This is a genomic window from Burkholderia sp. ABCPW 11 (assembly GCF_001523445.1).
Classification (GTDB): Bacteria; Pseudomonadota; Gammaproteobacteria; order Burkholderiales; family Burkholderiaceae; genus Burkholderia.
In genome coordinates this window covers 172,618-228,534 of sequence record NZ_LOVM01000093.1, presented here as the reverse complement: position 1 = coordinate 228,534, position 55,917 = coordinate 172,618, and the positions used below count along the sequence as shown (strand labels likewise).

Annotated in this window: 57 protein-coding genes and 1 pseudogene (2 of these 58 cut by a window edge); 18 read left to right on the top strand and 40 right to left on the bottom strand. The window is 66.9% G+C overall.

Going from position 1 to position 55,917, the window contains the following annotated elements:
- Positions 1-416 carry the end of a LysR substrate-binding domain-containing protein gene (locus WS61_RS30050; protein WP_006762467.1) on the top strand. It extends 514 nt beyond the left edge of the window, so 416 of the gene's 930 nt are visible here — the last part of the coding sequence; the start codon falls outside the window, past its left edge; its stop codon occupies positions 414-416.
- 129 nt (positions 417-545) lie between these two features.
- Here WS61_RS30050 and WS61_RS30045 read toward each other — a convergent pair whose 3' ends face one another.
- Entirely contained in the window at positions 546-1,958 is a 1,413-nt protein-coding gene (locus WS61_RS30045) for an 8-oxoguanine deaminase (protein ID WP_059505966.1), read from the bottom strand.
- Positions 1,959-2,487: 529 nt separating this feature from the next.
- On the opposite strand from WS61_RS30045, the gene uraH reads away from it, so the two are divergent.
- Both uraH and WS61_RS30035 read left to right on the top strand, forming a co-directional pair.
- Complete coding sequence (gene uraH, locus WS61_RS30040) at positions 2,488-2,841, top strand: hydroxyisourate hydrolase (protein WP_059505964.1); 354 nt, start codon at positions 2,488-2,490, stop codon at positions 2,839-2,841.
- Between the two features lie 53 nt (positions 2,842-2,894).
- Positions 2,895-4,088: a urate hydroxylase PuuD gene (locus WS61_RS30035; protein ID WP_059505962.1), complete on the top strand. Its 1,194-nt coding sequence runs from the start codon at positions 2,895-2,897 to the stop codon at positions 4,086-4,088.
- Between the two features lie 99 nt (positions 4,089-4,187).
- Here the strand turns inward: WS61_RS30035 and WS61_RS30030 are convergent, their stop codons facing one another.
- The 12 genes from WS61_RS30030 to WS61_RS29975 all read right to left on the bottom strand — a co-directional run bounded on the left by WS61_RS30030 (position 4,188) and on the right by WS61_RS29975 (position 15,978).
- Complete coding sequence (locus WS61_RS30030) at positions 4,188-5,552, bottom strand: hypothetical protein (RefSeq protein WP_059505960.1); 1,365 nt, start codon at positions 5,550-5,552, stop codon at positions 4,188-4,190.
- A gap of 201 nt (positions 5,553-5,753) precedes the next feature.
- Positions 5,754-6,266: an ureidoglycolate lyase gene (locus tag WS61_RS30025; RefSeq protein ID WP_059505958.1), complete on the bottom strand. Its 513-nt coding sequence runs from the start codon at positions 6,264-6,266 to the stop codon at positions 5,754-5,756.
- Positions 6,263-7,276, bottom strand: coding sequence for an allantoicase (gene alc, locus WS61_RS30020; protein ID WP_059505956.1), 1,014 nt, complete (start codon positions 7,274-7,276; stop codon positions 6,263-6,265). Before alc ends, WS61_RS30025 begins: the two co-directional genes overlap by 4 nt.
- Positions 7,277-7,351: 75 nt before the next feature.
- Positions 7,352-7,873 (bottom strand): 2-oxo-4-hydroxy-4-carboxy-5-ureidoimidazoline decarboxylase, encoded by a 522-nt coding sequence (gene uraD / locus WS61_RS30015; protein WP_059505954.1) that lies wholly within the window; start codon positions 7,871-7,873, stop codon positions 7,352-7,354.
- Positions 7,870-8,823 carry an allantoinase PuuE gene (gene puuE / locus WS61_RS30010; RefSeq protein ID WP_034207577.1) on the bottom strand — a complete coding sequence of 318 codons (954 nt, stop codon included), beginning with the start codon at positions 8,821-8,823 and terminating at the stop codon, positions 7,870-7,872. Before puuE ends, uraD begins: the two co-directional genes overlap by 4 nt.
- A gap of 161 nt (positions 8,824-8,984) precedes the next feature.
- On the bottom strand, positions 8,985-9,776 hold the full coding sequence (locus WS61_RS30005; protein ID WP_059505953.1) for an aspartate/glutamate racemase family protein: 792 nt from the start codon (positions 9,774-9,776) through the stop codon (positions 8,985-8,987).
- Between the two features lie 10 nt (positions 9,777-9,786).
- Entirely contained in the window at positions 9,787-11,271 is a 1,485-nt protein-coding gene (locus WS61_RS30000; RefSeq protein ID WP_059505951.1) for an NCS1 family nucleobase:cation symporter-1, read from the bottom strand.
- Positions 11,272-11,418: 147 nt separating this feature from the next.
- On the bottom strand, positions 11,419-12,123 hold the full coding sequence (locus WS61_RS29995; RefSeq protein WP_059505948.1) for a GntR family transcriptional regulator: 705 nt from the start codon (positions 12,121-12,123) through the stop codon (positions 11,419-11,421).
- Between the two features lie 308 nt (positions 12,124-12,431).
- Entirely contained in the window at positions 12,432-13,370 is a 939-nt protein-coding gene (ldcA, locus tag WS61_RS29990; protein ID WP_059505946.1) for a muramoyltetrapeptide carboxypeptidase, read from the bottom strand.
- A 101-nt stretch (positions 13,371-13,471) separates the two neighbouring features.
- Positions 13,472-14,065 carry a tRNA adenosine(34) deaminase TadA gene (tadA, locus tag WS61_RS29985; RefSeq protein ID WP_059505944.1) on the bottom strand — a complete coding sequence of 198 codons (594 nt, stop codon included), beginning with the start codon at positions 14,063-14,065 and terminating at the stop codon, positions 13,472-13,474.
- Positions 14,062-14,463 (bottom strand): DnaJ family domain-containing protein, encoded by a 402-nt coding sequence (locus WS61_RS29980; RefSeq protein ID WP_027784729.1) that lies wholly within the window; start codon positions 14,461-14,463, stop codon positions 14,062-14,064. The genes tadA and WS61_RS29980 overlap by 4 nt, the downstream gene beginning before the upstream one ends.
- A gap of 291 nt (positions 14,464-14,754) precedes the next feature.
- The gene (locus tag WS61_RS29975) at positions 14,755-15,978 is read right to left on the bottom strand and encodes an MFS transporter (RefSeq protein ID WP_059505943.1); all 1,224 of its coding nucleotides are present in this window, start codon (positions 15,976-15,978) and stop codon (positions 14,755-14,757) included.
- Positions 15,979-16,292: 314 nt separating this feature from the next.
- Here WS61_RS29975 and WS61_RS29970 point away from each other — a divergent pair, with 314 nt between their 5' ends.
- From WS61_RS29970 to WS61_RS29935, 8 genes and pseudogenes are all read left to right on the top strand, one after another.
- Entirely contained in the window at positions 16,293-17,063 is a 771-nt protein-coding gene (locus WS61_RS29970) for a GntR family transcriptional regulator (RefSeq protein WP_059505940.1), read from the top strand.
- Positions 17,060-18,800 (top strand): annotated as a pseudogene (locus WS61_RS29965) (fumarate reductase/succinate dehydrogenase flavoprotein subunit). Before WS61_RS29970 ends, WS61_RS29965 begins: the two are co-directional and overlap by 4 nt.
- Before the next feature lie 11 nt (positions 18,801-18,811).
- Entirely contained in the window at positions 18,812-19,057 is a 246-nt protein-coding gene (locus WS61_RS29960) for a ferredoxin family protein (RefSeq protein WP_059505938.1), read from the top strand.
- A 132-nt stretch (positions 19,058-19,189) separates the two neighbouring features.
- On the top strand, positions 19,190-20,185 hold the full coding sequence (locus WS61_RS29955) for a HEAT repeat domain-containing protein (protein ID WP_059505936.1): 996 nt from the start codon (positions 19,190-19,192) through the stop codon (positions 20,183-20,185).
- On the top strand, positions 20,182-20,460 hold the full coding sequence (locus WS61_RS29950) for a gamma-butyrobetaine hydroxylase-like domain-containing protein (RefSeq protein ID WP_059505934.1): 279 nt from the start codon (positions 20,182-20,184) through the stop codon (positions 20,458-20,460). The genes WS61_RS29955 and WS61_RS29950 overlap by 4 nt, the downstream gene beginning before the upstream one ends.
- Positions 20,461-20,566: 106 nt before the next feature.
- Positions 20,567-21,451 carry an NAD(P)-dependent oxidoreductase gene (locus WS61_RS29945; RefSeq protein ID WP_059505932.1) on the top strand — a complete coding sequence of 295 codons (885 nt, stop codon included), beginning with the start codon at positions 20,567-20,569 and terminating at the stop codon, positions 21,449-21,451.
- A 43-nt stretch (positions 21,452-21,494) separates the two neighbouring features.
- Positions 21,495-21,974: an NUDIX hydrolase gene (locus WS61_RS29940; protein WP_095211861.1), complete on the top strand. Its 480-nt coding sequence runs from the start codon at positions 21,495-21,497 to the stop codon at positions 21,972-21,974.
- A gap of 94 nt (positions 21,975-22,068) precedes the next feature.
- Entirely contained in the window at positions 22,069-22,518 is a 450-nt protein-coding gene (locus WS61_RS29935; RefSeq protein WP_059505930.1) for an acetyltransferase, read from the top strand.
- 84 nt (positions 22,519-22,602) lie between these two features.
- Here WS61_RS29935 and WS61_RS29930 read toward each other — a convergent pair whose 3' ends face one another.
- A complete protein-coding gene (locus WS61_RS29930; protein WP_059505928.1) occupies positions 22,603-23,223 on the bottom strand; it encodes a 2'-5' RNA ligase family protein in 621 nt (206 codons plus the stop codon).
- 117 nt (positions 23,224-23,340) lie between these two features.
- On the opposite strand from WS61_RS29930, the gene WS61_RS29925 reads away from it, so the two are divergent.
- Positions 23,341-23,958, top strand: a complete 618-nt coding sequence (locus WS61_RS29925; RefSeq protein ID WP_059505926.1) for a PolC-type DNA polymerase III — start codon at positions 23,341-23,343, stop codon at positions 23,956-23,958.
- 204 nt (positions 23,959-24,162) lie between these two features.
- Here the strand turns inward: WS61_RS29925 and guaA are convergent, their stop codons facing one another.
- The 5 genes from guaA to WS61_RS29900 form a co-directional block, all read right to left on the bottom strand.
- The gene (guaA, locus tag WS61_RS29920; protein ID WP_059505925.1) at positions 24,163-25,782 is read right to left on the bottom strand and encodes a glutamine-hydrolyzing GMP synthase; all 1,620 of its coding nucleotides are present in this window, start codon (positions 25,780-25,782) and stop codon (positions 24,163-24,165) included.
- 107 nt (positions 25,783-25,889) lie between these two features.
- A complete protein-coding gene (locus WS61_RS29915; protein WP_059505924.1) occupies positions 25,890-26,489 on the bottom strand; it encodes a hypothetical protein in 600 nt (199 codons plus the stop codon).
- Positions 26,490-26,495: 6 nt separating this feature from the next.
- Positions 26,496-27,956, bottom strand: coding sequence for an IMP dehydrogenase (guaB, locus tag WS61_RS29910; protein WP_034207642.1), 1,461 nt, complete (start codon positions 27,954-27,956; stop codon positions 26,496-26,498).
- A gap of 279 nt (positions 27,957-28,235) precedes the next feature.
- Positions 28,236-29,036 (bottom strand): DUF2182 domain-containing protein, encoded by an 801-nt coding sequence (locus WS61_RS29905; protein WP_059505923.1) that lies wholly within the window; start codon positions 29,034-29,036, stop codon positions 28,236-28,238.
- Between the two features lie 27 nt (positions 29,037-29,063).
- Positions 29,064-29,828 carry a DUF899 domain-containing protein gene (locus tag WS61_RS29900; RefSeq protein WP_059505922.1) on the bottom strand — a complete coding sequence of 255 codons (765 nt, stop codon included), beginning with the start codon at positions 29,826-29,828 and terminating at the stop codon, positions 29,064-29,066.
- Positions 29,829-29,942: 114 nt separating this feature from the next.
- Between WS61_RS29900 and WS61_RS29895 the strand changes: the two genes are divergently transcribed.
- The 3 genes from WS61_RS29895 to WS61_RS29885 all read left to right on the top strand — a co-directional run bounded on the left by WS61_RS29895 (position 29,943) and on the right by WS61_RS29885 (position 32,964).
- Positions 29,943-31,163 (top strand): hypothetical protein, encoded by a 1,221-nt coding sequence (locus WS61_RS29895; RefSeq protein WP_059505921.1) that lies wholly within the window; start codon positions 29,943-29,945, stop codon positions 31,161-31,163.
- A 31-nt stretch (positions 31,164-31,194) separates the two neighbouring features.
- Complete coding sequence (locus tag WS61_RS29890; RefSeq protein ID WP_059506101.1) at positions 31,195-31,881, top strand: PQQ-binding-like beta-propeller repeat protein; 687 nt, start codon at positions 31,195-31,197, stop codon at positions 31,879-31,881.
- A gap of 117 nt (positions 31,882-31,998) precedes the next feature.
- Positions 31,999-32,964, top strand: coding sequence for a DMT family transporter (locus tag WS61_RS29885; protein ID WP_059505920.1), 966 nt, complete (start codon positions 31,999-32,001; stop codon positions 32,962-32,964).
- Positions 32,965-33,006: 42 nt separating this feature from the next.
- On the opposite strand, the gene WS61_RS29880 is transcribed toward WS61_RS29885, so the two are convergent.
- Together WS61_RS29880 and WS61_RS29875 are read right to left on the bottom strand one after the other, a co-directional pair.
- On the bottom strand, positions 33,007-33,330 hold the full coding sequence (locus tag WS61_RS29880; RefSeq protein WP_050012887.1) for an RnfH family protein: 324 nt from the start codon (positions 33,328-33,330) through the stop codon (positions 33,007-33,009).
- Positions 33,331-33,334: 4 nt separating this feature from the next.
- Positions 33,335-33,772, bottom strand: a complete 438-nt coding sequence (locus WS61_RS29875) for a type II toxin-antitoxin system RatA family toxin (protein WP_034188832.1) — start codon at positions 33,770-33,772, stop codon at positions 33,335-33,337.
- Positions 33,773-33,871: 99 nt separating this feature from the next.
- Here WS61_RS29875 and smpB point away from each other — a divergent pair, with 99 nt between their 5' ends.
- A complete protein-coding gene (gene smpB, locus WS61_RS29870; protein ID WP_034181129.1) occupies positions 33,872-34,318 on the top strand; it encodes an SsrA-binding protein SmpB in 447 nt (148 codons plus the stop codon).
- 153 nt (positions 34,319-34,471) lie between these two features.
- On the opposite strand, the gene WS61_RS29865 is transcribed toward smpB, so the two are convergent.
- The 3 genes from WS61_RS29865 to ppsA form a co-directional block, all read right to left on the bottom strand.
- Entirely contained in the window at positions 34,472-35,407 is a 936-nt protein-coding gene (locus tag WS61_RS29865) for an SPFH domain-containing protein (protein WP_059505918.1), read from the bottom strand.
- Between the two features lie 32 nt (positions 35,408-35,439).
- Positions 35,440-35,874, bottom strand: a complete 435-nt coding sequence (locus tag WS61_RS29860; RefSeq protein WP_059505916.1) for an NfeD family protein — start codon at positions 35,872-35,874, stop codon at positions 35,440-35,442.
- 201 nt (positions 35,875-36,075) lie between these two features.
- Positions 36,076-38,475, bottom strand: coding sequence for a phosphoenolpyruvate synthase (gene ppsA, locus WS61_RS29855; protein WP_034207651.1), 2,400 nt, complete (start codon positions 38,473-38,475; stop codon positions 36,076-36,078).
- A gap of 376 nt (positions 38,476-38,851) precedes the next feature.
- On the opposite strand from ppsA, the gene WS61_RS29850 reads away from it, so the two are divergent.
- Positions 38,852-39,667 (top strand): pyruvate, water dikinase regulatory protein, encoded by an 816-nt coding sequence (locus WS61_RS29850; protein ID WP_034207652.1) that lies wholly within the window; start codon positions 38,852-38,854, stop codon positions 39,665-39,667.
- A 99-nt stretch (positions 39,668-39,766) separates the two neighbouring features.
- Here the strand turns inward: WS61_RS29850 and WS61_RS29845 are convergent, their stop codons facing one another.
- From WS61_RS29845 to rpsB, 16 genes are all read right to left on the bottom strand, one after another.
- Positions 39,767-40,549 (bottom strand): RNA methyltransferase, encoded by a 783-nt coding sequence (locus WS61_RS29845; RefSeq protein ID WP_059505914.1) that lies wholly within the window; start codon positions 40,547-40,549, stop codon positions 39,767-39,769.
- Complete coding sequence (gene rnhB / locus WS61_RS29840) at positions 40,546-41,190, bottom strand: ribonuclease HII (RefSeq protein WP_059505913.1); 645 nt, start codon at positions 41,188-41,190, stop codon at positions 40,546-40,548. The genes WS61_RS29845 and rnhB overlap by 4 nt, the downstream gene beginning before the upstream one ends.
- Entirely contained in the window at positions 41,187-42,356 is a 1,170-nt protein-coding gene (lpxB, locus tag WS61_RS29835) for a lipid-A-disaccharide synthase (protein WP_059505911.1), read from the bottom strand. Before lpxB ends, rnhB begins: the two co-directional genes overlap by 4 nt.
- A gap of 3 nt (positions 42,357-42,359) precedes the next feature.
- Positions 42,360-43,148 carry an acyl-ACP--UDP-N-acetylglucosamine O-acyltransferase gene (lpxA, locus tag WS61_RS29830; RefSeq protein WP_034207656.1) on the bottom strand — a complete coding sequence of 263 codons (789 nt, stop codon included), beginning with the start codon at positions 43,146-43,148 and terminating at the stop codon, positions 42,360-42,362.
- 67 nt (positions 43,149-43,215) lie between these two features.
- Positions 43,216-43,683: a 3-hydroxyacyl-ACP dehydratase FabZ gene (gene fabZ / locus WS61_RS29825; RefSeq protein WP_006495559.1), complete on the bottom strand. Its 468-nt coding sequence runs from the start codon at positions 43,681-43,683 to the stop codon at positions 43,216-43,218.
- Between the two features lie 129 nt (positions 43,684-43,812).
- Complete coding sequence (lpxD, locus tag WS61_RS29820; protein WP_059505908.1) at positions 43,813-44,895, bottom strand: UDP-3-O-(3-hydroxymyristoyl)glucosamine N-acyltransferase; 1,083 nt, start codon at positions 44,893-44,895, stop codon at positions 43,813-43,815.
- A gap of 16 nt (positions 44,896-44,911) precedes the next feature.
- Positions 44,912-45,409: an OmpH family outer membrane protein gene (locus WS61_RS29815; RefSeq protein ID WP_034207658.1), complete on the bottom strand. Its 498-nt coding sequence runs from the start codon at positions 45,407-45,409 to the stop codon at positions 44,912-44,914.
- Positions 45,410-45,473: 64 nt separating this feature from the next.
- A complete protein-coding gene (gene bamA / locus WS61_RS29810) occupies positions 45,474-47,783 on the bottom strand; it encodes an outer membrane protein assembly factor BamA (protein ID WP_006478499.1) in 2,310 nt (769 codons plus the stop codon).
- Between the two features lie 61 nt (positions 47,784-47,844).
- Positions 47,845-49,215, bottom strand: a complete 1,371-nt coding sequence (rseP, locus tag WS61_RS29805; RefSeq protein ID WP_059505906.1) for an RIP metalloprotease RseP — start codon at positions 49,213-49,215, stop codon at positions 47,845-47,847.
- A gap of 11 nt (positions 49,216-49,226) precedes the next feature.
- Positions 49,227-50,423, bottom strand: coding sequence for a 1-deoxy-D-xylulose-5-phosphate reductoisomerase (locus WS61_RS29800; RefSeq protein WP_059505904.1), 1,197 nt, complete (start codon positions 50,421-50,423; stop codon positions 49,227-49,229).
- A 15-nt stretch (positions 50,424-50,438) separates the two neighbouring features.
- Entirely contained in the window at positions 50,439-51,260 is an 822-nt protein-coding gene (locus tag WS61_RS29795; RefSeq protein ID WP_059505902.1) for a phosphatidate cytidylyltransferase, read from the bottom strand.
- Positions 51,254-52,036 carry a polyprenyl diphosphate synthase gene (gene uppS, locus WS61_RS29790; RefSeq protein ID WP_034207662.1) on the bottom strand — a complete coding sequence of 261 codons (783 nt, stop codon included), beginning with the start codon at positions 52,034-52,036 and terminating at the stop codon, positions 51,254-51,256. The genes WS61_RS29795 and uppS overlap by 7 nt, the downstream gene beginning before the upstream one ends.
- A gap of 49 nt (positions 52,037-52,085) precedes the next feature.
- Positions 52,086-52,646 (bottom strand): ribosome recycling factor, encoded by a 561-nt coding sequence (gene frr / locus WS61_RS29785; protein ID WP_006483822.1) that lies wholly within the window; start codon positions 52,644-52,646, stop codon positions 52,086-52,088.
- A gap of 103 nt (positions 52,647-52,749) precedes the next feature.
- Complete coding sequence (gene pyrH, locus WS61_RS29780) at positions 52,750-53,463, bottom strand: UMP kinase (RefSeq protein ID WP_006402648.1); 714 nt, start codon at positions 53,461-53,463, stop codon at positions 52,750-52,752.
- A gap of 156 nt (positions 53,464-53,619) precedes the next feature.
- A complete protein-coding gene (tsf, locus tag WS61_RS29775) occupies positions 53,620-54,501 on the bottom strand; it encodes a translation elongation factor Ts (protein ID WP_034207664.1) in 882 nt (293 codons plus the stop codon).
- A 162-nt stretch (positions 54,502-54,663) separates the two neighbouring features.
- Positions 54,664-55,404, bottom strand: a complete 741-nt coding sequence (gene rpsB / locus WS61_RS29770) for a 30S ribosomal protein S2 (protein WP_034207665.1) — start codon at positions 55,402-55,404, stop codon at positions 54,664-54,666.
- A 377-nt stretch (positions 55,405-55,781) separates the two neighbouring features.
- Between rpsB and map the strand changes: the two genes are divergently transcribed.
- Positions 55,782-55,917: the start of a type I methionyl aminopeptidase gene (map, locus tag WS61_RS29765; RefSeq protein ID WP_059505900.1), read on the top strand. The gene runs 680 nt beyond the window's last position; 136 of the gene's 816 nt are visible here — the first part of the coding sequence; the start codon lies at positions 55,782-55,784; its stop codon lies off the right edge, out of view.

Genomic DNA, 55,917 nt, shown 5'->3' with positions numbered 1-55,917 from the left:
ACGAAATCGTCTGCCTGATGAGCAACACGCACCCGTTCGCGAAGCGCGGCGGGCTCACGCTCGACCAATACCTGAACGCGCCGCATCTCGCGCCGACGCCGTACTCGGTCGGCCAGCGCGGTGCGATCGACGTGCATCTCGCGCGCGAACGGCTCAAGCGTCATGTGGTCGTCACGCTGCCGTACTTCAATCTCGCGCCTTACGTCCTCGTGAAGTCGGACCTGATCTTCACGACCACGCGGCTGTTCGCCGATCACTACGCGAAGTTCCTGCCGCTGTCGGTCGTGCCCGCGCCGCTCGACTTCCCGCCGATGCAGTACTACCAGCTGTGGCACGAGCGCTGCCATTACTCCGACGAAGTGCGCTGGCTGCGCAGCCTCGTCGCAGAAGCCACCCGCACGCTGATCGAGGCGTAATCGCATACGGCGCGCAGTGCGCGCCCGTCGCACCGTTACGCGGCGGCCCGGTGCGCGGCGCGGCGGGTCACGGCCGCAACGGCCGCGCGGCCGCTGCGTAGCGTGCGGCGCCACCGCCCCGCCGACGCGTCAACGCGACGCTTCCACCAGCGCCTGCGCAAGCACGTTGTGACGCTCGATCACGGGCGGCAGATCGAGCGTCGCGAGCCGCCCTTCCCGCACCACCACCTTGCCGTTCACCACCGTGTACGCCGTCTGCGACGGCGCACAGAACACGAGCGCCGCGACCGGATCGTGCAGCGCGCCCGCGAACAGCGGCTGACGCAGGTCGAACGCGGCGAAGTCCGCGGCCATGCCGGGTTTCAGTGCGCCGATGTCGTCGCGGTTCAACACCTTCGCGCCGCCGAGCGTCGCGATCTCGAGCGCTTCGCGCGCGGTCATCGCATCGGGCCCGAAGCCGACCCGCTGCAGCAGCAGCGCCTGGCGCACTTCCGCCACCATCTGCGCGCCGTCGTTCGATGCGGAACCGTCGACGCCGAGGCCGACCGGCACGCCCGCGAGCCGCATCTTCTTCACCGGCGCGATGCCGGACGCCAGCCGCATGTTCGAACATGGGCAGTGCGCGACGCCCGTGCCGGTACGCGCGAACAGGCCGATGCCCGCCTCGTCGAGCTGCACGCAGTGCGCATGCCACACGTCATGGCCGACCCAGCCGAGATCTTCCGCATATTCGGCGGGCGTCATCCCGAACTTCTCGCGGCTGTACGCGATGTCGTTGACGTTTTCCGCGAGGTGCGTATGCAGCGACACACCGTACTCGCGCGCGAGCACGGCCGCATCGCGCATCAGGTCGCGGCTCACCGAGAACGGCGAGCACGGCGCGACCACCACGCGCAGCATCGCGTAGCGGCCTTCGTCGTGATAGGTCTCGATCAGGCGCTGCGCGTCGCGCAGGATGTCGGGTTCGCGCTCGACGACCGAATCGGGCGGCAATCCGCCGTCGCGCTGGCCGACGCTCATCGCGCCGCGGCTCGCATGAAAACGCATGCCGATCCGCTGCGCGGCGCCGATGCTGTCGTCGAGGCGGCTACCGTTCGGGTAGATGTACAGATGGTCGCTCGACGTCGTGCAGCCCGACTGCAGCAGCTCGGCCATCGCGGTGAGCGTCGACACCTCGATCATCTCGGGCGTCAGGTGCGCCCAGATCCGGTACAGGTTCGTGAGCCAGCCGAACAGTTCGGCGTTCTGCGCGGCCGGCACCGCGCGCGTGAGGCTCTGGTACATGTGGTGGTGCGTATTCACGAGCCCCGGGATCACGAGGTGGCCGCGCAGGTCGAGCACTTCGTCGGCCGTGTCGGGCAGCTCGGCGGTCGGGCCGACCGCGACGATCCGGTTGTCTTCGATGTAGAGCCCCGCGTCGCGCAGCTCGCGGCGCGTATCGTCCATGGTCACGAGCACGTCGGCGTGCTTGACCAGCAGGGTCGTCGGGCGGGATGAAAAGGAGTTCGGCGCGCGTGCGCCGGCGTGCTGCTCGAAATTCATGCGTTCTCCGCGTCGGTCTGCCTCCAGGGGCTGCCCTGGAGGCGGTCACACAGCCGTTCGAACGCTGAATCGCGGCACGCCCGGTGCCTGCGTCCGTTCGAACGCCCTGGCCCGGTTACCCGGCGTGCTCGCCGTCTTCGGGGTACGCGCCGGCCACGGGCCGACGCGCACGGCGGGAGGATCGCCCAAGCGCGCGCCGCGCACAATACGCGATCCGGAATACCGCCCTTCAGGGATTCGGTATGGTACGCCGCCCGACGCCCCGCCGAGCGCCCGAGGGGTGCCCCGACGGGTGCCCGAAATCCGCGCTCGAAGCCGCTCCGGCGTGCCGTCGACAGCCGCTCATGCGCGGCGCATTATCTTCGATATCGCGCCCGTATTTGCGCGGGGAACCTTTTTACAATGCCTGCACGGCGCTCGCTTCAATCTCGCCGACGGGTATGTAGCCACGTGACGTGGAGCCTCGATCCGCCGCACGGTCAATGGATCGAGTCGCCGCCGAACCTCGCATTCACACAAGGAACAACGAATGGGAAAGCTCACTACCCACGTACTCGATACGGCGCACGGTCGCCCCGGCGCCGCCATCAAGGTGGACCTCTACGCGCTGGACGGCGATTCGCGCCGCGCGATCAAGACCGTGCTGACCAATAGCGACGGCCGCTGCGACGAACCGCTGCTCGAAGGCGCCGCGCTCGCCGCCGGCGAATACGAACTTGTGTTCCATGCCGGCGACTACTTCGCGGCGCTCGGCGTGAAGGTGCCCGTACCCCGCTTCGTCGACCGCGTCGTCCTGCGCTTCGGCATCGCCGACACCGGCTCGCACTACCACGTGCCGCTGCTCGTGTCGCCGTGGTCGTACAGCACCTATCGCGGCAGCTGACAGACGAATCGGCGCCTGCATCAAGACAAACGATCTGAGTCTGGAGGAGTTTCATGGAAGGCTTCATCACCGACTGGCTGAACCTCGCGCTGCGATGGCTGCACGTCATCGTCGCCATTGCGTGGATCGGCGAGTCGTTCTATTTCGTCGCGCTCGACAACAGCCTGAAACCGCCGACCGACCCGAACCAGCGCAAGCGCGGCGTGTTCGGCGAGCTGTGGCACGTGCACGGCGGCGGTTTCTACAACATGCAGAAGTACACGGTCGCCCCGCCGGAAATGCCCGACGACCTGCACTGGTCGAAGTGGCCGTCGTACACGACGTGGCTGTCGGGCTTCACGCTGTTCTTCGTGCTGTACCTGCTCGCACCGAACACGTACCTGATCGACAAGAACGTGCTCGACATGGGCCCGGTGGTCGCCGTGGCTTCCGCACTCGGCTTCCTCGCCGCCGGCTGGATCGTCTACGACTCGCTGTGCCGCATCCTCGGCACCAACGATCGCGTGCTCGGCATCTGCGTCGGCGTGTACGTCGTGATCGCCGCGTACCTCGCATGCCACATCTTCTCGGGCCGTGCCGCCTACCTGATCGTCGGCGCGATGCTCGCGACGATCATGTCGGCGAACGTGTTCTTCGTGATCATCCCCGGCCAGCGCAAGATGGTCGACAAGATGCTCAAGGGCGAGGAACCGAACCCGATCTACGGCAAGCGCGGCAAGCAGCGTTCGGTGCACAACACGTACTTCACGCTGCCGGTCGTGTTCGCGATGCTGTCGAACCACTATGCGATGACGTACACGAACAAGTTCAACTGGGTCGTGCTCGTGCTGATCATGCTGGCCGGCGCGCTGATTCGTCAGTTCTTCGTGATGCGCCACCGCGGCAAGCAGCTGTGGTATCTGCCGATCGGCGGTGTCGCGCTGCTGTCGGGCGCGCTGGTGTGGACGATGCCGAAGCCGGTCGCCCCGGAAGCGCAAGCGGCCAACGCACCGAAGGTCGCGATCCACGACATCATGCCGATCCTGCAGCAGCGCTGTGTCGAGTGCCACTCGTCGAAGCCGACGCTGATGGGCAGCGCGCCCGCGGGCGTGATGTTCGACACGCCGGAAGAAGTGTCGAAGAACGCGCAGCGCATCTACGACCAGGCCGTACGCCTGAAGGCGATGCCGATCGGCAACGTCACGCACATGACCGACGACGAGCGGATGAAGCTCGCCGCGTGGTTCGAGGGCGGCGCCGCGAAGTAAGCCCCCGGTTCGACCGCGCCTGAACGACTGGCCCGCTTCGGCGGGCCTGTTTTTTTGTATGCTGCGGGACCGCTCGACGGCGACGTCGAGCCGCACCGGTCAGCCGGCCGAATAGCGCGGCGCGTAGCTCGCCTTGCGCGCGACAAGCTGCGTCGCCCGCTCCGCCGGCGTGACGTAGCGAGTCGTCGCCGGCAGTACCGAGCGCAGGTCGGCCAGCTTCACGAGCATCGCATGCGCGGCAGGCGCCGCGCCGGCAGACGTCGCGGGTAGCCCTTGCCAGCGCAGATTCAGAAAGCCTTCGTGGATGCCGACCGTATCCACCCAGTTGTAGACGCCCGGATCGCTCGGCGATACGACGAACGTGAGCGTACCGTCCGGATTCGCGATCGCCTGGCTGTTGTTCAGCGACTGCGTGTGATTCACGTAGTCGGTCGTGATCAGCCAGCGGCCATAGGCGGGCGCAATGAAGTATTTCGCGCCGCCAAGGCTGACCGTCACCACCAACGCTTCGTCGTCGGCGATCCGGAACGCGCTGTAGGTGGCCGCCTGCGTCGACAGCCGCCCGGCCGAGCCACCCAGCGATACGGCCGGAATCGTATTGACCGGCTGCGCGTTCGCGAGCGCGTTGTAGCTGGCGAACGTGCTGCCGCCGTTGCCGACCTGCGCGGCCAGCGCGGCGATCATCTCGGCCTTGGTCGGCGCCGCCGCCGACGAAGCACCGGACACGCGCTCGACCGACAGATCGTCGAATTGCTGCACGCCCCATTCGGCGACGGTATCGCGAATGAAGAACGATGCGGCGACCGCCGGCAACACGACGTGATTGCCGGTACCGTCTCCCGCGCCGGAATCCGCGGTAATCGTGAAGCTGCCGTCCGCACCGACCCGCAGCTGATCGCCGGTCAGGTTCGACAGCGTCGCGTGACGGCTGTCCCACAAGCTGACGTTGCTGTCGACCGGGCCGTCGCGATGCACGTTACCGCGAATCACGTAACGCGCCGTCGGGTCGACCGGAAAGCTGCGATAAATCGTGTCCGGATTGTCGAACGTCGTGCGCGAGCCCGGCACGTCGATGCCGAACCACGTATGCGGCGCGGCGAGTCCGGAGATGACTTTCGGCGCGTTCGGATCACGGTTCGTGATCGCGAGCGCGCTCGACATCGCCGATTCGTCGACGGCCGTCTGCAGATAGGCGAGCGACTCGTCCGGCACGCCGCCCACCGCCTGGGCCGCAGCCAGCCATTGCGCCTTCAGCGCAGCCTTCGCCTGCACGACCGCGGGCGCGGCCACCAGTTCGAGCGCGAGTTTCTCCGCCGCGATCTGATCGGGCGTGGCCAGCGGGTTCGCGCTACGGGCCGCGCTCGTGCCGGTACTGGCGACGATGTCGCCGTCGCTGCCGTCGCATGCGGCGAGCGCCAGCACGGCCGCCGCCACTGCCGCGGCGATCGGGAGTCTTCCATTCATATCGGGATGTTCGTGGGAGGAGGTTCGAGGATTCGGAACGTACCGGCCCGCCGGGCCGACAAATCGGTCAAGATACCGGGCTCCCGTGCCGCGACGAACCAACGATATGGAATATGCAAAGTCCTCGCGCGACAACCGTGCGGCGAAATGAAAAAAGCCCGCGCATCGTGCGCGGGCTTCCCGGGTAACGCCGCCGTCGGCTCAGGCCGTCACCGCATCCAGTGCATCCTCGGTGAGCCACAGCGACTCCTGCAGATCCTGCTCGTTCAGGTTCAGCCCGTCGCCGCCGCGATCGACGACGATGAAGTCGCTCACGCCGCCCAACGCGATCAGCGGGTGATGCCATACGCCCTTCGCGTAGTTGACGCCCTGCCAGCCGCTCGTCACGAATGCGCGGATCTTCGCGGGATCGAGTTCGCCCGCGGGCGCGACGACGACGAGATACGGCTGGTCGTTCAGCGGCACGAACGCCTGACTGCCGAGCGGATGCCGCTCGAGCATCTTCACCTCGAACGGCAGCGTGCGCGGCTGGCCGCGGAACAGGTTGACGAGCGTGCGGCCGCCTTCATCGGTCACGTCGACTTTCGCGAGATCGTGAAAGCGGATCGTCGTGCCGAGGTTGATCGGGATCTGCTTGGCCCCTTCCGTTTCGATCACGTCGCCGAACGGCGCAAACGCTTCCTTGGTCAGCGGTTCGATGGCAAGCGTCTTCATTTGTCGAGCGTCCCCCACAGACGCAGGCGCGACACGCCGCCGTCCGGAATGATATTCAGCCGCACGTGCGTGACGGGGCCGAGCGATGCGACGTCGTGTTCGAAGTAGTGCTGCTTGTCCATCTGCAGCTTCTGTTCGCCGAGCAGCACCGGCCAGAACATCGACTGCGTGATCAACGAGCTGTCCGTGCCGCCCGACACATAGGCAGCCTGGATCGAGCAGCGATCCGGGTAATTGCCCTTGAAGAACGCGGTATCGACTTCGATCTTGCGAATCACGCCCGGGTGCGCGAGCGCGATGATCGCCCAATCGTTGCCCGGTTCGCGGCGGCGGCGGGTTTCCCAGCCGTCGCCCATGTTCACGCCGCGGCCCGGCAGCAGCAGGTTCGACGCGACGCCGAAGTGCTGGTTGTTCGCCGCCACCACGTAACCGCCGTTTTCCATCGCCGCGAGGTCGAACTGCTCGGTCGCGCTCGCGCCGGCCCAGTCGAGCTGCGGCTGGCCGTACACGCGCAGGCGCGCGATGCCGCCGTCCGGGTAGATGTTTATGCGCAGGTGCGTGAACGCGCGCGCGTCGCTCGCTTCGACGTAGTGATGGCTGTTGCCTTGCAGCGTGGTCGACGCGACGATCTCGACCCACTCGGTGGCCTGCGTCGGCGCGCCGTCGGCCACGAACGCGGCCTCGATCGACGCCGCCGGCGGGAAGTTGCCGGTGAAGTGGCTCGTGTCGATGTCGAAGCCCTTGATCACGCCGGGGCGCGCGAGCTTGACGATGCACCAGTCGTAGCCGGTCGTGCGCTTGCGGCGCGTCTCCCAGCCGTCCATCCACTTGCCGTGGTCGTCGTACTTGCCGGGGATGAAGACGGCGGGCTCGGGGTTCAGCATCCGGTCCTTCGGCGCGAAGAAATCGTCGCTGGCCTCGAGCGCCTGCGCACCGAGACGCGGGTCGGCAAGATTCACGTAGCGCCGCGTGAAATCGGGTGCGTTCGGATCGAGAAGCGGAACAGCCATGATGTTTCCTTGTTTCAGTGAGGCGATCGGGCCGCTGCGACGCAGCAGGCCGTATTGCGGTGTCAGGCGGCGGTGTCAGACGTCGATCAGGTCGTCGAGGCGAAAGCGCGCGATCCGGTAAATCTGGTCGAGGCTCGCGCGCAGCTCCTCGGCCCGCGAATGATTCACGCGCGACTCGAAGTTCGCGATGATGCCGTGGCGGTCATAGCCGCGCACCGCGAGGATGAACGGGAAGCCGAACTTCTCGCGATACGTGCGGTTCAGCGTCAGCAGCTTGTCGAATTCTTCTTGCGTGCACTGGTCGAGGCCCGCGCCGCTTTGCTCGCGGGTCGACTCGGCCGTCAATTCGCCGCGCACGGCGGCCTTGCCGGCCAGCTCCGGGTGGGCGTTGATCAGCGCGAGCTGGCGCGCTTCGCCGCTGGTTTCCACCGCATCCGACATCGTCTTGTGCAGCGCGTCGATACTCGCGAACGGCCGCTCGCCCGCGGCGACCTCGGCCACCCACGGCGAATGCTCGAAAATCCCCGACAACGCCGCGACGAATGCGCTCGGCGCCATCGTGTTCAGTTGTTCCAACGTGTAGCGCATCGCCTTCATGCTTTCCCTTCGTTTCGATGATTGGGCTGATACGGATGATGTTCACGCCAGTGACGCGCGATATCGACACGGCGCGTCACCCATACGCGATCGTGCTTCTCGATGTGATCGAGGAAACGCTGCAGCCCGCGGAACCGGCCCGGCCGGCCGAGCAGCCGGCAGTGCATGCCGATCGACAGCATCTTCGGCGCCTCGTCGCCCTCCGCGTACAGCACGTCGAATGCGTCGCGCAGGTAGTGGAAGAAGTGATCGCCGGTGTTGAAGCCCTGCGGCGTCGCGAAACGCATGTCGTTCGTGTCCAGCGTGTACGGCACGATCAGTTGCGGCGACGTGCGGCCGCCCGACACCTCGACGTCCATCCAGAACGGCAGGTCGTCGCCGTAGTTGTCGGAGTCGTACAGGAAGCCGCCGTATTCGGCGACCAGGCGATGCGTGTTCGGGCTGTCGCGGCCGGTATACCAGCCGAGCGGGCGCTCGCCCGTCACGCGCTCGATCGCTTCCATCCCGAGGCGCATGTGTTCGGCTTCGAGTTCCGGCGTCATGCTCTGGTAGTGAATCCAGCGCCAGCCGTGGCACGCGATTTCATGGCCGAGCTCGACGAATGCGCGCGCAAGCTCCGGATGACGCTCGATCGCCATGCCGACGCCGAATACCGTCAGCGGCAGCCCGCGCTTCTCGAATTCGCGCAGGATGCGCCACACGCCGGCCCGCGACCCGTATTCGTAGATCGACTCCATGCTCATGTGGCGGTCCGGATACGCGGCGGCGCCGACGATTTCGGACAGGAACTGCTCGGAGCCCGGATCGCCGTGCAGCACGCAGTTCTCGCCGCCCTCCTCGTAATTCAGCACGAATTGCACGGCGACGCGGGCGCGCCCCGGCCAGTTCGCCTGAACGGGATGGCGGCCGTAGCCGATCAGGTCGCGAGGATAGTTGGGATCGAGTGACATGGTTCGAAATGCAACGAATGCGGGCTGAGTGAGCGGGCTGAAATAATGGGTTCGCATCGACGGCGCGGCGCCCGGAAGCGGGCCGCACCAGCCGATGCGACGACGGCCCAGTGTAGCGAAAACGTTCATACGCGCCCATACAGCGGCGCAGATAGTGCGTGTCAGACGGTGTGTATGTGCGGGTGCGGCAAATCCGGGACCGGTTCCGCCGTATCCCCGTCCGGCGGACTGAAGCGGGCGAACGCACCGTCGTAGCGCTTCGGCAGCGGCCGCGCGTAGTCGCCGCGCTTCGCGGTCGCGAGGCGCAACGCGACGAGCGCCTCGGCCCACTTGACGGCCGCCGTGACGCCCTCGACCACCGGCGCACCGATCTGCTGCTCGATCTCGTGCGCGAATTCGGCCATCCCCGCGCAGCCGAGCACGATCGCGTCGGCACCGTCCTCGTCGAGCGCGCGCCGGCATTCGTCGACGATGATCCGGCGCGCGGCCGAGCCGGGCCGGTCGAGTTCGAGCACCGCGACGTCGGTTGCGCGCACGTTGCGGCAGAACCGCTTCATCCCGTAGCGCTCCGCGAGGTGCCACGCCATCCCGCAGGTACGCGCGAGCGTCGTGACGACCGAGAAGCCCGGCGCGAGCACGCTTGCTGCATGCATCGCGGCCTCGGCGATGCCGATCACCGGCCCGCGCGCGAGTTCCCGCGCCGCATACAGGCCCGGATCGCCGAAACACGCGATCACGTATGCGTCGCAGCCGTCGCGCTCGCCCTGCGCGATCTCGGCGAGCAGCCCCGGCGTCGCGAGCGCCTCGTCGTAATACCCTTCGATCGACGGCGGCCCCATCGGCGGGCTCACGGCCACGATCTCCGTGCCGGCGGCCGCGACCTCGCACGCGCAGCGGCCCATCGCGTCGGTCATCCGCTGCGTCGTATTCGGATTGATCAGTCGGATCTTCATCGCAGGCTCCTTACGCCTTCGCGCCTGCCAGCAGCCGGTAGAACCCGAAGCCGAGCCCCGCGCCGATGAACCACGAGAAATTCGCGACGCCCTGCCAGCCCGGCACCATCACGCACACGACCGCGATCACCGCAGCCGGCAGCAGCGCGGCGAGCGCGCGGCGGTTCACGCCGCCCGTGTACCAGTAGGCGCCGCTTTCCGACATCGTGTACAGGTCGTCGCGCACGAGGCGGCCGCGCTTGACGAGGTAGAAGTCGGCGATCAGCACGCCGTACAGCGGGCCGATGAACGCGCCGAGCACGTCGAGCGTGTAATGGATCACCGCCGGGTTGTTGAACAGGTTCCACGGCGTGATGAAGATCGACGCGACGGCGGCGAGCATCCCGCCCGCGCGCCAGCTGATCAGGCGCGGCGCGACGTTCGAGAAATCGAACGCGGGAGACACGAAGTTCGCGACGATGTTGATGCCGATCGTCGCGATCGTGAACGTCAGCGCGCCGAGGATCACCGCGGTCGGATGGTCGATGCGGCCGACCGTCTCGACCGGGTCGGTGATCAGTTCGCCGAACACCGGCAGCGTCGCGGCGGTGGTGATCACCGTGACGAGCGAGAACGCGAGGAAGTTGACGGGCAGCCCCCAGAAATTGCCGCGCTTCACGTCGCCGAACGAGCGGCAGTAGCGCGAGAAGTCGCCGAAGTTGAGCATCGGCCCGGAGAAGTACGACACGACGAGCGACACGGCGGTGATCATCACCGGAATCACTTCGGCGCCGTGATACTTGACGCCGCCGAGGTTGATGCCGATGTTGCGCCAGCCCGCGCGCCACACCATGTAGCCGGCCAGGATGAACATCACGACATAGACGGCCGGGCCCGCGAAGTCGATGAACTTCTTGATCGTCTCCATCCCGTTCCAGAACACGAACGCCTGGAGCACCCACAGCAGCATGAAGCCGGCCCAGCCGACCGCCGACAGCCCGAGGAAGCCGTAGCGATGGACGTCCGCATACGGCAGCCATTGCGGGAAGAATTTCAGCACGACGATCACGAGCGCGCTCGACGCGAGATAAGTCTGGATTCCATACCATGCGATCGCGATCAGCCCGCGGATCACGGCCGGCACGTTCGCGCCCAGCACGCCGAAGGTCGCGCGGCACGCGACCGGATACGGCACGCCGATCTGCTGGCTCGGCCGCGCGATCAGGTTGCACAGCCCGTTCACGAGGCCGATGCCGACGATCAGCGCAATCAGCACCTGCCAGCTCGTCAGCCCGAGCGCGAACAGGCTGCCCGCGAACACGTAGCCGCCGACGCTGTGCACGTCCGACATCCAGAACGCGAAGATGTTGTACGCGCCCCACGTCTGATTTTTTAGGGGTGCCAAATCTTCGTTATACAGACGTTCGCTGTAACCGTCCGGCAATGCCGGACCGCCGCCCTCGCCGCCTTCTTCCGCCGGATAGGCGCTGTCGTGCGCCACACTGAATTGAGCCATGACTTCTCCTTGACGCGGCCGGAAGGCCGCTCCACCGTCATCGATATCGCTCCGGATCGTCGCCCGGAGTCGGACCCGCGGCCCTCGGCAAACACCGCAGGCCTGCATTGCTCTCGTCGTGTGGCGCGGCCGGGTTCGCGTCGCCGCTCAGGCGCCGCCGAACACTTCGCGCAAATCGACCTGCCCTTGCGCGGGCCGGTCCAGCATCTTCAGTTCGACATGCTGCAGGTGGCGCGCCATCAGCGTCACCGCCTGCTTCGGATCGCCCGCCTCCAGTGCGGCGAGGATCTCGTCGTGGTCGTCGCACGAACACGGGCTGCGCCCGTGCGATTCGTACAGCGCCGACATCAGCGTCGAGCGTGCGACGAGCCCTTCGAGGCACTCGCTGAGCGTCGCATTGCCCATCAGCGTCGCGAGCGCCGTATGGAATTCGCCCGACAGCCGGATCCACGCCGCGAAGTCGTGCCGCTCGAACGCCTTGCGTTCCTTGTCGATCAGCGCCGCGACGCCCTTCAACCGCCTGGCGCCGGGGCCGGTCGCGAGCCGCTCGACCACGGCCAGCTCGATGATCCGGCGCATCTCGAACACTTCGTGCACGTCCTGCAGCGACGGGCTCGCGACGAACGCGCCGCGGTTCGGCTCGAGGTCGACCAGTTTGTCGGTCGCGAGCTGCGCGAGCGCCTGGCGGATCGTCCCGCGCTTCACGCCGAACACTTCGCAGAGCTGCGCCTCCGTCAGCTTCGCGCCGGGCGCGAGCCGATGCTCGAGGATCGCGGTGCGGATGCGCTCGGCGATCGCTTCGGGACCGACTGCGCCGGACGGATGGGAATCGGGCTCGTTCATGATCTGCATCGTGTGATGGTCCTCATCCTAGGATGGACATAAAGATTGTCAACAATTCTTTTGCGAGATTTCGCACGATCGGCGTGCGTCGGCGTGTCCCCATTCGGTGCAACGTGCACGAGATCCATGCACCACAAGCTTGGAAAGCAAGACGGAGGCCTTTCTCGTCGTATACCCTCCCGGCTATTTTGTTGACAAAAATGGTGCAAAACCGAGCGAAGACCGTGTGGGCGTCGACGAAAAATATTGACCGTTAGTTGCGTACTTACATAAAGAAAAAGGCGGGGAAACCCGCCTTTCGATCGATCGCGCCGGCGTCAGCCGAGATGCGGATAGTCCGACACCGTCAGCCGGAACCCGTGCGCATTCGCGACCAGTTGCGCCTGGGCGCCGAACGGCAGCGTCAACAGATCGGGCACATGGCCGAACTGGAGCCCCGTGACGACCGGAATCCCGACCACCGCGCGCACCTGGTCGATCATCGCCTGCATGTCGTAGCCGTTGTCGTACTCGAACGGCCGCGCGCCGGTGAACTGGCCGAGCACGAGCGCCTGCTGGCGCGCGAGCAGCCCGGACAGGTGCAGTTGATAGATCATCCGCTCGATCCGGAACGGCTGCTCGTTGACGTCTTCGATGAACAGGATGCCGCCCTCGATGTCGGGCATGTACGGCGTGCCGACCAGCGACGTGAGGATCGCGAGGTTGCCGCCCCACAGCGTGCCCGTCACGTTCACCGTCTGCACCTGCGGTGCGTCGGCGACGATCGTCGTGCTCGGCTGCGTCAGCGTCTGCCAGAAATGCTGCATCGTGAAGTCGCTCGGCGTTTCCGCGCCGAAATCGGCCGACAGCATCGGGCCGCCGAACGTCTTGATGCGCGCCTTCGCGTACAGCGCCAGCTGGATCGCCGTGAAATCGCTGTGACCGACGAGTGCGATCGGCTGGTCGCGCAGCCGGCGCTCGAGCCCGCGATAGTCGAGCCCGTGCAGGATGCGCGCGGCGCCGTAGCCGCCGCGCACCGCGAGCGCGATGTCCGGCAGCGGCCGCTCGGGATCGGCGAGGCGGTTCAGATCGCCCGCCCGCTCGCCGTCGGTGCCGCCGAAACGCTGGAAGCGACGCTGCGTCGCCTCGACGTTCTCGATGCGCTGCTGCGCGGTGCTGAGGCGCTCGAGCGCGCGGTTGATCGCGTCGGGGTCGTGCGGATAGCCGGACGGCGCCAGCAGGCGGATGGTGTAGGACGCGGCGGGCTGGAAGGACATGGCGAAAGGTGTCGGGATCGTCAAACCTGCTTAGAGGGTCCGAACCGTGTCCGGTTCACGAAAACCGTGCACGCCCGTAACGACGGGCGCGACAGCGGCGCCTATGACGCGCCTGATTCGGCGTCGCGGGCGAGCCGCGCTTCGCGCAGCGCGCGACGGCGCTCGGCGAAGAACGACTTCAGCGCGGCGCCGCACTCGTCGGCGAGCACGCCGCCGATCACTTCGGTGTGGTGGTTGAGCTGCGGATTCGCGAATGCGTCGATCACGCTGCCGCACGCGCCCGTCTTCGGATCGGCCGCGCCATAGACGACCCGCGCGATGCGCGCATGCATGATCGCGCCTGCGCACATCAGGCACGGCTCGAGCGTCACGTACAGCTCGCAGCCGGGCATCCGGTAATTGCGCAGTTGCTGCGCGGCCATGCGCAGCGCGGCCATTTCGGCATGCGCGGACGGATCGTGCCCGCCGATCGGATGGTTGAAGCCGCGTGCGATCACTTCGTCGCCGCGCACGAGCACCGCGCCGACCGGCACTTCGCCGGCCGCGCGCGCCTCTTCGGCGGCGGCCTGCGCCAGACGCATGAAATGCAGGTCGCGCGCCGATACGGGCACGGCTTCGTGAACGGGAGAATCGGCGGCGGGGTCAGCGGCCGCGGGTGCCGCGTGGGCTGCGTCGTGCAGCGCGTCGGACGTCACATCGTCCCCGCTTCGGCGGGCGCGTCGTCGAGCCCGCGCTCGCACAGGCGTTCCGCGATGCGCCGGCAGTAGTCGCGCGGCATCACCATCGGGCCGCCGCGCAGCGATTCGAGCGCCATGTCGAGCGCGAGGATCTTCGCCTGCAGCCGGCAGCGCGCGGCGCGGTCGCTGACCGCCTGCACTTCGTCGTGCAGGTTGCGCAGCGCGCGCAGTTGCTCGACAGCCGGCGGCACGAAGCCCGCGTTCTTCAGGATACGGTTGGCCACCCGCACCTCCTCGGGCACGAGGAGGTCGTCATCCAGCGCCTGCGGCGCGCCGGTACCCGGCAAATCGTCGAACTCGCCCCGCGCGGCGGCGGCGGCAATACGTTGTTCGACCAGGGCGTCAAGCAATCTCATCAGTCAATCGGAACAATGCGGCAGGCCGAATTCTAGCAGGGTGACGCCGGTATGACAGGCCCTTCGAATATATGCTCGATATCGCGTTTTTAGGGGCCGAATCGCAGCGCATGCGCGCCGATCGCCGTCACTTGCCGCTGTGCTGCGCCGCAGCAGGCCGAGCGCCGTCCCGACGCTTCCGGACGGGGGCGATGGCCTACCCCATTTTTTTATCCACGACGATCCCGCAGGCCCCCGCCGACCCGACGAAAATGCCAGCCTCCTGCCTGCCTCCCCGCCTTCGCCGCCCGATTACGCAGCTACCGTTTCCGGCCGCGCTTTCGCGAACGGGCGGAACATCGTCGCGATCAGGAACGCGCCGACCCCGATCGCGAACGATCCGAGGTACAGCCAGCCGTAGCTGCCGAGCGCGTCGACGATCAGCCCGCCCGCGACCGGGCCCGCGGCCATCCCGAGGCTGCCGGCCATCGCGCAGCCGCCGATCACGGTGCCCATCATCCGCAGCGGGAAATTCTCGCGCGCGAGCACCGAATAGAGCGGCATCACGCCCGCATAGACGAAACCGAACAGCGTCGCGACCGCGTAGAAGCCGTCGAGCGAGCGCACGAAGTAATAGCCGAGCGCGCCGAACGCCTGCGCGAGCAATCCCGCCACCAGCATGCGCTTCGCGCCGAGGCGATCGCCGAGTATCCCGAACGCGATCCGGCCGCCCATGCCCGCGAGCCCTTCCACGCTGTAGATCGACACCGCGACGATCAGCGGAATCCCGCAGGTCACCGCGTAGCTGACCGTGTGGAAGATCGGGCCCGAATGCGTCGCGCAGCAGAAGAAATTGGTCAGCAGCAATACCGCGAACTGCGGCGAGCGCAGCGCATCCGCGACCGACATCGCGGCGGGCGCGCCGGCGGACGCTGGCGCGGGCGCCGCGTGCGCGGCTGCAGCGGCGAGCGCCGGCGCCCGGCGCACCAGCAGCGACACCGGAATCATCACGACGGCCGCCAGCGCGGCAATCAGCAGCATCGACGTGCGCCAGTCGCGCACCGACACGAGCCATGCGGCCAGCGGCGCCATCGTCATCGGCGCCATGCCCATGCCGGCCGACACGAGCGATACCGCGAGGCTGCGGTGCGTGTCGAACCAGCCGGTCACGCACGCCATCATCGGCGCGAATATCGCGGCCGTCGCGCTGCCGACGGCCAGGCCGAAGGTCAGCTGGAACACGAGCAGCGACGGCGCGCGGCTCGCCAGCGCCAGGCTCGCCGACAGCAGCACGGCGCCCGCGACGACGACCGGCCGCGTGCCGACCCGGTCCGACAGGCTGCCCCACGCCATGCTCGCAAACGCCATCGCGATGAAGCCGAGCGTCATCGCGGCGGAAATGCCGGTCATCGACCAACCCGTATCGCGCGCGATGGACCGCAGGAATACCGGTAACGAAAACATCGCGCCGATCGCGACGCAGCCCATCAGGCCGCCCGCGGCGACGATCACCCAGCGGTATCGGGAATCCGGCATGTGACGTGTCATGTTGCATCTCCTCGTTCGTTGCGCCATTCGCGGCAACCCGGTGCCGGCCGCAGGGCGCGGCGCACTGCCCGGTCGATATCGATACGACGGGCGACGCATCGGGAAATCGACATGCGGCGCATGGGCCGCGGAATTTTTATTGTCGGCAATTCCGCGCGGCTCGCAAGGGTCGGATCATCCGGTCGCCCCGCCGCCTGCCGCCCCGCTTTTCCGCAACGGGAAATTCGAAAGCAGAAATGGTTGGTTGGGGCGCGCACGTGCGCTGGCTACACTCGTCCCATCTTGTCATAACAAGTTGACCGATGACTCCATCCAACGTCGTGCCGCTGTCCGCGGCCCCGCTCTACGTGCAGATCAAGGACGCGTTGCGCGCGCGCATTCTCGACGGCACCTATGCGCCGCACAGCCGGATGCCGTCCGAGCACGAACTCTGCGCGATGTTCGACGTCAGCCGCATTACGGTGCGCCAGGCGCTCGGCGACCTGCAGAAGGAGGGCCTGCTGTTCAAGCTGCACGGCAAGGGCACGTTCGTGTCGAAGCCGAAGGCCTTCCAGAACGTGACGTCGCTGCAGGGGTTCGCCGAGGCGATGTCGTCGATGGGCTACGAAATCGTCAATCAGTTGCGTAGCCTGCGCACCGTGAAGGCCGATCTCCATCTCGCGACGAAGCTGAACGTGCCCGAAGGCGCGCCGCTCGTCGAGATCCATCGCGTGCGGCTGCTGAACCGCGAACCCGTGTCGCTCGAACAGACCTGGGTGCCCGAAGCGCTCGGCAAGCGCCTCGCCGGCGCCGATCTCGCGACCCGCGACATCTTCCTGATCCTGGAGAACGACTGCGGCATTGCGCTCGGCCATGCCGACGTGTCGATCGACGCGATCCTCGCCGACGACGAAATCGTCGACGCGCTGCACGTCGAGGAAAGCAGCCCCGTGCTGCGTATCGAGCGTCTCACGCACGATGCATCCGGTGCGCCGATCGACTACGAAACCCTCTACTTCCGCGGCGACGCCTTCCAGTACCGGCTGCGCATCGATCGGCAGAAGGCGCGCAAACCTGCAAGGAACCCGCGATGAACACCCATGTGCACGAATACGACATCGTCGTGGTCGGCGGCGGCACGGCCGGCCCGATGGCGGCCATCAAGGCGAAGGAGCGCGATCCGTCCCTGCGCGTGCTGCTGCTCGAGAAGGCCAACGTGAAACGCAGCGGCGCGATCTCGATGGGCATGGACGGCCTGAACAACGCGGTGATCCCCGGTCATGCGACGCCCGAGCAGTACACGCGCGAGATCACGATCGCCAACGACGGGATCGTCGACCAGGAAGCCGTGTACGCGTACGCGACGCACAGCTTCGCGACGATCGAGCAGCTCGATCGCTGGGGCGTGAAGTTCGAGAAGGACGGCACCGGCGACTACGCGGTGAAGAAGGTCCATCACATGGGCTCGTACGTGTTGCCGATGCCGGAGGGTCACGACATCAAGAAGGTGCTGTACCGGCAACTGAAGCGTGCGCGCATCGCGATCACGAACCGGATCGTCGCGACGCGCGTGCTGACCGACGCGCAGGGCCGCGCGAGCGGCGTGCTCGGCTTCGACTGCCGCACCGCCGAATTCCACGTGATCCGCGCGAAGGCCGTGATCCTCTGCTGCGGTGCGGCCGGCCGCCTCGGTCTGCCGGCATCGGGCTACCTGATGGGCACGTACGAGAACCCGACCAACGCGGGCGACGGCTACGCGATGGCCTATCACGCGGGCGCGGCGCTCGCGAATCTCGAATGCTTCCAGATCAATCCGTTGATCAAGGATTACAACGGCCCGGCGTGCGCGTACGTGACCGGCCCGCTCGGCGGCTTCACCGCGAACGGCAAGGGCGAACGCTTCATCGAATGCGACTACTGGAGCGGCCAGATGATGTGGGAGTTCTACCAGGAACTGCAGAGCGGCAACGGCCCCGTGTTCCTGAAGCTCGACCATCTCGCGGAAGAAACGATCCGGACCATCGAGCAGATCCTGTCATACGAACGAACGGCCGAGCCGCGGCCGTTTCCATGCGGGGCGCGGCACCGACTACCGCAGCCAGATGGTCGAGATGCACATCTCGGAGATCGGCTTCTGCAGCGGCCACAGCGCATCGGGCGTGTATGTGAATGCGCGCGCGGAGACGACCGTGCCGGGGCTGTACGCGGCCGGCGACATGGCGGCCGTTCCGCACAACTACATGCTCGGCGCCTTCACGTACGGTTGGTTCGCCGGGCAGAACGCGGCCGACTACGCGGCCGGCCGCGAACACGCGCCGGTGGACGACCAACAGGTCGACGCCGAGCGCTCGCGCGTGCTCGCGCCGTTGCTGCGCGAGCGCGGCCTGGCGCCGGCGCAGGTCGAGTACAAGCTGCGCCGCATGGTGAACGACTACCTGCAACCGCCGAAGGTGACGCGCAAGATGGAAATCGGGCTGCAACGTTTTGACGCAATTACTGAGGATATCGAAGAAATCAAGGCCGATAATCCGCACGAACTGATGCGCGCAGCCGAAGTGCGCGCGATCCGCGATTGCGCGGAAATGGCCGCACGCGCGTCGTTGTTCCGCACCGAGAGCCGCTGGGGGTTGTACCACCATCGCATCGATTTCCCGCACCGCAACGACGCCGAATGGTTCTGCCACACGTGGCTGCGCAAGGATGCCGCGGGCGCGATGCGCAGCGAGAAGCGGCCGGTCGAACCATACGTCGTGCCGCTTGCCGACGACGAACGCGGCGCCTACGCGCAGTTGCGCATCCGCGAACCGGCCGCGCTCGCGGCCGCCCTTTGAGGAACCTCGCCATGCCCCATACCCCGCACGACATCTTCCAGCGCAGCAGCGCGCCCGTGACGATCGACGAGACGCTGTGCATCGCCGACAAAGGCTGCACCGTCTGCGTCGACGTGTGCCCGCTCGACCTGCTCGCGATCGACGTCGGCAAGGGCAAGGCGTACATGCAGTTCGACGAATGCTGGTACTGCATGCCGTGCGAACGCGACTGCCCGACCGGCGCGGTCAAGGTCGACATCCCTTACCTGCTGCGCTGACACGACGCGCGACCCGCATCGACGACAGTACGACCGAGCCCGCGTGCGTCGACATCGAGCGCCGCTGTCTCGCGCTGTTGCGCAACGCGCCTGAGCATGCGTGCCTGCCCATTCACCGCACCGACTTTTTCCATGACCGCCTCTTCCTCCGCTTTCCCGCCGCCCGGCGTGCCGGCCGCCGATCATGCCGCGCTCGTCGCGCGCCTCGCCGCAGCCGATGCCTCGGTGCGCCGCATCGCACTGCTCGAACTCGCCGATCTCGAGGCGCCCGAACTCGTGCCGGCGTTCGTCGCGGCGCTGCGCGACGACCCGTCGGCCGACGTGCGCAGCGAGGCCGCACGCGTGCTCGACGCGTGGGAGCAGCCCGATGTCGTCGACGCGCTGTGCCATGCGCTGCTCGATCCGGACGACGGCGTGCGCGCAACGGCCGCGCACAGCCTGTCCGAACTGAAGGACGCGGCGTCGGGCGCCGTGCTGTGCCGTTGGGCCGACCGGCCCGAACCGTTCGTGCGCACCGCCGTGCTGCGCGGCTTGCGCGAATTGCGCGACCCCGACGCGTTCGTGCCCGCGCTGCGCGCGCTCGACGCGAGCACCGCCGCCGTACGCACGGAGGCGGTCGTCGTGCTCGGCTGGCTCAAGGACGGCCGCGCGCTGCCGCTGCTCGCCCGAGTCGCGACCGCGGACGCCGATGCCGACGTGCGGCGCGCCGCGGTCGGCGCGATCGGGTTTGCAGCGGCCGGCGATACCGCCGTCGTCACCGCGCTGCTCGCGGCGCTGCGCGACGTCGAATGGCAGGTGCGCGAGGAAGCGGCTGCCACGCTCGGCAAGCTGCGCGTCGCCGTTGCGCGCGACCCGCTCGTCGCCGCGCTCGACGACGACTACTGGCAAGTGCGCGTGCGCGCCGTCCGCGCGCTCGGCCAATTGCGCGATGCGGCCGCGGCATCGGCCGTCGTCGCGCTGCTCGCGCATGCGATCAGCAACCTGCGCAAGGAAGCCGCGCTCGCGCTCGGCGAATTGCGTGACCGGGCGACGCTGCCCGCGCTGCACGACGCGCTCGACGATCGCGACCCCGAAGTCCGCAAGGCCGTGCGGATCGCGATCGGACAGATCGACGAGGCGTCGCGATGATTACGCCGATCGGAATCGCACTCGATCACCCGGCACGCGCACTGACGCTGTCCTGGCCTGACGGCTCGGCGCAACGCATCGACTATGCGCGGTTGCGCAGCGATTGCCCGTGCGCGGAATGCCGCAAGATCCGGCTCGACGGCGGCCGCATCGATGCGCGGCCGGGCCTGACGCTGGACGGCGTGGAACCGCTCGGCTACGGCGTACGCTTCCTGTTCGGCGACGGCCATGCACGCGGCATTTATCCGTGGCCGTACCTAGCGGAGATCGCGTAGCGGCGACGACGCGGCTGCCGCGCTCGAGCGGACTGGATGGCAGGCATGCGAAAACGCTGCGATACTGACGCCCACGATCGTCGCCACCTACCGTGGGAGCAGCACCATGCAAACCCCTATCGGATTCATCGGCCTCGGCGTGATGGGCACGCCGATGGCGCTCAATCTCGCGCGCGCCGGCACGCCGCTCGTCGTGTGGAGCCGTTCGCACGGCAACGACGATGCGCTGCGCGACGCCGGCGCGCGCGTGGCCGAGGACATCGACGACGTATTCGTGTCCTGCCGCACCGTGATCCTGATGCTCGCGAACGACGCGGCGATCGATGCCGTCCTCGCGCGCGGCACGCCCGGTTTTGCCGCGCGGGCCGGCGGGCACACGATCGTCAACATGGGTACGAATGCGCCCGAATACTCGCGTGCGCTCGCCGACGACATCGCCGCCGCGTCGGGCCGCTACGTCGAGGCGCCGGTATCGGGCTCGCGCAAGCCGGCCGAAGCCGGCCAGCTCGTCGCGATGCTGGCCGGCGCACCCGACGACGTCGAAGCCGTCCGCGCGCTCGTGAAGCCGCTGTGCCGCGACAGCTTCGTGTGCGGCGACGTGCCAGCGGCGCTGACGATGAAGCTCGCCGTCAACCTGTTCCTGATCACGATGGTCACCGGTCTCGCCGAAGCCACGCATTTCGCGCAGCGTCACGGTATCGACCTCGCGCGCTTCGCCGACGTGCTGAACGCCGGTCCGATGGCGAGCGACGTGTCGCGCGTGAAACTCGGCAAGCTCGTCGCGGAAGATTTCTCGGTGCAGGCCGCGATCACCGACGTGCTGAAGAACGCGCGCCTCGTCGCCGAATCCGCGCGGGGCATCGGCATCGCGTCGCCGCTGCTCGACATCTGCCATGCGCTTTACGGCGAAACCGAGCAGGCCGGACATGGCGCGGCCGACATGGTCGCCGTGATCCGCGCGATCGAACGGCGTACCGGGAACGCACGATGAGCCGCGTGCACGCTCACGCGTTCGTTCGAACCAACGGATACGCATGACCCTGTCCGCAACCGGCCACGCTGCTTCCTTGCGCCCCGTTCCCGCCGTGATCGGCATCGTGCTGCGCGAACGCGACGTGCTGCTCGTGCGCCGCGCGAATCCGCCCGATGCGGGCTGCTGGGGCTTCCCCGGCGGCAAGATCGAGCCGGGGGAGCCACTCGTGGATGCGGTCGTGCGCGAGATCGCGGAAGAGACCACGGTCGACGTGGCAGCGCTCGACGCCTTTACCGCGCTGGACGCATTCGATTACGATGCGCACGGCGCCGTGCGCCAGCATTTCATCCTGGTCGCGGTGCTGTGCAGATGGCTGCGCGGCACGCCGGCCGCCGGCGACGATGCGCTCGACGCGCGCTGGTTCGGGATCGACGAACTCGAGCGCGACGATTTGCCGATGAGCGCGGGCGTGCGCGACGTCGCGCGACGAGCAATCGAGCGGGCGGCGGTGCTGGGCAATGCGCGTCCGCCATCCGCCTGACGCTTCGCTGCCGCTTGCGCATCAACGCGATGCGTTCGGTCCGTCACGGCGCCGACAATCTGTCGAGCGCCGCCGAATCACAACCTATCAAACCATGATCAGAATTCGACCATCCACCGAGGCCGATAGCACACGCGTGCTGGATATCTGGCGCAACGCCGTCGACGCCACCCATCACTTCCTGAGCGACGACGATCGTCGTGCCATCGAATCCGAAGTCGTCGCGTTTTTGCCGCGCGCGCCACTCGACCTGGCCGTCGACGAGAACGATCGCCCGATCGGCTTCATGTTGCTCGACGGCGGTCACATGGAGGCGCTGTTCGTCGATCCTGAACACCATGGCACGGGAGTCGGGCGGCGGCTGGTCGAAGAAGCACTCAAGCGCCATCCCGACTTGTCCACTGACGTCAACGAACAGAACGAAGCGGCGGCGGGGTTTTATGAGCGGCTCGGATTCGAGCGCTGCGGGAGGTCGGCGGTGGATGGACAGGGGCGGCCTTATCCGCTGATTCATCTTCGTTATCGCGGGAGTGGTCGGGACTGAGCCGGAGTCCGGGCAGGAACGGGACACGGCACCGGCCCGGGCCGGACGCGCTGAAACGACACCGCCCTTGCGGTATCGCGATTATCACGAGGAGTTGCCGGTCGCCAGCGGCCAGCGCCCCAACACGTCGTAGTGCGACTTGCCGAGCCAGCTATCGATCAGGACGAAGTCGAACACGGTCCAGGTAATCGGCTCGATCCGATACTCATCGGGCCTGCGTGCGCCATACATCAGCGTCACGTGCGGCGTGAAACCCGAAGGAAAAACAGGCACACCGGCCGGTTTCAGCGCCTCTCGCAACTGCCGTCGAAAGTCGATCAAGTCGTCCAGACCGGCCCGCCCCATCAGCACCAGCGGTTGATGACCGGGACGCCCGTTGAAGCTGACGATCTTGTCGAACGTCACGGAGAAAGACGGCACGTCCATGCGGTCCGCCACCGCACGTGCCCGTACAAGGGTAGCGCCCGGCACGTAAGCGAAGTCGCCGAGCGAGCCCAGCGTGATGTGCAGACGCTCGGTACCCACCAGGCTGTCCTTCTTTAGCCGCATGCTTTCGGCAAGGCTGGCAATGCGCACCGCCGCGGCCGGATCCGGCATCACGGCGAAAAAGAAGCGGTGCACGGGAACCGGCGGCGGCGCATCGAATCCGGGTAGCGTCAGTTGAGTCACGGCAGCATATCCGACAGGCCTGGAGCGAGATTTCATTATCGTCAATCGGAGGCCGGCCCGCTTGCTGGTCGATGAATCCGCCGTTCGCGAGCACGGAGATGCTACCCTCTCGGCCACACTCGAGACCCTCTGATGAAGCATCCGAACTCAACCATGCAAACCGTCGCGGTACTGGACTTCGAAACAACCGGGCTGTCGCCGAATCTGGGCGACCGGGCGACCGAAATTGCCGTCATCCTGCTGCGCGACGGGCAAGTCGTCGACCGTTTCCAGAGTTTGATGAATGCAGGCAGACGCATCCCGTCCGACGTCGTTGCGCTCACCGGCATCACCAACGACATGATCGCGGCGGCGCCACCGGCGTCCGAGGTCATGAGAGAAGCGGCGGCGTTCGTCGGCAGGCACGCGGTCGTGGCCCACAACGCCGGTTTCGACAAACGCTTCTGGCAGTCGGAACTCGGGCTGCTCGGCATGTCGGCCGACCATGCGTTTGCATGCACGATGCTGGTGGCGAGACGGATCTACCCGGACGCCCGGAGTCACCGCCTGTCGAGCCTCGCCGAGATGTTGCGGTTGCCGCAATCGGGCCGTGCGCACCGCGCGATGGTCGATGCCGAGATGGCTGGGCATCTGTGGTGCCGGTTGCAGCAGGATATTTCGCGGACTTACGGGCTGGATCGGATCGATCACGCACTGATGTCGCGGGTTCAGGCGACGACCAAGGCGAAGGTGCCGATGTATTTGCGGTCGCTGGTGCGTACGCAGGCGTGACCCATCCGATACCGGAACGGAAAACATCACACGCGCCGACCGACTTCACGCGTTAACGCAAAACGGCCTGGCAATTGATTGCCAGGCCGCTGCGTGAGCCGGCGACAGCCAGCCAACCGAACCGGCGACCCGCTTGCGAACTATTGCGACATCAGCCGATGCGCAACGACGCAGGGGAATCGAACGCCGATCCGGCCGAAATGTTTACTCCCACTCGATCGTCGCCGGCGGCTTCCCCGAGATGTCGTACACGACCCGATTGATCCCGCGCACTTCGTTGATGATCCGGTTCGACGCGCGGCCGAGCAGTGCATACGGCAGGTGCGCCCAGTGTGCGGTCATGAAGTCGGTGGTCTGCACCGCGCGCAGCGACGTCACATAATCGTACGTCCGCCCATCGCCCATCACGCCAACCGACTTCACCGGCAGGAACACCGCGAACGCCTGGCTCGTCAGGTCGTACCAGGTCTTGCCGACGTCGGCCTCGCCGCACAGGCCGGCTGCCGCGTCCTGCGCGGTGGCCGTCGTGCCGCGCAATTCCTCGATGAAGATCGCGTCCGCACGGCGCAGCAGGTCCGCGTACTCGCGCTTCACTTCGCCGAGAATCCGCACGCCGAGGCCCGGGCCCGGGAACGGATGGCGGTACACCATCTCCGGCGGCAGGCCGAGCGCGACGCCCAGCTCGCGCACTTCGTCCTTGAACAGGTCGCGCAGCGGCTCGAGCAGCTTCAGGCCGAGCGTCTCCGGCAGGCCGCCGACGTTGTGGTGGCTCTTGATCGTCGTCGCCTTCTTCGTCTTCGTGCCGCCCGATTCGACCACGTCCGGGTAGATCGTGCCCTGCGCGAGCCACTTCGCCTTCGACAGCTTCTTCGCCTCGGCCTGGAACACCTCGACGAACTCGCGGCCGATGATCTTGCGCTTCGCTTCCGGATCGGTCACGCCGGCCAGGTGGCCGAGGAACTGGTCGGACGCATCGACGTGCACGACCTTCGCATGCAGGCGGCCCTCGAACATGTCGAGCACCATCTTGCCTTCGTTCAGGCGCAGCAGGCCGTGGTCGACGAACACGCACGTCAATTGATCGCCGATCGCACGATGGATCAGCGCGGCCGCGACGCTCGAATCGACGCCGCCCGACAGGCCGAGAATCACTTCCTCGTCGCCGACCTGCTCGCGGATCTTCGCGACGGCTTCCTCGATGTGGTTCTTCATGATCCAGTCGGGCTTCGCGCCGGCGATCTGCAGCACGAAGCGTTCGAGGATCTGGCGGCCCTTCACCGTGTGCGTGACTTCCGGATGGAACTGCACCGCGTAGTAGCCGCGCGCCTCGTCGGCCATGCCGGCGATCGGGCAGCTCGGCGTCGACGCCATCAGCGCGAAGCCCGGCGGCAGCTCGGCAACCTTGTCGCCGTGGCTCATCCAGACCTTCAGCATCCCGTGGCCTTCGGCCGTCGTGAAATCCTCGATACCGTCGAGCAGGCGCGTATGGCCATGCGCACGCATTTCCGCGTAGCCGAATTCGCGATGGTCGCTCCACTCGACCTTGCCGCCGAGCTGCACGGCCATCGTCTGCATCCCGTAGCAGATGCCGAGCACCGGCACGCCGAGCTCCCACACGGCCTGCGGCGCGCGCAGCTGATGGTCTTCGTACGTGCTCGCGTGGCTGCCCGACAGGATCACCGCCTTCGGCGCGAACTCGCGGACGAAGTCGTCGGACACATCGTTCGGATGGATTTCGCAGTAGACGTGCGCTTCACGCACGCGCCGTGCAATCAGTTGGGTGACTTGCGAACCGAAGTCGAGAATCAGGATTTTGTCGTGCATGGCTGCGGACGGGATGAATAGAATAAGAAAAGCAGCGCATCGAGCGCTGCGTCAAAAGCATGGTCGGCGGCGTCGGGCGGCAGGCGGCACGCGCGACGCATCGCCGGTCAATCCTGCGACGGCGGGCGCGCGTCGAACGCGACGCTGCCTGACGCGCGGTCGGACGCGGCCGACGAGGTCGCCGCGGCCGGCGCCGAAGGCGCCACCGGACGGCCGACGACCGGCTCGACCCGCGGCTGCGCTGCGGAGGCCGGCGCCGGTTCGACAGGACGCTGCGCGCTCCGGCCTTCGAGCGCCTGCACTTTCTCGCGCCGGCGCACGGCCGATGCGAGCCGCACGCCGCCGAGGCCGAGCACGATCAGCGCGACCCCGGCCACGGCCGACAGCACCCGGCCGGCGGCCGCCAGTGCGGGCCCGCTGCCGGTGCCGATCGACCACACGACCGTCAGCACGCCGGTCAGCCAGTACACGTGGCCGACCGACCGCGCGACGGGCGCCGTGAGATCGCCGTTGAACGCCGCATGAAACGCGAGCCACGCGAGCCCGAGCAGCGCGATACCGAACGCCTGGCCGAGCATCGCCGGCTGGATGTTAGCCAGTTGCAGCGCGTTGAACAGCGCCTGCCAGGGCGTCAGCACGAACAGCACGCCGAACGCCAGCAGCAGCACGGCATCGACGATCAGCACGGCTCGCAGCAGCGGTTTCATCGGCGATCAGTCCACGTGATAGTTGGGCGCTTCCTTCGTGATCTGCACGTCGTGCACGTGCGACTCGCGCATGCCCGCTGCGGTGATCTGGACGAACTCGGCCTTCTCGTGCAGCTCGTCGATCGTCCTGCAGCCGCAGTAGCCCATGCTGGCGCGCACGCCGCCGACCAGCTGGAACAGGATCGCGTTGACCGAACCCTTGTACGCGACGCGGCCTTCGATGCCTTCGGGCACGAGCTTGTCGATGTTCGCCGAGTTGTCCTGGAAGTAGCGGTCCGCCGCGCCGTCCTTCATCGCGCCGACCGAACCCATGCCGCGATACGACTTGTACTGGCGGCCCTGGTACAGGAACACGTCGCCCGGCGCCTCTTCGGTGCCCGCGAACATGCTGCCCATCATCACCGCGTTCGCGCCGGCCGCGAGGGCCTTCGACACGTCGCCCGAGAAACGCACGCCGCCGTCGGCGATGCACGGCACGCCGGTGCCCTTCAGCGCTTCCGCGACGTTCGCGATCGCGCTGATCTGCGGCACGCCGACACCCGCGACGATCCGCGTGGTGCAGATCGAGCCCGGGCCGATACCGACTTTGACCGCGTCCGCGCCGTATTCGACCAGCGCCTTCGCGGCGGCGGCCGTCGCGATGTTGCCGCCGATCACCTCGACGTGCGGGAAGTTCTGCTTGACCCAGCGAACGCGCTCGAGCACGCCCTTGCTGTGACCGTGCGCGGTATCGACGACGATCACGTCGACGCCGGCCTGCACCAGCAGCTCGACGCGCTCCTCGTTGTCCGGACCGACGCCGACCGCCGCGCCTGCGCGCAGCTTGCCGTGTTCGTCCTTGCACGCGTCAGGGTGCTCGGTCTGCTTCGTGATGTCCTTGACGGTCATCAGGCCGCGCAGCTCGAACGCATCGTTGACGACCAGCACGCGCTCGAGGCGGTGGCTGTGCATCAGCGCCTTCGCTTCGGCGAGCGGCGTGCCTTCCTTGACCGTGACGAGGCGCTCGCGCGGCGTCATGATCGACTTGACCGGCTCGTCGAGGCGCGTTTCGAAACGCAGGTCGCGGTTCGTGACGATGCCGACGAGCTGCGGGCCTTCGACGACCGGGAAGCCCGAAATGCCATGCTGGCGCGACAGCGCGATCACGTCGCGCACCTTCATCTGCGGCGGGACCGTGATCGGGTCGCGGACGACGCCCGACTCGAAACGCTTGACCTTCGCGACTTCACGGGCCTGTTCGGCCGGCGTGAGGTTCTTGTGGACGATACCGACGCCACCCTGCTGCGCCATCGCGATCGCGAGGCGACCTTCGGTGACCGTGTCCATCGCGGCGGACACGAGCGGCATGTTCAGGGAGATGTTGCGGGTCAGCTTGGTCTTGAGGCTGGTGTCGCGCGGGAGAACGTCGGAGAAGGCGGGAACGAGGAGCACGTCATCGAAAGTGAGTGCTTTTTGGATCAGACGCATGGCAAATCCTATGGGCGCAAAAGCGAATTATACGCGAAGCGCTGCGAATTTTCACAACACGAACAACGGCTTAGCCGGTTTCGGCCGTTCGGGGGCCGAATCGTTCGGATCGCCGTTCGGTTCGTTTTCGATCGCTTTTCGTTTCATCGCCGCATCGAGCCATTCGCGCAACCGGCAGTTTGGGCGGCAAGCACCCGTGTCGCGGCGGGGCCACACGGCCGCTTCGGCAGCGGCCGCGCACGGCCCGGCGCCCCGCCGAAGCGGCTGGCCTGCCGCGCGTCACGCCAGCCCGGCCGCGCGGACGATCATCGCCACGCCGCCCGCTACCGTCCCGCAACCGACGATCCGCGCGACGCGGCCGCTGGCCGGCGCAACGCGTTCGGCGGCGATGGCCACCGTCACGGCGGCCATCACGCGCAGATCCATCATGCCGGCCGCCAGTGCGACCGCCATCAGGTTTCCGCAACACGCCCCGCATCGAATGGCTGCGCGCACGCCGGCCCGCCATGCCGCGACGGTCGCCACCTGCGGCCAATGCGCGGGCGCCGCCGCGTGCCGGCAGCATGCCAGCCGGCGCGCCTTCCACCCGGAGAATTGCAACGCGCCCGCGGCCACCACGACGGCGCCGGCCGCAAAGGGCATCGCACGGGCGAGCGCCGGTAGCCGGGCACCGGCCGCCGTCAGTGCGGCGCCGGCCGGAAACACGAGCGCCCCGAGCGCCATCCAGACCGAGAAATATCCCGCCCCCATGACGACGAGCCAGGCCGACCGCGCCGTCCGCGGGCCGATGCGCTGCCAGTCATGCCAGAGCTGCGGCGCGAGCACGGGCAGCATCATCGTCACCGTCATCGCGCCCCACATTCCGACGAACGTCGCGAATGCGCGCCCGGCGCCCCGGCCGCACGGCCGCAGCCAGACGGCCGAGGCCATCCAGCCGCCGGACATCGGTTCGCCGCCCATCGCGGCCATCGACGCGTGCTGCGCCAGCGTCGCCATCGCGGCGAGCACGAACACGGCCACGGCCGCCGCACCGAATGCCCGCGGATCGGCTGCCGCCTCGCCGGTTGTCGGCCGTGTCATCGCGCGCTCCCGCTCGTCACCGGCCGCTCAGCCGCGCGCGTACTCGTCGTGACGGCGCCACCACGGGCCGGCCTCGTTGCGGCCGCGCGGCGCGCGATCGAGCCACTGGTACATCCCCCACAACCCGTCGAGGCCGCGCGCGTAGGTCGAATACGTGTGATAGACGGCGCCGTCCTCGCGCACGAACGCGCTCATCCCCGGCCGGTCGAGCGAATACGTGGCCGCGTCGGTGCCGCACGTGGCCGCGAACTGCACGACGGGCGCCGGCGGCGGATCCATGTCCATCGCGTGAGCGGCCCGCGCATAGTTGTATTCGACGTCGCCCGCGCGCCGCTGCGTTTCGGTGAACGACACGTTGAAGTCGAAGTTGAAATCGCTGCCGACCGACGACGCCCACGGGAACGTCCACCCCATCCGCTGCCGGTACGCGAGCAGTTTCGCGAGCGGCGCGCGCGACACGGCCGCGAGCGTCACGTCGTGATGCGCCAGATGCACGGCGAAGCCGTCGAAGCCGTCGGCGAGCGCCGAGCACGACGGGCAGCCCGCCTTGTAGTCGGGACCGAACATGAAGTGATAGACGAGCAGTTGCGAACGGCCGCCGAACAGGTCGTCGAGCGTCGCCTGCCCTGCTTCGGTATCGAACCGGTAGGTCTTGTCGACGCGCACCCACGGCAGCGCCTGGCGCCGCCGCGCGAGTTCGTCGCTTTGCCGCGTCAGCGCCTTTTCCGCGTCGAGCAGCGCGCGGCGTTCGGCCAGCCATTCGTCGCGTGTTCCGGTGAGATGGGTCGTCATTGCGGGTTCCTCCTTCCGATGGGTATCCGGGCACGGCGTACGGGGCCGTGTGCGTGGTGCTAGATTAGTGCCGGGCATCGGACCGGAGGGAGTGACAAGTGTGTCGGGATTCGAATGGATTCGCTGATCACGGCGGCCGCGCGCGCGCTCGCGGCCGGTGACGCGCTCGGTGCGCTGAACCGCGTCGCGCTGCGCGACGATGCGCCGGCGCTCGCGCTGCGCGGCATCGCGCTCGCGCAGCTCGGCGATTTCGAACGTGCACGGGCGCTCGTGCGCGGCGCCGCACGTGCATTCGGCGCAAAGGAAGCGATCGCCCGGGCGCGCTGCGTCGTCGCGGAAGCCGAGATCGCGCTCGCGTCGCGCGACCTGCACTGGCCGACGCGCGCGCTCGATGCGGCCTGCGCGACGCTCGACGCGCACGGCGACCGCGCGAACGCCGCGCATGCCCGCTATCTCGGCGTGCGCCGGTTGCTGCTGATCGGCCATCTCGACGAGGCCGAGCGGCTGCTCGCGCATCTCGATCCCGCGCCGCTGCCGCCCGCATCGCGCGCCGCCCATGAATTGATCGCGGCCGGCATCGCGATGCGCCGCATTCGCACGCACGCGGCCCGCGCGGCGCTTGCCCGGGCGCGGACGGCCGCCCGCGCCGCCGGCATCGCCGCGCTGACGGCCGAGGTCGACACCGCGGCGCGCGTGCTCGACGCACCGGCCGCGCGGCTCATCGCGCGCGGCACGTCGCGGCTCGTGCCGCTCGACGAAGTCGAGACGCTCTTCGAGTCGAATGCGCTCGTCGTCGACGCGTGCCGCCACACGGTGCGCGATGCGCGCACGACCGTGTCGCTCGCGCGGCGTCCGGTGCTGTTCGTGCTCGCCCGCGCGCTCGGCGAGGCGTGGCCGGCCGACGTGTCGAGAAACGCGCTCGTCGCCGCCGCGTTCCGCGCGAAACAGGCCGACGAATCGCATCGCGCACGGCTGCGTGTCGAGATGGGCCGGCTGCGCGCGGTGCTGCGCCCGCTCGCGAACGTCGTCGCGACGCCGCGCGGCTTCGCGCTCGAACCGCTCGGCGTGCGCGAGACCGTCGTCCTCGCGCGCCCGGTCGACGATCGCCATGCGGCCGTGCTCGCGCTCCTCGCCGACGGCGAAGCATGGTCGAGCTCCGCGCTGGCGCTCGCACTTGGCGCCAGCCAGCGCACCGTGCAGCGCGCGCTCGATGCGCTCGTGGAAACCGGCAAGGTGCAGGCACTCGGCCGCGGACGTGCGCGCCGCTGGCTGACGCCGCCGCTGCCCGGATTCGCGACGACCTTGTTACTCCCGGTTGCGTTGCCGGGCGATTAGGATGGTCTCATCGAACGACGAGGTGACGAACATGAAACGCTCCACTGCAGACATCCTTCGCGAGTACGGCCCGTTTCCGGGCGTCGACGGCGTGCACGGCGTCACGTTCGACGGGCAGCACGTGTGGTATGCGTCCGGCGACAAGCTGAATGCGCTCGACCCCGAGGCCGGCACGACCGTCCGTTCGCTCGACGTCGCCGCGCACGCGGGCACCGCGTTCGACGGCCGCCACCTGTTCCAGATCGTCGAGGACCGCATCGCGAAGATCGACCCCGAATCGGGGCGCGTGCTCGCGACGATTCCGGCGCCCGGCGGCGGCGCCGATTCGGGGCTCGCATGGGCGGAAGGCACGCTGTGGGTCGGCCAGTACCGCGAGCGCAAGATTCATCAGGTGGATCCGCAATCGGGCGCCGTGCTGCGCACGATCGAATCGAACCGCTTCGTCACCGGCGTAACGTGGGTCGACGGCGAGCTGTGGCACGGCACGTGGGAGGCCGACCGGAGCGACCTGCGGCGCATCGATCCGCGCACGGGCCAGGTGCTCGAACAGATCGACATGCCGGCCGGCGTCGGCGTCTCGGGGCTCGAATCCGATGGTCACGACCGCTTCTACTGCGGCGGCGGCAACAGCGGCAAGCTGCGCGCCGTGCGTCGCCCGGCACACACGCGTGCCGCGACCGACGGCACGCAGGCACCGCCCGATCCGGCAGAAGACTGATGCGCCGCCCGTCGACACCGCTCGACGCGCCCCGCCCCGAGTGCAGGAATGAACAAGACGCCGCCGCGACGGCATCGCTAAGATGCGCGCACCTCGGTCATTTGTTCGGAGCGGTCGATGCGGCGCGGCGTGGTGTACGGTGTCCTGGCAGGCGCCCTGTGGGGCATGGTGTTTCTCGTTCCGCGGCTGCTGACCGATTTCTCGCCGCTGCTGCTGAGCGCCGGCCGCTACGCGATGTACGGCCTCGTGTCGCTCGCGGCCGCGTTGCCCGCCACCCGCTCGCTGCTCGCGCGGCTGACCCGCGAGGATCTCGCCGCACTGGTGAAGCTCGCCATCGTCGGCAACGTCGCGTATTACATGCTGCTGTCCGGCGCCGTGCACCTGATCGGCATCGCGCCGAGTTCGCTGATCGTCGGCGTGCTGCCCGTGACCGTCACGCTCGCGGGCCTCGGCGACCATGGCGCCGTGCCGCTGCGGCGGCTCGCCGCCCCGCTCGCGCTGGTGATCGCGGGCATCGTCTGCATCAACGTCGACCTGTTCACGTCCGAAACCGCGCACGCCACGACGCTCGCCCGGAAACTCGCGGGCATCGCGTGTGCGGCGGGCGCGCTCGCGAGCTGGACCTGGTATGCGGTGGCGAATGCACGCTACCTGCAACGTCATCACCGCTTCGGCGGCAACGAATGGTCGGTGCTGTGGGGTGTCGTGACGGGCCTGCTCGGCGGGCTCTGCTGGCTGGCGATCCTCGCGCTGCCGGCCGGCATGGTGCAGGCGACCGTTCCGGCGTCGCGCTGGCAGTTGTTCTGGCTGCTGAACCTCGTGCTCGCGATCGGCGCGTCGTGGCTCGGCAACGGGCTGTGGAATGCCGCGTCGAAGCGGCTGCCGCTCACGCTGTCGGGTCAGCTGATCGTGTTCGAAACCGTGTTCGCGATGCTGTATGCGTTCGTGTACGACCGGCGAATGCCGCACGCGCTCGAGATCGCCGCGCTCGTGCTGCTGCTCGCCGGCGTATACGGCTCGGTACGACGGCACGGCGACACGCCGGGCAGCGCGCCGGCAAACGCAAACGCCGCGGCCCACTGAGCGCCGCGGCGTTCGATCCGACCAATCGGGGCGAACGACGCGTCAGCGCGCGTCCTTGTGCATCCACTTGCGGCCCTCGATCGAGCCGTCGCGGCGGGATTTGTCGACGCGCCGCTGGCGCGCGAGCTTCGGATCGACGATCAGCGGACGGTAGATCTCGACGCGGTCGTGATCGACGAGCGGCGCGTCGAGCGGCGCGAGCTTGCCGTAGACGCCCGTCTTCGCGTGCGCGAGATCGATCTCCGGATGCAGCGCGAGCACGCCGCTCGCGTCGATTGCCGAGCGCACGGTCGCCCCTTCGGGCAGCGACAGCGGAATCAGCGTCTGGCGGTCCGGCAGTGCGTAACAGACTTCGATCGACAGCATCGCGTCACCCCTTTCCGTAGCGCTGGTCCGCGCGCTTCACGAACGAATCGACGAACGTGTTCGCGATGTGGCTGAACACCGGCCCGATGATCTTCTCGAGCAGGATGCTCGAAAACTCGTAATGCAGCGCGAATTCGATCTTGCACGCATCGGCGCGCAGCGCCGTGAAACGCCACGAGCCCGTGAACTTCTTGAACGGACCATCCGTGAACTCCATGTCGATCCGCGTCGGGCGCTGCTGCGTGTTGCGCGTCGCGAAATGCTGCTTGATGCCCTTGAAGTTGATGTCGATGCGCGCTTCCATTCCGCTCTCGTCCTGACGGCGAATCTCGACACCGCCGCACCAGGGCAGGAAATTGGGGTAGTCGGCCACGTCGGTGACGAGGTCGAACATCTGTTCCGCCGAATGACGGATCAATACGGTTTTCTGGACATCTGCCATAAATCGCGCGGCATCGCTCAAAGTGGGAACGCCAAGCCGGGCGATTCTCGCCCCGCTTTGCTAAAATCGTGATTTTAAACGACTTGGCCCGATCCTTTCATGAGCATCATCGACAACAGGAAAGCGCACTTCGATTACCACATCGAGGAACGCTACGAGGCGGGGCTCGTGCTCGAAGGCTGGGAAGTCAAGGCGCTGCGCGCCGGGCGCGGCCAGATCAAGGAAGGCTACGTCGTGGTGAAGAACGCCGAGATCTTCCTGATCGGCACCCATATCAGCCCGCTGCCCGAAGCCTCGACGCACATCAAGCCCGACCCGGTTCGCACGCGCAAGCTGCTGCTGCACCGCGAGGAAATCAAGAAGCTGATCGGCAAGGTCGAGCAGCGCGGCTACACGCTCGTGCCGCTGAACTTCCACTACAAAGGCGGTCGCGTGAAGTGCGACATCGCGCTCGCGAAGGGCAAGAAGCTGCACGACAAGCGCGAAACCGAAAAGAAGCGCGACTGGGAACGCGAGAAGGCGCGCATCATGCGCGCCGGCGCGTGACGCTCGCGGCGCTCATCGCCAACGACACGGCCCGCTCGAAGCGGGCCGTGTCGCTTTGGTATTCCTGAACCGCGCCGGCTGGCCACCGGCTGCGCGACGATTCGCCGCACGACGACGCGCACGCGGCAACCACGCACACATCGATCGTCGGGCTCAGCCCTTCGCGCCGGACGCCGCCCCCGCGCTCTTGACGATCGTGAGCGCCGACGAGATCGCGGTGCCGAGATCTGCCAGGTTCGACGGCACGATCAACGTGTTGCCCTGCTTCGCGAGATTCGAGAACGCGCCGACATACTGCTCGGCGACCTTCAGGTTCACCGCGTCCATCCCGCCTTGCGACTGAATCGCGCTCGCGATTTTCTGGATCGCCTGCGCGTTCGCCTCGGCCACCGCCAGAATCGCGGCGGCTTCGCCCTGCGCCTGGTTGATCGCGGCCTGCCGCTCGCCTTCGGACTTCTGGATCGCGGCTTCGCGCGCCCCCGACGCGAGGTTGATCTGTTCCTGCTTGCGGCCCTCGGAGGCGGCAATCAGCGCACGCTTTTCGCGCTCCGCGGTGATCTGCGCCTGCATGGCGTGCAGGATCTCCTTCGGCGGCGTCAGGTCCTTGATCTCGTAGCGCAGCACTTTCACGCCCCAGTTCGCCGCGGCGTCGTCGAGCGCCGACACGATGCTGTGGTTGATGAAATCGCGCTCCTCGAAGGTCTTGTCGAGTTCGAGCTTGCCGATCACCGAGCGCAGCATCGTCTGCGACAACTGCGTGATCGCGAGCACGAAGTTGCTCGACCCGTACGACGCCTTCATCGGATCCATCACCTGGAAATACAGCACGCCGTCGACCTGCAACTGCGTGTTGTCGCGCGTGATGCAGACCTGGCTCGGCACGTCGAGCGGAATTTCCTTCAGCACGTGCCGGTACGCGATGCGATCGACGAACGGCAGCACGATGTTGAGACCGGGCGACAGCGTCGCGTGGTAGCGCCCGAAGCGCTCGAGCACCCACGCATGCTGCTGCGGCACGATCTTCACCGTCTTCGACACGATCACGATCGCGATGACGAGCAGGACAACCCAGATGATCAGCGAATCCATGAATATTTCCTCCTTGTTGTATCGGCGGACGATCAGCCCGCGGGTTTCGCCACGACCACGAGGCAGTTGCCGCGCACGGCGCTCACCTGGTACACGTGCGCATCGTCGCGCTCGCCGTGCGCGAGCTCGACGTCCCAGTCGGCACCGCGATACCGTACGCGCGCGCGGCCGTCACGCCACGCGTCGACCGTGACGGTCGAGCCGATATCGAGATTGACGTCGGGATTCGTCGACGTGTCGCGCTTCTGCTTGCGGCCGAGCCCCGAGCGACGCAGCACGATCATCGCGACGATCGCGACCGCGGCCGCCGCGCCGAACTGCACGTGCGGCGCAAAACCGGCCAGTTGCAACAACCCGCCCGCGAGAAAGCCGAGCGCGATCATCAACAGATAGAACGTGCCCGTCAGCAATTCGGCGACGACCAGCACACCCACCCCGACCCACCAGAACAGATGCCCCGACATCATTGTGGTCTCCAGAAAAACGCCCCCGCGCTCACCCTGTTCGCGGCCCCGCGGGGTAGTCGGCACGCTTGGGGCGGCCCGACACGTACCGACAAACAAAAACACCCCGGTGCTTACCGGGGTGTTTATAGCATGAACCTTGCATTTTGCCTTCATCGAAAGAGCGGCGATGCCGCTCCTTCGCCGAAAAGGCATGACCGACCGTTACTTCCGGTTGGCGAGCGCCTGCCACGTATCGATGATCGTGTCGGGGTTCAGCGAGATCGACACGATGCCTTCGTCGGTCAGCCATTGCGCGAAGTCCGGGTGATCGGACGGGCCTTGGCCGCAGATACCGACGTACTTGCCCATCTTGCGGCAAGTATCGATCGCACGCTTGAGCAGGAACTTGACGGCAGGGTCGCGCTCGTCGAAGTCGACTGCCAGCAGTTCCATGCCCGAATCGCGGTCGAGGCCGAGCGTGAGCTGCGTGAGGTCGTTCGAGCCGATCGAGAAGCCGTCGAAGTGTTCCAGGAACTCTTCGGCGAGGATCGCGTTGGTCGGGACTTCGCACATCATCACGAGGCGCAGACCGTTTTCGCCGCGCTTCAGGCCGAACTTCTCGAGCAGGCCGACGACGCGCTCCGCCTGCTTCACGGTCCGCACGAACGGCACCATGATCTCGACGTTCGTCAGGCCCATCTCGTCGCGCACGCGCTTCAGTGCACGGCATTCCATCTCGAACGCCTGCGCGAAATCGTCGGCGATGTAGCGCGACGCGCCGCGGAAGCCCAGCATCGGGTTTTCCTCGTCCGGCTCGTAACGCGAACCGCCGATCAGCTTCTTGTACTCGTTCGACTTGAAGTCGGACAGACGCACGATCACGGGCTTCGGATAGAACGCCGCCGCGATCGTCGCGACGCCTTCCGTCAGCTTGTCGACGTAGAACTGACGCGGCGACGCGTGGCCGCGCGCGACGCTCTCGACCGCCTTCTTCAGGTCCTGGTCGATGTTCGGGTACTCGAGAATCGCCTTCGGGTGAACGCCGATGTTGTTGTTGATGATGAACTCGAGACGCGCGAGGCCCACGCCGGCGTTCGGCAGTTGCGAGAAATCGAACGCGAGCTGCGGGTTGCCGACGTTCATCATGATCTTGACCGGGATTTCCGGCAGTTCGCCGCGCTGCACTTCCGTGACTTCGGTCTCGAGCAGCCCGTCGTAGATCTTGCCTTCGTCGCCTTCCGCGCACGACACGGTAACGAGCGCGCCGTCCTTCAGGATGTCGGTCGCATCGCCGCAGCCGACGACTGCCGGCACGCCGAGTTCGCGCGCGATGATCGCCGCGTGGCAGGTGCGGCCGCCGCGGTTCGTGACGATCGCCGCGGCACGCTTCATCACCGGCTCCCAGTTCGGGTCGGTCATGTCGGCCACCAGCACGTCGCCCGGCTGCACGCGTTCCATTTCCGACGGATCCTGGATCACGCGCACGGGGCCCGCGCCGATCTTCTGGCCGATCGCACGCCCCGTCGCCAGCACCTGCGACTGGCCCTTCAGCTTGAAGCGCTGCTCGGCCTTGCCGGTTGCCTGGCTCTTCACCGTTTCCGGACGCGCCTGCAGGATGAAGATCTTGCCGTCGCGGCCGTCCTTGCCCCACTCGATGTCCATCGGACGCTGGTAGTGCTTCTCGATGATCACCGCGTACTTCGCGAGCTCGATCACGTCGTCGTCGGTGATCGAGTAGCGGTTGCGCTGCTCGTGCGGCACGTCGACCGTCTTCACGCGGCCCGGCTCGCCCGGCTGCGTGAATTCCATCTTGATCAGCTTCGAGCCGATCGAGCGGCGGATGATCGGGTACTTGTCCTGCGCGAGCGTCGTCTTGAACACGTAGAACTCGTCCGGGTTCACCGCGCCCTGCACGACGGTTTCGCCCAGGCCGTAGCTCGACGTGATGAACACGGCGTCCTTGAAGCCCGATTCGGTATCGATCGTGAACATCACGCCGGCGGCGCCGACGTCCGAGCGCACCATGCGCTGCACACCGGCCGACAGCGCGACTTCGGCGTGCGTGAAGCCCTTGTGCACGCGGTACGAGATCGCGCGGTCGTTGTACAGCGACGCGAACACGTGCTTCATGCGGTCGAGCACGTCGTCGATGCCGACGACGTTGAGATACGACTCCTGCTGGCCGGCAAACGATGCGTCGGGCAGGTCTTCCGCGGTCGCGGACGAGCGCACGGCGAACGACAGTTCGCTCGGCGAGCCGTTCTTCAGCACTTCGAACTGCGCGCGAATTTCCTGCTCGAGGCGCGGCTGCAGCGGCGCGTCGACGATCCACTTGCGGATTTCGGCGCCGGCTTCGGCGAGCGCCTTCACGTCGTCGATGTCGAGCGACTCGAGACGCTTGGCGATACGATCGGTGAGGTCGTTGTGCTTGAGGAAATCGCGGAACGCGAGCGCGGTCGTGGCGAAACCGGTGGGTACGCGAACGCCTGCTTCGGAAAGCTGGCTGATCATCTCGCCGAGCGACGCATTCTTGCCGCCCACGATCTCCACATCGGTCATCCGCAACTGCTCGAACGGAATTACATACGCCTGGTCCTTTGCGACGTTTGCTGCGTTAGTCATACAAGCCCCTAAGTGTGAAAAAAATACTCGATCGCGCAAGTGGGCTCGAACGCGGGCGCTTGCAAAAAGGCGCGGCGCGTCTTGCGCAACCTGTTAGATAAACACTCGCAGCAGCGGAAATCTTCCGACCCGATTTGCAAAAATCCCGGCAGAAGGGCGATATTTTCAGACAAATCGCCAGACTTGCCGGGAATTCGAGAATCGCGCGGCCCAGCCACCGGGCGCCGTTCGCGCCCTGCCCCCGCAATTGCTTATCCAACAGGTTGCCGCTATTCTACCGTGCCGGCTGCCGGATGTGGCGCGACCTTGTCACTGGGTCTGGAGGCTCGCCTCCAGCCGCCCGCGCAACTGCCCTTCACGCTCGACGTCCAGATTCATGCTGCCTACCGTATTCATCGTCTCCGACGGCACCGGGATTACTGCCGAAACCTTCGCGCATTCGATCCTGTCCCAGTTCGACCAGAAATTCCGCCTCGTGCGCGTGCCGTTCGTCGACTCGCTCGACAAGGCCTATGCGACCGTCGAGAAGATCAACGAGGCCGCCGTGCACGACGGCCGTCGCGCGATCGTGTTCACGACGCTCGTCGACAGCGAGTCGAACGACATCGTCAAGCGCTCGAACGCGCTCGTGCTCGACATGTTCCAGCGCTTCGTCGAACCGCTCGAGCAGGAACTGGAACTCAAGTCGAGTCACGCGATGGGCCGTGGCCACCAGAATGCGGACACCGAGGAGTACAAGACGCGGATCGAGGCGATCAACTTCTCGCTCGCGCACGACGACGGCCAGTCGAACCGCAACCTGTCGGAAGCCGACGTGATCCTCGTCGGCGTGTCGCGCAGCGGCAAGACGCCGACGAGCCTGTACCTCGCGATGCAGTACGGCGTGAAGGCCGCCAACTATCCGCTGATTCCGGAGGATTTCGAACGCGGCAAGCTACCGTCGGCGCTGTCGCCGTACAGCGACAAGCTGTTCGGGCTGTCGATCGACCCGCAGCGCCTGTCGGAGATCCGCAACGAGCGCCGGCCGGGCAGCAAGTATGCGGCGCCGGAGAACTGCCGCTACGAGATCAACGAGGCCGAGGCGATGATGCGCCGCGAAGGGATCAAGTGGCTGTCGTCGACGCACAAGTCGATCGAAGAAATCGCGACGACGATCCTGCAGGAAATCCGCCTCGACCGGCAGTCCTACTGAGCGCGAAAGCACTGGCGGCGGTCCGGCCGCCGCCGAAAGCAACAAGGCCGCGTCGAACGCGGCCTTGTTTCGTTTTACGGCGAATACGCGCGTGCGGCGTCACCCAGGCCGCTGCTGCCGCACCTGCTCGAACAGGCATACTGCCGCCGCCGCCGCAACGTTCAACGACTCCATCCCGCCCGGCTGCGGAATCGTCACGCGATGCGTGGCCGCGTCGCGCCAGAATGTCGACACGCCGGCGCCTTCGTTGCCGAACACCCACGCGACGGGCCCCGACAGATCGCAGTCGTAGACCGCCTGCGCGCCATGCGAGTCGGTCAGCGCGACCGGTACGTCGAGGCGTTCTGCAAGCGCCGCCGCGTCGACATCCTCATGGATCGACAGCAGGAAATGCGCGCCCATGCCCGAACGCAGCACCTTCGACGACCACGCATGGGCCGTCCCCGGCGCGCAGAACACGTGACGCACGCCGGCCGCCGCCGCGCTGCGCAGGATCGAACCGACGTTGCCGGCATCCTGCACGCCGTCGAGCACGACCGACGTATGCGTCACGCGTTCGGGCAGCGGTTGCGCCGGCCGGTCGACCAGCAGCAGGAAACCGACGCCGTTGACGACGTTCGACAACTGCCCGAACAACGCGTCCGGCAGCGTGACGATCCGCTGCGCGTCGATACGCGCGACGATCGCTTGCGCGTCGGCGTGGCCGAGCGCACCTTCGGTCGTGACGCACAGCTCGGGTGTCGCACCCGTGTCGAGGTACGCGCTCGCCAGATGGAAACCTTCGAGCAGCGCCTGGCCGCTGCGGCGCTGATGGGGCGTCGAACCCGCGAGCACTTTCAGGCGCTTGTACAGCGGGTTGTCGCGGGAAGTAATGCTTTTCATCGAATCAGATCAAGCGCCGCACGCACGGGCGCGAACGAGCGCCGATGCGCTTCGCACGGGCCGTGCTCGCGTAATGCGGCAAGATGTTTCGCGGTGCCGTAGCCCGCATGTACGTCGAAGCCGTACACCGGGAAGCGTTCGTGCAGATCGACCAACATCCGGTCGCGCGTGACCTTCGCGAGGATCGATGCGGCCGAGATGCTCGGCACGAGCGCGTCGCCGCTGACGATCGCCTCGGCGCGCACGCTCAGCGTCGGGCAACGGTTGCCGTCGATCTGCGCGAGCGTCGGCAGCACCGACAGCCCTTCGACGGCCCGCTTCATCGCGAGCATCGTCGCGTGCAGGATGTTCAGCGTATCGATTTCGTCGACGCTCGCCGACGCGACGCAGTATGCGTGCGAACGCTCGACGATCAGGTCGTACAGCATGTCGCGCTTCTTCGCGGACAGCACTTTCGAATCGTCGAGCCCGTCGATCGGCCGCGCCGGATCGAGGATCACCGCGGCGGCCACCACCGGCCCCGCGAGCGGGCCGCGGCCGGCTTCGTCGACACCGCAGACGATCTCGTCCGGGCGGCTGAAATCGAAACCGCCCTGCACGTCGCTCGACGCGCGGCGGCGCGGTGCACGGACTGCGGTCATGCGCGCCCCTTGCGTTGCTCGAGCACGCGCACGACGGCCTCGGCCGCCTTCGCGGCCGTGTTCTGCCGCAGCGAAAGATGCATTTCGGTAAACACTTCGGTCAGCGTGCGGCGGTTCGCATCGTCGCGCAGCTGCGTGAGCGTCGCATCGGCAAGCGCCTCTGGCGTCGCGAAATGCTGCAGCAGCTCGGGCACGACGAAGCGCCCCGCCAGGATGTTCGGCAAGCCGACATACGGCAGGTAGCCCTGCCGGCGCATGATCTGCCCGGTCAGCCAGGGCACCTTGTACGAGATCACCATCGGCTTCTTCAGCAGCGCGGCTTCCAGCGTGACGGTGCCGCTCTTCACGAGGATCGCGTCGGCGGCCGTCATCGCGACCTGCGAGCGGCCGTCGGTGATCGTCAGCGCAAGCTGCGGGTGCGCGTCGACGAGCGGCTGCAGCAGCTCGCGCAGCGCGGGCGTCGCCGCCGGCATCACGAACCGCACGCCGGGCTCGCGCTGCTGCATCAGCGCCATCGCCGCGAAGAACGTCGGGCCGATCAGCGCGATCTCCGAGCGCCGGCTGCCCGGCAGCACCGCGATCACCGGGCCGTCGGCCGGCAGACCCAGCGCGATGCGCGCGCCGTGCGTGTCGGGTTCGAGCGGAATTTCGTCGGCGAGCGGATGGCCGACGTAGGTCGATGCGACGCCGGCCTTGTCGAGAATCGCCGGTTCGAACGGGAACAGGCACAGCATGTGGTCGACGGACTTCGCGATCTTCTTGATCCGGCCGCCGCGCCACGCCCAGATCGACGGGCACACGAAGTGGATCGACGGGATGCCCGCGTCGCGCGCGGCCTGCTCGACGTTGAAGTTGAAATCGGGCGCGTCGACGCCGATGAACGCATCCGGCCGCTCGGCGAGCAACTGGCGCTTCAGTTCGCCGCGAATCCGCAGGATCTCGGGAATCTGGCCCAGCGCCTCGACATAGCCGCGCACGGTCAGCTTGTCCATCTGCCAGTGCGAGTCGAAGCCGTGCGCGATCATGCGCTGCCCGCCGATCCCGTAATACTGGGCCGATTCGGGCAGCCGCTCGCGCAGCCCGCCGAGCAGCGATGCCGCGAGCAGGTCGCCCGACGGCTCGCCGGCCACCATCGCGAGCCGCAGCTGATTGGTCGGGAGCGGCATCGCTTAGCGGATGATGCCGCGTTGCGACGCGTCGATGAACTCGACGAGCGCCTTCACCGGTGCATCGCCGTCGCCGCCGGCTTGCGCGAGCTCGCGCAGTTGCACTTTCGCTTCCTCCAGCGACAGGCTGTTCTTGTACAGCACGCGGTACGCGCTGCGCAGCGCCGAGATCGCGTCGGCCGAGAAACCGCGCCGGCGCAGCCCTTCGACATTGATCCCGTGCGGCTCGGCCTTGTTGCCCGCCGCGATCACGAACGGCGGAATGTCCTGCACGAGCGCCGACGCGCCGCCCAGCATCGAATGCGCGCCGATACGCACGAACTGGTGCACGCCCGACATGCCGCCGACGATCGCGAAGTCGCCGATCTCGACGTGGCCGGCCATCTGCGCGTTGCTCGACAGGATCACGTTGTTGCCGACGCGGCAGTCGTGGCCGATGTGCACATAGGCCATGATCCAGTTGTCGTCGCCGAGCGTCGTCACGCCGACGTCCTGCACGGTGCCCGTGTGGATCGTCGTGAATTCGCGGATCGTGTTGCGGTTGCCGATCACGAGCTTCGTCGGCTCGTCCTTGTATTTCATGTCCTGCGGACGGCCGCCGACCGACGCGTAATGGCCGATGCGGTTGTCCTCGCCGAGCGTCGTATGGCCTTCGATCACGCTGTGCGAGCCGATCGTCGTGCGCGCGCCGATCGTGACGTGCGGGCCGACGATCGCGTACGGGCCGATCTCGACCGATTCGTCGATCTGCGCGCCCGGCTCGACGATCGCGGTAGGATGAATCCTGGTCATGCGCCGTTGCCTCTCGATATGATGTGTCGCGTTGCTCGCGTTACGTTATCCATGCGTGCCGCGTCGCTCAGGGCGCCGCGTCGGCCGTCTTGACCGTGCACATCAGTTCGGCTTCCGCCGCCACCTTGCCGTCCACTTCCGCCACCGCCTTGAATTTCCAGATGCCGCGGATGTAGCGCTCGAACGTCACGTTCAGGATCAGCTGGTCGCCCGGTTCGACCACGCGCTTGAAGCGGGCACCGTCGATCCCGACGAAGTAGTACAGCGTGTTCTCCGGATCCTTCGGCTGCTCTTCCGCGAACGTCAGCAGCGCCGCGGCCTGGGCGAGCGCCTCGAGGATCAGCACGCCCGGCATCACCGGCCGCTTCGGGAAGTGCCCCTGGAAGAACGGCTCGTTGATCGACACGTTCTTCAGCGCTTTGATCCCTTTGTGCGGTTCGAGTTCGAGCACGCGGTCGACGAGCAGAATCGGGTAGCGATGCGGCAGCAGCGTGAGGATCTTGTGGATGTCGAGATTGATTTTTTCAGTGCTCATGATGGTTCGTCTCACGCAGAGGCTGCGCGGTGGTGATGCAAAGGCTGAAGCGGGCCGCCGTGCGACCCAGTCTGACGAACCGGGCCGGTTGCGCTGGCCGTGCCCGGTTCGTGGTCTCGCATGATGGGCTCAGGCGTGGGCGCCGCCCTGGGCGGCGAGCGCGGCTTCGAGCGCCTTGACGCGCTCGCGCAGCTTGTCGAGGTTGCGCACGAGCGCGGCGCTCTTGTTCCATTCGCCGTGGTCGACGGCCGGGAACGCGCTGGTATAGATGCCGGCCTTCGGCAGCGATTTCGATACGCCCGACTTCGCGGTGATGATGACATAGTCGCCGAGCGTCACGTGGCCGGCGATCCCCGCCGCGCCGCCGATCATGCAGTGGCGGCCGATCGTCGTGCTGCCCGCGATGCCGGCGCTGCCGGCGATCACCGTGTACGCGCCGATCCGGCAGTTGTGGCCGATCTGCACCTGGTTGTCGATCTTCACGCATTCCTCGATGACGGTATCCGCCATCGCACCGCGGTCGATCGTCGTGTTCGCGCCGATTTCGACGTCCGGGCCGATCGTCACGCCGCCAACCTGCGGGATCTTGACCCAGCTGCCGGTGCGCGCATCGCCGTCGCCGACGAAATCCGGCGCGAAGCCGAAGCCGTCCGAGCCGATCACGGCGCCCGCATGGATGATCGCGCGCGGGCCGATCTTGCAGCCGTGGTACACCGATGCGTTCGGATAGACATGCGAGCCGGCGCCGATCGTCGTGCCGCGGCCAATGAACACGTTCGCGTCGAGTTGCACGCCGTCTTCGATCACCGCGCCGGCCTCGACCGTCACGTGCGGGCCGATCACCGCGGTCGCGGCGACCTGCGCGGCCGGATCGATCGTCGCGCTCGGATGCACGCCGGCCGCACGCGGCGGCGTGGCGAGATCGATGAACATCTGCGCGACGCGCGCGAAGTACGCGTACGGATTCGGCGTCACGATGAAGTTGCGGGGGCCGGCGGCGGCCGCGCCCAGCTTCTCCAGATCCTTCGGCGCGATCAGCACCGCGCCGGCGCGGGTCGTCTCGACCTGCGACAGGTACTTCGGGTTCGCGAGAAACGCGAGTTGCTGAGGGCCTGCCTGATCGAGCGGCGCGAGGCCGCCGACCGTGCACTGTGCGTCGCCGGCGATCTCGCCGCCGAACCGCTTTACGAGTTCCTCGAGCGTCAATGCCATTCGTCGTCTGCTCCGTTCAGTTCGCCGAGCCGGACGCGAGCGCCTTGAGCACCTTGTCGGTGATGTCGATGCGCGGGCTGACGTACACGGCTTCCTGCACGATCAGGTCGTAATTCTGCTGCTCGGCGATCTGCTTGATGACCTTGTTCGCCTTTTCCAGCACGGCAGCCAGCTCTTCGTTGCGACGCTGGTTCAGGTCTTCGCGGAACTCGCGCTGCTTGCGCTGGAAGTCGGTGTCGAGCTGCGCGAGATCGCGCTGCTTCTGCGCGCGATCGGCCGCCGACAGCGACGTGCCGTTCTTGTCGAGCGAATCGGACATCGACTTCAGACGTGCCGCCAGATCCTGCAGATCCTTGTCACGCTTCGCGAACTCGGCTTCGAGCTTCGTCTGCGCCGCCTTTGCGGGCGCCGACTCGCGCAGGATCCGATCCGAATTGACCGCCGCGATGCGGGCGACGTCCTGTGCGTGCACCGTCGCCGCGCCCAGGGCCAGCGCAACGGTCAGCGCGCACATCACTCGTTTCGAAAACTTACCGGTTAGCAAAATTACCCTCTCGTTGCTGTTGTCATGCGTTCGATCAGAACGCCGTCCCGATCTGGAACTGGAATTTCTGGTACTGGTCGCCTTCATGCTTCTGCAGCGGGAAGCCGAGGCTCAGCTTCAGCGGGCCGATCGGCGAGATCCACGCGAGACCCACACCGTAGCCGTAGCGCAGGCCGTTCGCGCCCGTACTCGTGCCGCCCGGCGCATTGCCCCACACGTTACCGCCGTCGAGGAACGTGAACACGCGCAGCGTGCGGTCGTAACCCGTACCCGGCAGCGGGAACGTCAGCTCGATGTTGCCGACCAGCATCTTCGAACCGCCGATCGGGTCGTTCGTCTTCGTGTCGCGCGGGCCCAGCGAGCTCGGCTCGTAGCCGCGCACGGAGCCGATACCGCCCGCGTAGTAGTTCTTGAAGATCGGGTACGGGTTGCCGATACCGTTACCGTAACCGCCCTGCAGGTTCAGGCCCAGGATGAAGCCGCGCGAGAACGAATAGTAGTATTGCGCCTGCAGGTCGGCCTTGTAGTACTGGATCTTGCCGACCGGCACGCCGTACTCCATGTTCGCCTGCGTGAAGTAGCCGCGGCTCGGAATCAGCGCGCTGTCGCGCGCATCGCGCGACCATGCCACCGTCAGCGGCACCGTGTTCGACACGCGGCCGAACTCGTTCACGTAATCCTGGTAGCTCTGCGGCGTGTTCGAATCGACGTCGAGGCGGTTCTGCTCGAAGCCCGCGCCGAAGTACACGGTGTCGACTTCCGAGAACGGAATGCCGAACTTCAGGTTGCCGCCCGCGCTGATGATCCGGAAGCTCGAGCTCGTCGAATAGTAGAGCGGCTGGTACGTGCGGTAGAAGACGTCCGTGATCCGCTTGATGCCGTCGACCGTGAAGTACGGGTCGACCTGCGTGACGGTCAGCGTACGGTAGCTCTTCGCGGTGTTGACGTTTACCGACAGGCTCGTGCCCGAACCGAACACGTTGTCCTGCGACACGCCGGCCGACAGCACGACCTTGTCCGTCGACGAGAAGCCGGCGCCCAGCGTGATCGCGCCGGTCGGCTTTTCGTCGACCTTCACGTTCACGTCGACCTGGTCGTTCGTGCCTTCCACCGGCACCGTCGTCACGTCGACGTTGGTGAAGTAGCCGAGGCGGTTCACGCGGTCCTTCGACAGCGCGAGGCGGTTCGAGTCGAACCACGAGCTTTCGAGCTGGCGCATTTCGCGGCGCACCACTTCGTCGCGCGTGCGCGTGTTGCCGACCACGTTGATGCGGCGCACGTACACGCGGCGGCTCGGGTCGACGACGAGGTTCAGGTTCACCTTGTGGTTCGCCTGGTCGATGTCCGGCTGCGCATTGACGGTCGCGAATGCGTAGCCGTATTCGCCGAGCTTGTCGACGATCGACTTGGTGGTCTGCTGCAGCTTTTCGGCGGAGAAGCGGTCGCCCGGCTTGATCTTGATCAGCTTGTTGAGCTCGGCTTCGCGATCGAGCAGGTTGCCCGACAGCTTGATGCCCGACACCGTGTACGGCTCGCCTTCGTGCAGCGTGACCGTCAGGTACATGTCCTTCTTGTCCGGCGAGATCGACACCTGGGTCGACTCGATGTTGAACTCGAGGTAGCCGCGGTTCAGGTAGTACGAGCGCACGGCCTCGAGGTCGCCCGTGAGCTTTTCCTTCGAGTACAGGTCGTTCTTCGTGTACCAGGAGAACCAGTTCGGCGTCGACAGCTGCATCTCGTCGCGCAGCGTGCTGGTGCTGAACGCCTTGTTGCCGATGAAGTTGATCTGGCGGATCTTGGCGCTCGGGCCTTCGGCGACCGCGAACAGGATCGACACGCGGTTCGCGTCGACCGGCGTGATCGTCGTCTTGACCTCGGCCGCATAGAAGCCGCGCGTCAGGTACTGGCGCTTGAGCTCCTGCTCCGCCTTGTCGACGAGCGCCTTGTCGTAGTAGCGGCCATCGGCGAGGCCGACCGCGCGCAGCGCCTTCGTCAGGTTGTCCTTGTCGAATTCCTTCGTGCCGGTGAAGTCGATCGACGCGATGGCCGGACGCTCCTGCACCTGCACGATCACGACGTTGCCCTGCGTGGCGATGCGAACGTCGTTGAAAAAGCCCGTCGCGTACAACGCGCGGATTGCTTCGGATGCCTTGTCGTCCGTGAAGGTATCGCCCTGCTTGATCGGCAGATAGGCGAACACCGAACCCGCTTCGACGCGCTGCAGCCCCTCGATCTTGATGTCTTGCACCACGAACGGTGCCGCTGCATGCGCCGCGAGGCCGTGCGCGGCGAGCGCGGCCGCTGCAACTGTCTTAGGTACAAAGCGATGAGGTTTGAACAACATGCATCCCCAATATTTAGCTGCATCAAATCGGGCGGCTGACCAGCGGCCGCCGCCTGACGCTTCAGAAATGGATTAACCGAGCCAAATCGTTGAACAGCGCGATCGCCGACAATGCGACGATGCAGATCAACCCGGCTCTTTGCAGAATCAGCTGCCAACGCTCCGAGACGGCTTTCCCGGTCGCGGCTTCAACCGCATAATATAACAGATGCCCCCCGTCCAAAACGGGAATCGGCAACAAGTTCAGGACGCCAAGGCTAATGCTGACAAGGGCGAGGAACGACAGGAACGCCGACGGGCCGAGCCGCGCGCTCTTGCCTGCGTAGTCGGCGATCGTCACCGGGCCGGACAGGTTCTTCAGCGACGCGTTGCCCGTGATCATCCGCCCGAACATCTTCAGCGAATACACGGAAATGTCCCACGTGCGATGCGCGCCGAGCCGCAGGCTCTCGATCGGCCCGTAGCGCACGTCCACCGACGGCGCGTGCATCGACAGCGCCGCGCCGATCCGGCCGACCTGCTGCCCGGATTCGTCGTCGCGCTGCATCTGCGGCACGATCGACACCGTCTGCGCGGCGCCGTTGCGTTCGATCTGCAGGTCGAGCGGCTGGCCCGCGTGGTGCTTCACCGTATCGATGAAGCGCGCCGCGCCGCCGAGCGGCTTGCCGTCGAGCGCGACCAGCTTGTCGCCGACCTTCAGGCCGGCCTGCTCCGCCGCGCTGCCCGGCTGCACCGACGCGACCGACAACGTGCCGCCGCCGGCCTCGAAGCCCAGATGAGCCATGAAGTCGTCGTCGAGCTGGCTGTCGGGCACGTTGCGCAGGTCGACGCGGAAATCGAACGTCGCATTGCCGTCGCGCGCGCCGAGCACGACCTCGCGATGGTCGAACGCGGCCGACAGCAGCTTCCAGCGCAGGTCCGACCACGATCGCACCGGTTCGGACTCGCCGCCCTGCGCGTTGCGGATCGACACGACCGTCTCGCTGCCGTCGAAGCCCGCGCGGGCCGCCGCCGTACCGGCGGCCGGCGGCGCGACGATCGCGGCCGGCTCGGTCACGCCGGTGGCGAATACGGCGGAGAACAGCGCAATTGCCAGCAGGAAGTTCGCAATCGGCCCGGCCGCGACGATCGCGATGCGCTTGTAGACCGACTGGCGATTGAATGCCTGCCCGAGCTCCTCGGGCGGAATGCCGGGGCCCGGATCGCGCTCGTCGAGCATCTTCACGTAGCCGCCGAGCGGCAGCGCGGACAGCGTCCACTCGGTGCCCGTCCTGCGGCTGACCCAGCGCGCGACGGGCTGGCCGAAGCCGATCGAGAAACGCAGCACCTTCACGCCGCACCAGCGCGCGACGCGATAATGTCCGTACTCATGCACGACGACCAGCACCCCGATCGCCACCGCAAACGCGACCAGTTCGACCAGCACGTTCATGAGCACCCCATTCAGACCGTACGCTCCACGCGTGGCGCAGGCGCTTTTGCAATGATCGCGGCCGCGAGGCGGCGAGCCTCGGCATCCGCCGCGAGGACGTCGTCAAGCCCGTCGGGCGCGCGGTTCGGCAGCGTGTTGAGCACCGCGTCGACCGTCGCCGCGATCGCCATGAAGCCGATCCGGCGCTCGAGAAATGCTTCGACCGCCACTTCGTTCGCCGCGTTCAATGCGGCGCTCGCGATACCGCCTTCCTCGAGTGCCTTCAGCGCGAGCGCGAGACACGGGAAGCGCGCGTAATCGGGCTTCTCGAACGACAGCTGGGCGATCTGCGCGAGGTCGAGCTGGTCGACGCCCGCGTCGACGCGCTCGGGGAATGCGAGTGCGTGTGCGATCGGCGTGCGCATGTCGGGGTTGCCGAGCTGCGCGAGCACCGAGCCGTCGCGGTACGACACGAGCGAATGGATCACGCTCTGCGGATGGATCAGCACGTCGATCCGGTCGCCCGGCAGCCCGAAGATCCAGTGCGCCTCGATCACCTCGAGGCCCTTGTTCATCATCGTCGCGGAATCGACCGAGATCTTGCGGCCCATCACCCAGTTCGGGTGCTTGCACGCCTCGTCCGGCGTCACGTCGACGAGCGTGGCCGGCTCGCGCGTGCGGAACGGGCCGCCCGACGCGGTCAGGATGATCTTCGAGATCCCGCCGTGTTCGGCCGCGTCGCGCGGCATGCACTGGAAGATCGCGTTGTGTTCGCTGTCGACCGGCAGCAGGATCGCGCCATGGTCGCGCACGGCGTCCATGAAGATCGCGCCCGACATCACGAGCGCTTCCTTGTTCGCGAGCAGGATCCGCTTGCCGGCGCGTGCGGCCGCCAGGCTCGGCGCGAGGCCGGCCGCGCCGACGATCGCCGCGACCACCGTGTCGCAGCCGTCGCTCTTCGACACGTCGACGAGCGCCTGCGGCCCGTGCAGCACGATCGTCTTGCTGCCCGCCGCGCGCAATTTCGCGTCGACGTGCGCGGCCGTCGCGGCATCGCCGACCACCGCCACTTCAGGCGCGAAGCGCAGACACTGCTCGACGAGCTTGTCGCCGTTGCGGTGCGCGGTCAGCGCGTAGACCGAGAAGCGCTCGGGATGGCGCGCGACCACATCGAGCGTGCTGTCTCCGATCGAGCCCGTGGAACCGAGCAATGTCAGACGTTTTTGCATAACAGAAATAATGGTTTAACCAAGCAGCAGCATCGCGAGCGGCAGCACCGGCAGCAGCGCGTCGACACGATCGAGCACGCCGCCGTGGCCCGGCAGCAGTCCGCTCGAATCCTTCACGCCCGCCTGCCGCTTCAGCAGCGACTCGAACAGGTCGCCGATCACGCTGTACGCGACCAGCAGCGTCAGCGCGGCCCACGCGCCGGGCATTCCGTAGCGCGCGGCGAATGCAGAAAACAGGGTCGGCTCGAATGCGTGCACGGCCATCGCGACACCGGCGACGGCCATGACCGCGAACCAGCCGCCGATCGCACCTTCCCAGCTCTTGCCGGGGCTGATCGTGACGGCCAGTTTACGCTTTCCGAAGGCCTTGCCTGCGAAGTATGCGCCGATATCGGCCAGCCAGACGACCAGAAGCAGCGACAGCACGAACGGCACGCCCTGCGCGCGAGCTGCGACGAGCGCGTGCCAGCAGGCGGCGAATACGACGAGGCCGGCGGCGAGCAGGAACGGCCGCCAGACGCCGCCCGCGAGTTCGGGCTTGCGTCGCAGCGCGAACGGGCCGACCAGCAGCCAGAACACGCCGGCCGCCATGAAAAGGGGACGGGACGAAGCCGCATCGACGCCGAGCGGCGCGGTGGCCGCGAGCGCGAGCGCCGCGACGACGGCGTAGACGACGGGGCCGGCGCCGCCGAGTTTCAGCAGGCGCGCCCACTCCCACGCGGCGAACACGAGCACGACGCCGATCAGCGCGCCGAACCCGTCGAGCGGCGCGAACAGCGTCACCGGCAGCAGCACCGCCAGCATCACGATCGCCGTGATCACACGGGTTTTCAGCATGAAAGGGAGTCGGCGTTCTGCGATTGCGGTTCGAGCTGCGCACTCGTGCGCCCGAAACGGCGCTCGCGCTCGGTATACGACGCCATCGCGTCGGCCAGTGCCGCGCCGTCGAAATCCGGCCAGTACTTGTCGGTGAAATAGAATTCGGCGTACGCGAGCTGCCACAGCAGGAAGTTGCTGACGCGCTGCTCGCCGCCGGTGCGGATGAAGAGATCGGGCTCCGGCGCGTAAGCCATTGCCAGGTGCGGCGCGAATGCGTCCTCGGTCACTTCGACCTCGCGACCTTCGCGCACGGCCTGCTCGACGAGTTTCTTCGTCGCCTGCAGGATGTCCCACCGGCCGCCGTAGTTGGCCGCGATGGTGAGCGTCAGACGGGTATTGCGCGCCGTCTTGGTTTCGGCGCGGCGAATCAGTTCGCGGATGCGCGGCTCGAAACGCTCGAGATCGCCGACGACCCGCAGGCGGATGCCGTTCGCATGCAGCTTGCCCACTTCGCGCTCGAGCGCGGTGATGAACAGCCGCATCAGGAACGACACTTCGTCGTTCGGCCGGCGCCAGTTTTCCGAACTGAACGCGAACAGCGTCAGGTATTCGACGCCGGCGCGCGCGCAGCCTTCGACCACCGCCCGCACGGCATCGACGCCGCGGGTATGCCCCGCGACGCGCGGCAAGCGGCGTTCGGTCGCCCAACGGCCGTTGCCGTCCATGATGATCGCGATGTGACGCGGCACGACACCGACGTCAGGCACGCGAACGGTAGAGCTGGTATAGGTCATGGCCGTTGAGACAGTAAGGCGGGAAGAAGGCGGCGCGCGAGGACGGTCGTCAGACCGTCATGATCTCGGCTTCCTTGGTCTGCACGAGCTTGTCGACCTCGGCAACGTGCTTGTCGGTCAGCTTCTGCACGTCGTCGCTCGCGCGGCGCTCGTCGTCTTCCGAGATTTCCTTGTCCTTCACGAGCTTCTTCAGCGCTTCGTTCGCGTCGCGGCGCAGGTTGCGGATCGCGACCTTGGCCGTTTCGCCTTCGCTCTTCACGACCTTGGTCAGCTCGCGGCGGCGCTCTTCCGTCAGCGCGGGCATCGGCACGCGGATCAGGTCGCCGGCCGTCGCCGGATTCAGGCCCAGATCGGCTTCGCGGATGGCCTTCTCGACCTTCGCGACCATGTTCTTTTCCCACGGCTGCACGCCGATCGTGCGTGCATCGACGAGCGTCAGGTTCGCGACCTGCGAGATCGGCACCATCGAGCCGTAGTAGTCGACCTGCACGTGATCGAGCAGGCCGGTGTGTGCACGGCCCGTACGGATCTTGGCCAGATCGTTCTTGAACGCTTCGATCGAGCGCTGCATCTTTTGCTCGACGCCCTTCTTGACATCAGCGACACTCATTTCAACCTCCGAACCTTCAAACCTTCAAAAGAACGCGAGCCCCGCCCGGCGCGTGTCGCGCCGCGGCCGGCAACCCGCGCCGATCGCCCGCATCCGCGGGAGTTTACACGTGGACGAGCGTACCTTCGTCCTCGCCCAGCACGATGCGCTTGAGTGCGCCCGGCTTGTTGATCGAAAACACGCGAATCGGCAGCTTCTGGTCGCGGCACAGCGCAAACGCCGTCGCGTCCATCACCTGCAGGTTGCGGCTGATCGCCTCGTCGAAGCTGATCGTCGTATAGCGCGTGGCCGACGGGTCCTTCTTCGGATCGGCAGAATATACGCCATCGACCTTGGTCGCCTTCAGCACGACTTCGGCACCCACTTCCGAGCCGCGCAGCGCGGCGGCGGTATCGGTCGTGAAGAACGGGTTGCCGGTGCCGGCCGCGAAGATCACGACGCGGCCTTCCTCGAGCTGACGGATCGCGCGGGGCCGGATGTACGGCTCGACGACCTGGTCCATGCGCAGCGCGGACTGTACGCGCGCCTCGATGCCGGCGTGGCGCATCGCGTCCTGCAGCGCCAGCGCGTTCATCATCGTCGCGAGCATCCCCATGTAGTCGGCCGTCGCGCGGTCCATGCCGGCCGCGCCGCCTGCGACGCCGCGGAAAATATTACCGCCACCGATCACGACCGCGAGCTGCGTACCGAGACGCACGACTTCCGCGATATCGGCCACCATCCGTTCGATCGTCGCGCGATTGATGCCGAAGGCATCGTCGCCCATCAGCGCTTCGCCGGAGAGTTTGAGGAGGACGCGTTTATAGGCATTGGACATAGGGGCTTCCGAGCGACGAGAGGATGACAACCACGAACTGTAGGGGCGAAATACTGATTCGGGCAAGCGCCGACGACCGGACCGGGGTTCCCGGCCGGCCGGCGGCGCCGCCGGCCGCGGCGGAGCGGACGCCCGCCGCGGATACTGCCTGACTGCTTACTGCTGCTTTGCTGCTGCGACTTGCGCGGCCACTTCGGCGGCGAAGTCGTCCTGGCGCTTCTCGATGCCTTCGCCGACGACGAACAGCGCGAACTTCTGCACTGCGGCATTCGCGGCCTTCAGCATCTGCTCGATCGTCTGCTTGTCGTTCTTCACGAACGTCTGGTTCAGCAGCGACACTTCCTTCAGGTACTTCTGGACGCTGCCATCGACCATCTTCGCGACGATTTCGGCCGGCTTGCCCGATTCGGCAGCCTTCTGCTCGGCCACGCGGCGCTCCGTCTCGATCAGTTCCGCCGGCACGTCGGCCGACGACAGCGCGACCGGCTTCATCGCGGCGATGTGCATCGCGACGTCCTTGCCGACCTGCTCTTCCGCGCCCGTGTACTCGACGATCACGCCGATACGCGCGCCGTGCAGGTACGTGGCGATCTTGTTCGCGGTTTCGAAACGGACGAAACGGCGGATCGAGATGTTCTCGCCAATCTTGCCGACCAGCGCCAGACGCACTTCGTCGACCGTCTTGCCGTCGAGCGGCAGCGCCGACAGTGCTGCCACGTCGGCCGGGTTCTTCGTCGCGACGAGTTCCGCGACCGTCTTCGAGAATGCGAGGAAGTCGTCGTTCTTCGCGACGAAGTCGGTTTCGCAGTTCAGTTCGACCAGCGCGCCCGCGTTGCCGCCGACGAACGATGCGACGACGCCTTCGGCCGTCACGCGCGATGCGGCCTTGCTCGCCTTGTTGCCGAGCTTGACGCGCAGCAGCTCTTCAGCCTTGGCCAGATCGCCGTCGGCTTCCGTCAGCGCCTTCTTGCACTCCATCATCGGTGCGTCGGTCTTTGCGCGCAGTTCTGCCACCATGCTTGCGGTAATTGCCGCCATCATTCGCTCCTTGAGTCTGTATTCACAACGCCGCCCGCTTGGACGCGAACGGCCGGGATTCGTTTCCGGACCCGCGCCGATTCGGCGCGATCAGGTCCGGCGCACAAGCTTAAAAAAAGGGGGCCTGTTGAGAGCCCCCTTTTTGCGCCGGCTCGGGGCCAGTTACGCGTTTTCCTCGACGTACTCGTCGTCGCCGCGCGCTGCCTGGACCACTTCGTTGACCGCATTCGCACGGCCTTCCAGGATCGCATCGGCCACGCCTTGAGCGTACAGCGCGACTGCCTTGCTCGAGTCGTCGTTACCCGGGATCACGTAGTCCACACCTTCCGGCGAGTGGTTCGTGTCGACCACGGCGATGACCGGCACGCCCAGCTTGTTCGCTTCCGTGACGGCGATCTTGTGGTAGCCGACGTCGATGACGAAGATCGCGTCCGGAATGCCGCCCATGTCCTTCACGCCGCCAATCGACTTCTGCAGCTTGGCGATTTCACGCTCGAACAGCAGCGCTTCCTTCTTGCTCATCTTCTCGGTTTCGCCCGCTTCGACGGCCGCTTCCATGTCCTTCAGGCGCTTGATCGACACCTTCAGCGTCTTGAAGTTGGTCATCATGCCGCCGAGCCAGCGTGCGTTGACGTACGGCATGCCCGCACGTTGCGCTTCCTGGGCGATCGTGTCACGCGACTGGCGCTTCGTGCCGACGAACAGGATCGTGCCGCGGTTCGCTGCCAGCTGGCGCACGTACTTCTGTGCGTCCGTGAACATCGGCAGCGTCTTTTCGAGGTTGATGATGTGAATCTTGTTGCGGTGACCGAAAATGAACGGAGCCATCTTCGGGTTCCAGAAGCGCGTCTGGTGACCGAAGTGGACACCCGCTTCCAGCATTTGGCGCATCGTAACTGCCATGTAAATTCTCCACGAGGGTTGGGTCTTAAGCCGGCTGCCGTACCGCCGCGCGAACCCGCCCGAAGGGCGCGGACTTCGCGCGGCCGGCACCCTGGTTGCGCCGGCTTGCGATTCGGCACGTGCAAAATGCCCGTGCCGCAAGTCTTTCACCGCGATGCCGCCCCAGAATGGGGAAAGTTCGGCATTTGGATATCGACTTAGCCAAAGAGTATAGCACGCGGATTTGTCGGCTCTCAAGTCGCGCGGCACTTTCGCTTGCCGCGCGGCAGCGGGCCGGACAATCCGCGAAAACCCGCATCCGCGCGGCCGGCAGGGGCTGCGAGGCCCGCCATAAGGTGCGATAATCCGTCAATTCACCGCATTCCAGGCATACCTCGATGGCTATTACGCTCAAAAACGAACACGATATCGCGGAGATGCGCGTTGCCTGCCGTCTCGCGAGCGAAGTGCTCGACTTCATCACGCCGCACGTCGTCGCGGGCATCACGACCGCCGAGCTCGACCGGCTCTGTC

Bases quoted from the DNA above. Each gene is read 5' to 3' on its own strand.
- WS61_RS30045 (WP_059505966.1), bottom strand. From the start codon at position 1,958: ATGAATTTCGAGCAGCACGCCGGCGCACGCGCGCCGAACTCCTTTTCA.
- uraH (WP_059505964.1), top strand. From the start codon at position 2,488: ATGGGAAAGCTCACTACCCACGTACTCGATACGGCGCACGGTCGCCCC.
- WS61_RS30035 (WP_059505962.1), top strand. From the start codon at position 2,895: ATGGAAGGCTTCATCACCGACTGGCTGAACCTCGCGCTGCGATGGCTG.
- WS61_RS30030 (WP_059505960.1), bottom strand. From the start codon at position 5,552: ATGAATGGAAGACTCCCGATCGCCGCGGCAGTGGCGGCGGCCGTGCTG.
- WS61_RS30025 (WP_059505958.1), bottom strand. From the start codon at position 6,266: ATGAAGACGCTTGCCATCGAACCGCTGACCAAGGAAGCGTTTGCGCCG.
- alc (WP_059505956.1), bottom strand. From the start codon at position 7,276: ATGGCTGTTCCGCTTCTCGATCCGAACGCACCCGATTTCACGCGGCGC.
- uraD (WP_059505954.1), bottom strand. From the start codon at position 7,873: ATGAAGGCGATGCGCTACACGTTGGAACAACTGAACACGATGGCGCCG.
- puuE (WP_034207577.1), bottom strand. From the start codon at position 8,823: ATGTCACTCGATCCCAACTATCCTCGCGACCTGATCGGCTACGGCCGC.
- WS61_RS30005 (WP_059505953.1), bottom strand. From the start codon at position 9,776: ATGAAGATCCGACTGATCAATCCGAATACGACGCAGCGGATGACCGAC.
- WS61_RS30000 (WP_059505951.1), bottom strand. From the start codon at position 11,271: ATGGCTCAATTCAGTGTGGCGCACGACAGCGCCTATCCGGCGGAAGAA.
- WS61_RS29995 (WP_059505948.1), bottom strand. From the start codon at position 12,123: ATGCAGATCATGAACGAGCCCGATTCCCATCCGTCCGGCGCAGTCGGT.
- ldcA (WP_059505946.1), bottom strand. From the start codon at position 13,370: ATGTCCTTCCAGCCCGCCGCGTCCTACACCATCCGCCTGCTGGCGCCG.
- WS61_RS29980 (WP_027784729.1), bottom strand. From the start codon at position 14,463: ATGAGATTGCTTGACGCCCTGGTCGAACAACGTATTGCCGCCGCCGCC.
- WS61_RS29975 (WP_059505943.1), bottom strand. From the start codon at position 15,978: ATGCCGGATTCCCGATACCGCTGGGTGATCGTCGCCGCGGGCGGCCTG.
- WS61_RS29970 (WP_059505940.1), top strand. From the start codon at position 16,293: ATGACTCCATCCAACGTCGTGCCGCTGTCCGCGGCCCCGCTCTACGTG.
- WS61_RS29960 (WP_059505938.1), top strand. From the start codon at position 18,812: ATGCCCCATACCCCGCACGACATCTTCCAGCGCAGCAGCGCGCCCGTG.
- WS61_RS29955 (WP_059505936.1), top strand. From the start codon at position 19,190: ATGACCGCCTCTTCCTCCGCTTTCCCGCCGCCCGGCGTGCCGGCCGCC.
- WS61_RS29950 (WP_059505934.1), top strand. From the start codon at position 20,182: ATGATTACGCCGATCGGAATCGCACTCGATCACCCGGCACGCGCACTG.
- WS61_RS29945 (WP_059505932.1), top strand. From the start codon at position 20,567: ATGCAAACCCCTATCGGATTCATCGGCCTCGGCGTGATGGGCACGCCG.
- WS61_RS29940 (WP_095211861.1), top strand. From the start codon at position 21,495: ATGACCCTGTCCGCAACCGGCCACGCTGCTTCCTTGCGCCCCGTTCCC.
- WS61_RS29935 (WP_059505930.1), top strand. From the start codon at position 22,069: ATGATCAGAATTCGACCATCCACCGAGGCCGATAGCACACGCGTGCTG.
- WS61_RS29930 (WP_059505928.1), bottom strand. From the start codon at position 23,223: ATGAAATCTCGCTCCAGGCCTGTCGGATATGCTGCCGTGACTCAACTG.
- WS61_RS29925 (WP_059505926.1), top strand. From the start codon at position 23,341: ATGCAAACCGTCGCGGTACTGGACTTCGAAACAACCGGGCTGTCGCCG.
- guaA (WP_059505925.1), bottom strand. From the start codon at position 25,782: ATGCACGACAAAATCCTGATTCTCGACTTCGGTTCGCAAGTCACCCAA.
- WS61_RS29915 (WP_059505924.1), bottom strand. From the start codon at position 26,489: ATGAAACCGCTGCTGCGAGCCGTGCTGATCGTCGATGCCGTGCTGCTG.
- guaB (WP_034207642.1), bottom strand. From the start codon at position 27,956: ATGCGTCTGATCCAAAAAGCACTCACTTTCGATGACGTGCTCCTCGTT.
- WS61_RS29905 (WP_059505923.1), bottom strand. From the start codon at position 29,036: ATGACACGGCCGACAACCGGCGAGGCGGCAGCCGATCCGCGGGCATTC.
- WS61_RS29900 (WP_059505922.1), bottom strand. From the start codon at position 29,828: ATGACGACCCATCTCACCGGAACACGCGACGAATGGCTGGCCGAACGC.
- WS61_RS29895 (WP_059505921.1), top strand. From the start codon at position 29,943: ATGGATTCGCTGATCACGGCGGCCGCGCGCGCGCTCGCGGCCGGTGAC.
- WS61_RS29890 (WP_059506101.1), top strand. From the start codon at position 31,195: ATGAAACGCTCCACTGCAGACATCCTTCGCGAGTACGGCCCGTTTCCG.
- WS61_RS29885 (WP_059505920.1), top strand. From the start codon at position 31,999: ATGCGGCGCGGCGTGGTGTACGGTGTCCTGGCAGGCGCCCTGTGGGGC.
- WS61_RS29880 (WP_050012887.1), bottom strand. From the start codon at position 33,330: ATGCTGTCGATCGAAGTCTGTTACGCACTGCCGGACCGCCAGACGCTG.
- WS61_RS29875 (WP_034188832.1), bottom strand. From the start codon at position 33,772: ATGGCAGATGTCCAGAAAACCGTATTGATCCGTCATTCGGCGGAACAG.
- smpB (WP_034181129.1), top strand. From the start codon at position 33,872: ATGAGCATCATCGACAACAGGAAAGCGCACTTCGATTACCACATCGAG.
- WS61_RS29865 (WP_059505918.1), bottom strand. From the start codon at position 35,407: ATGGATTCGCTGATCATCTGGGTTGTCCTGCTCGTCATCGCGATCGTG.
- WS61_RS29860 (WP_059505916.1), bottom strand. From the start codon at position 35,874: ATGATGTCGGGGCATCTGTTCTGGTGGGTCGGGGTGGGTGTGCTGGTC.
- ppsA (WP_034207651.1), bottom strand. From the start codon at position 38,475: ATGACTAACGCAGCAAACGTCGCAAAGGACCAGGCGTATGTAATTCCG.
- WS61_RS29850 (WP_034207652.1), top strand. From the start codon at position 38,852: ATGCTGCCTACCGTATTCATCGTCTCCGACGGCACCGGGATTACTGCC.
- WS61_RS29845 (WP_059505914.1), bottom strand. From the start codon at position 40,549: ATGAAAAGCATTACTTCCCGCGACAACCCGCTGTACAAGCGCCTGAAA.
- rnhB (WP_059505913.1), bottom strand. From the start codon at position 41,190: ATGACCGCAGTCCGTGCACCGCGCCGCCGCGCGTCGAGCGACGTGCAG.
- lpxB (WP_059505911.1), bottom strand. From the start codon at position 42,356: ATGCCGCTCCCGACCAATCAGCTGCGGCTCGCGATGGTGGCCGGCGAG.
- lpxA (WP_034207656.1), bottom strand. From the start codon at position 43,148: ATGACCAGGATTCATCCTACCGCGATCGTCGAGCCGGGCGCGCAGATC.
- fabZ (WP_006495559.1), bottom strand. From the start codon at position 43,683: ATGAGCACTGAAAAAATCAATCTCGACATCCACAAGATCCTCACGCTG.
- lpxD (WP_059505908.1), bottom strand. From the start codon at position 44,895: ATGGCATTGACGCTCGAGGAACTCGTAAAGCGGTTCGGCGGCGAGATC.
- WS61_RS29815 (WP_034207658.1), bottom strand. From the start codon at position 45,409: ATGTGCGCGCTGACCGTTGCGCTGGCCCTGGGCGCGGCGACGGTGCAC.
- bamA (WP_006478499.1), bottom strand. From the start codon at position 47,783: ATGTTGTTCAAACCTCATCGCTTTGTACCTAAGACAGTTGCAGCGGCC.
- rseP (WP_059505906.1), bottom strand. From the start codon at position 49,215: ATGAACGTGCTGGTCGAACTGGTCGCGTTTGCGGTGGCGATCGGGGTG.
- WS61_RS29800 (WP_059505904.1), bottom strand. From the start codon at position 50,423: ATGCAAAAACGTCTGACATTGCTCGGTTCCACGGGCTCGATCGGAGAC.
- WS61_RS29795 (WP_059505902.1), bottom strand. From the start codon at position 51,260: ATGCTGAAAACCCGTGTGATCACGGCGATCGTGATGCTGGCGGTGCTG.
- uppS (WP_034207662.1), bottom strand. From the start codon at position 52,036: ATGACCTATACCAGCTCTACCGTTCGCGTGCCTGACGTCGGTGTCGTG.
- frr (WP_006483822.1), bottom strand. From the start codon at position 52,646: ATGAGTGTCGCTGATGTCAAGAAGGGCGTCGAGCAAAAGATGCAGCGC.
- pyrH (WP_006402648.1), bottom strand. From the start codon at position 53,463: ATGTCCAATGCCTATAAACGCGTCCTCCTCAAACTCTCCGGCGAAGCG.
- tsf (WP_034207664.1), bottom strand. From the start codon at position 54,501: ATGGCGGCAATTACCGCAAGCATGGTGGCAGAACTGCGCGCAAAGACC.
- rpsB (WP_034207665.1), bottom strand. From the start codon at position 55,404: ATGGCAGTTACGATGCGCCAAATGCTGGAAGCGGGTGTCCACTTCGGT.